Raw genomic sequence first — 57,125 nt, forward strand, 5'->3', positions numbered from 1 at the left:
ACTTCTTGTTGCATAGCTCTTTTTTAAAATGTCCTTGACATAGGGTCCACTTTAAAGCAGCCTTTAGAGTGTCAACAATGTTGACACTTTTTTTAATAAAATTATTTTGAATTAAAGAATTATTTTGTTAAAGTTGGATTTAACGAAAGTTCTATAAATATAATGTTCATTAATATCTATAGAAAATTATAATTTAGAAAAAGCAATAAAAATTAAAATAATTCCTGAAAGCCAAGAAAGATTTAATTCTTTTTTCTTTGAAAGTTTTTTTCCAATGATAAATCCTAGTTTAAAAGAAACTATACCTAGGATAAAAGCTAAGAAGATAAGAACATAATAATTTATATTTAAAAAACTTATACCAATTCCCACAGCTAAACTATCTAAAGAGAGAGCTAAGGATAAGTAAAAGCTTTCTTTTAATGAAATACATTTAGATTTATCAAAATCAGCAGATTTTTCATCTAAATAAACATTAAGAGCAAATTTCATATCAAAAGCTTTAAAAGTTAAAGGCTTATTTCTAGCATAAAATTTTTTGAGAAAATTTTTGATTATTACTTCAAATAGTTTATAGAACCCTAGTATAAAAAATATAGAAAAGCTTAATTTGTTGGGTAATCCTTTAGGAATGAAATCTAAAATACTAATTCCTAAAAATATTGATAATGAAAGAACTAAACAACATATAAAATTAATAATAATAATATAAAAATTAGGAATTTTTATATTATCTGAGCCATATGCAATACTTGAAGCAAAAGAATCTAAAACTAACGAAATAACTAAAATAATTAGATTCATATACTACCTCGATAATATTAATTAATAATAATATATGCAATATAAAATACATAAGTTCCAATATTCGACAAGATATAGATAATAGATACTAAATGTAAATTAAGAAGTATTAGATGGTGTGTAATTGATGAAATAGTAAAAAGGGAATATTTTATTTTAGAATTTTTAAATTATAATGTTAATATTTATACATTGTTGTATAATGGATATGGGAAAAGGAGAATTAAAGATGGATACTATGGTTAAGATTTTAAATGATTATAGAGAATGGGCATTCATTATAAGTATGTTTGTAAGCTTGATTGTTGCCATATTAGGACTTGTTCCATCAGTATTTGTAACAGGAGCTAACTTAATATTTTTTGGACCTTTTTTAGGATTTTTAATTTCTTTATTAGGAGAAACTTTTGGGAATTATATAAGTCTTAAATTATATAGAAAAGGGTTTAAAAAAACAATAGAAAACAATTTTTCTAAATACGAACTTATAAACAAGATAAGTAGTAGTAAGGGAAATAAATGCGCATTTTTAATTTTTCAAGCTCGAGTTATTCCATTTATTCCATCAGGAATAGTAACTCTTGCAGCATCAATAAGTGAAATTGATGATTTAAGATATTTATTAGCAACTTGCTTAGGAAAGATGCCGTCAATAGGAATAGAAATGCTTGTTAGTTATGGGGTTTTAACAACAGGTGCAAAAGGTATACAAGCTGTAATTGGTGGAGTTGCTATTTATTTAATTTATAAAACAGTGAAAAAGGAGAAAAGATAATGTACAAGTTAATAGCATTAGATATGGATGGGACACTTTTAAATAGTGAAAAGAAAATTTCAGAAAGAACAAAAGAAGCAATAAAAAAAGCGAGAGAAAAAGGAGTTTATGTGGTTTTAGCATCTGGAAGACCCATAGATGGACTTTTAAAATATTTAACTGAATTAGACTTAATTAGTGATGATGATTATGTTTTAAGCTATAATGGATGTTTAGTTCAAAAAAGTAAATCAAGAGATGTTATTTGTGATGTAACTATAAAGGGAGAAGATTTAAATTATTTATATAATTTAAGTCGTGAAGTAGGAGTAAACATACATGCATTCTCAAAAACTAGAGGATTAATAACACCTAAAAATAGTAAATATACTCAATATGAAGCAGATCAAAATTTTATTGGATTAACTGAAGTAAGCCATGAAAATTTAGATTTAGAAGAAGAAATTATTAAAATAATGATGATAGATGAACCAGAAATTCTTGAAGAGGGAATTGAAAAATTACCAGAAGAATTAAAAGAGAAGTATAGTATAGCAAGAAGTGCACCATTCTTTTTAGAATTTTTTAATAAGGAAGCAAATAAAGGTCTTGGAGTAAAACTTTTAGCAGAACACCTAGGTATTAAAAAAGATGAAATTATAACTATGGGAGATGCAATGAATGATTATCCAATGATAGAATATGCAGGACTTGGAATTGTTATGGATAATGGTTCAGATGAATTAAAGGAAATTGCTGATTATATAACAGATTCAAATGACAATGATGGAGTAGCTAAAGCTATAGAAAAATTTGTATTATAAGATAAAGAGAGAAATTTTGAAAATTTCTCTCTTTTATTTTTAAAGTTCTTTTACACAGATTGGCTCAGGAACAAAAATTTCACTTTGGAAATCTTTTATTAATCCTAAACTATCTATAGTAAAAATAGATATAGAATCTTTAAGACTATTTAAACAAATAAGTCTATTATCCTTTGAAATGGTAAAATCTCTAGGCGCATTTATAGTCTCATGATTAAAGTTTTGTAAATGCTGTAATTCACCAGTCTCTAAAATTTTAAATACAGAAATTGTATTTGTTTTTCTTTCAGCTGAATAAAGTAAATCATCTTTAATTAAAATAGCTGATCCTTCTAAATCTGTAGAATGTAGATCTAAAGGTTCATATTGAGCTAATATATTAAAATCATCAGTACTAAAAATAATTATTTGATTAGTTCCTTCTGTGATAATATAGCCAAGATTATTTTTAAATGCTATATGACGAGGTTTTGAGAAAAGTTCTAATTCAATTTTTCCAAGTAAAGTAAGCGTAGAAAAATCATAAATGTAGATAGTTGCATTTTTAGCATCTACTAGATATAAATGATCTTTATAGACGGAAGAAAAATGAAGATTACTTTCTTTTAAAGTTATTCTATTTACTTCTTTTAAATAATTATCAGGAGTTATCTTGTATAATATAAAAATTCCATCATGATAATTAGAAGATAAAGCAAATTGTTTATAAATACTTACGTGACAAGGTGAGCAAGTGAATTTATCAGATTTATCTAAAGGATAGAGGGTTTCATCTTTATAATTAAATAGGACAACACCACCAATTCCATCTGCTCCATGAGAGGAAATTAAAAGATTTTCATGCATATCTAAATAAGTAGGATTATTTAATTTGAAAACTTTTCTTAAGTCTCCTAATCCATTTTCATCAATAGTCAATTCATAGATTCCTTTACTATATCTTTTTGTATAAGTTCCAATTAGAAATTTTGAGTTCATATTTATCGCTCCTTAAAGGTATAATAATTTAATTATAGCATTAAAACTAAAAATATCATAAAAATTTCCTTTTAATGTAAAAATATGTTTTAATAATTAATAAAGGGGAGAGTGATATAATGCCAATAACAATACCGAAAGAACTACCAGCTTATGAAGTTTTAACAAAGGAGAATATATTTGTAATAAATGAAGAGAGAGCGGATAACCAAGATATAAGACCTTTAAAAATAGGAATATTAAATTTAATGCCTAAAAAGATTGAAGCAGAAAATCAATTGTTAAGATATTTATCTAATACATCACTTCAAGTCCATATAAAATTAATAAAAACAGAAACTTATAAATCTCAAAACACCCCAAAGGAACATTTAGATAAATTTTATGTACACTTTAAAGAAATAGAAAAAGAAAAATTAGATGGACTTATAATAACAGGTGCACCTGTAGAACAATTAGAATTTGAAGAAGTAGCATATTGGGGTGAACTAAAAGAAATAATGGAATGGAGTAAAAGAAATGTACAGTCAACAATTCATATTTGTTGGGGAGCGCAAGCCGGATTATATTATCATTACAATATAGAAAAAAAAGTTTTATGCAAAAAGAAATTTGGAGTTTTCAGTCATTATATAACTAAAACTAAATCAAGTTTATTAAGAGGATTAGATGATGAATTTTGGGCACCTCACTCAAGGTATACAGAGATAGATAAAAAAGGTGTATTAAAAAATGAGAAACTTACAATACTTTCAGAGTCAGAGGAAGCAGGGATATTTATTGTAAGTACGAAAGGGTTTAGGCAAATTTTTATAACAGGTCATTTAGAATATGATAGAGAGACTTTAAAAAATGAGTATTTAAGAGATGTTGAAAAAGGTGCAAGGATTGAAAAACCTAAAAACTATTTTGAAGAAAATAATATAGATAAAATTAAGCCTGTAATATGGAGAGGTGCGGCAAATATAATTTTTAGTAATTGGTTAAATTACTGTGTTTATCAAAATACACCGTATAATATAAGGCTAATAGGAGAATAAGGCTAATATTTAGCCTTATTTTATTTTTTTTATAATAAGAAAGTAATAAATAAAAATATTTATGAAAATAAATATTGAACAAACTATAAATAATATTATATACTTATTAAAAAAATAAAAACAAAGGTGGGGGACAAGATGGAAGAAAAAAGGGAGAAGTTTTCATCAGGACTTACGGTGTTCTTAGCAACATTAAGTTCAGCAGTTGGATTAGGTAACATATGGATGTTTCCTTTTGTAGTTGGAGAAAATGGAGGAGCAGCTTTTATTATTGTATATTTAGGCTGTATATTAATGATTGGGATTCCAACATTAATATGTGAGTTTGTTGTTGGAAGAAGCACAAGAAAAAATGTATATGGAGCAGTTTCAGAAATAACTGAGAAAAAAGGATTTAAAATAATTGGAATTATTGGACTTGTAGCTTCTTACATGATGTTATTTTTTTATACGGTAGTAGTAGGCTGGGTATATTGTTATGTATTTAAAGCAATTACTAGTGGGTTTAAAGGAATAACGGCAGATGGTGCTATAGAAATGTTTAATAAAGTTAGTATGGGGCCTATGGGACCTATAGTATGGCAAATTGTAGCATTAAGTGTTGTTGGAATTATATTAGGACTAGGAGTAAAAAGTGGAATTGAAAAAATAACGAAAATTATGATGCCAATATTAGTTGCTTTATTAGTGATATGTGCAATAAGAAGTTTAACGTTACCAGGTGCTATGGAGGGGGTAAAGTTTTTATTGAAGCCAGATTTTTCTAAGGTGAGTTTAAGCGTAGTACTTACAGCATTAGGTCTTGCATTTTTTAAATTATCAGTAGGAACAGGGACAATGTATACATATAGTAGTTATTTTACAGAAGATAATGAATTAATAAAAACAGCTGGAAAAGTTGCATTAGCTGATACCTGTGTATCTTTAATAGCTGGACTTGCTATATTTCCAGCAGTATTTTCATTTAACTTAGAGCCATCACAAGGACCAGGATTATTATTTAATACAGTTCCTTTAATTTTTTCTAAAATGCCAGGAGGAAGGATATTAGGAATAGTATTTTTCCTATTAACAGCAATGGCAGCAACTATGGCAACCATATCTATAGTTCAAGTTCTTATTGCAACATTTACTGAAGAGTTTAAAATGAAAAGAAGTAAAGCAATAATTATAAATACAATAATTGTAATTATGTTTGGGGCATTGGCAGCCTTATCAGCAAACCCAGAAGGTGTATTAGGAAATATTAAAATTTTTGGAGATAGTTTTTTTGATTTATTTAATAATATAGTTTCTAATATATTATTACCTGTAAATGGGATTTTAGTAACTATTATGGTAGGGTATTTTGTAAGCAAGAAAAAAATTATAGATCAACTTAATAATAATAATACTTTGAAAAATACAGGAATAGTAAATATAATTTTATTTATAATAAAATATATAACGCCAGTATTAATAGTAATAGTATTTTTAAAGACATTTATATAGAAGATAAAAATATGATATAATTTATTTAAGGGCTGTTTTATAACAGCCCTAATTTAAAATTTAGTAGAAAAATTAAAATTATAAATAAAACTTAGCTATTATTAAATAAAAAAGAAAACGGGGATGATTATGTGAAATATAATATATTGTTATGTGATGATGAAAAAGAGATACTAGATGTTTTAGAATTATACTTAAGCAAGGAAAATTTCAATATAATAAAAGCAACAGACGGAGTAGAAGCATTAAATATTAGTAAGAAAATAAAAATAGATTTAGCAGTATTAGACATAATGATGCCTAAAATAGATGGATATAGAGTATTAAAAGAATTAAGAAAAGAATCAACAATTCCAATTATACTTTTATCAGCTAGAAGTAGAGATAATGATAAAATAGAAGGATTAGATTATGGTGCAGATGATTATATTACTAAACCATTTAACCCTTTAGAAGTAGTAGCTAGAGTTAAGGCTCAAATAAGAAGAGTTTATAAGCTTATGGAAAATGAAGATAATGAAAAAGAATTAATAAAAATAGGAGATATCATATTAGATAGATTCAATGTAAAAGTGAAATTTAAAGGTGAAGAGCTAGAACTTACATCAATTGAATATAAGATACTAAAATACTTTATGGAAAATCCAGGACGAATATTAACTAAAAATCAAATATTTGAAGAAGTATGGAATGAAAGTTTTTTAAGTGGTGATAATACAATAATGGTTCATATAAGTAGATTAAGAGATAAGATTGAAGATGATGGGAAAACACCTAAATATTTAAAAACTATTCGAGGATTAGGTTATAGGTTTGAAAAAAATGTTCAATAAAAGAAAAAAAAGAGATAAGTTAGTAGTATCAGTATTTAAAAGATACATATCGTTTGTAATTATATTAGGAATAATCTGTGGTGTAACATATCTTTATATAGCACTTCAATTACCAAAGGTTATTGAAAAAAATAGTGTTCCATTATTTGATATAGTCTCAGGAGAATATATAGATTATACTACTATAAATACAAATGAACTTAAAGAATTAAATGGGGAAATGGAAATAATAAATAAAGAGGGTGTTGTAGTTAGAAGATATGGGAAAATTCCACATGAAAGTAAAGAGTATACTCAAGAACAACTTCTAGAACTTGCAACTAAAAAAGAGGATGGAAATTATGATATTCTCATGAATGCAGTAAAGGATAAAGATAATCAAGAGTACTATTGCTTATTAAGAATTCCAAAAGATAAACTAAAATTAAGTTTAAATTTATTTAAAGTACCATTTAGTATAGGGAAACCATTCTATAAAGAATATGCAAAGGTAATTATTATAGCAGCAGGATTCTCAATATTATGTATAATTTTATATAGTGTATATACGGCTAAAAAGTTAAAAAAACCTTTAACAGAAATTGATAACGCATTAATTAGTATAATTAATGGAAACTATAATGAAAAGATACACTTTAAAGGAGAAGAGGAGTTTGAAGGAATTAGAGATACTTTAAATTATTTAATAGATAAATTAAATACAAGTGAAGAAGAAAATAGAAGGCTTGAAAAAAGTAAAAATCAAATGTTATTAGACTTATCACATGATATAAAAACTCCAATGACAACTATAAAAAGTTATTCAGCTGCACTTTCAGAAGGAATGCTTGAAAGTGAAGAAGAGAGAGAACAATACTATAGGGCTATATATAAGAAAAGTGAAAGAGTAAGTGAACTTATTGAAGAACTTTTTGAATTTGTAAAATTAGATAATAAAAGTTTTAAGTTTAATTATTTAAATGTTGATATATGTGAAGTTTTAAGAACAGCTATTGTTGATTATTATGAGGAACTCGAGCACATAGGAATCGAATTACATGTTAGTATACCAGAAGAGAGTGTGGTAATGCCTATTGATATAAAATTATTTAAAAGAGCTATAAGCAATATAATAGAAAATTCAATGAAATATAATGAAATAGGGAAGAATATGTGGATTAGCTTAGAGTGTGAAGAAAGGTTTGTAACAATAATAATAAAAGATGATGGAGTAGGAATTCCTCAAAATATAAAAACAAATTTATTTGACGAATTTGTTAGAGGAGATGAAAGTAGGCAAACTAATGGAGGAACAGGACTGGGGCTTTCAATAACTAAAAAAATAATTGAAAATCATAGTGGAAGAATAAATTTGATTGAATCTAAAAAAGGTGCAACATTTAAAATAAAGCTTAGAAAGTAGAAACTTTCTAAGCTTTATTTATTAATGGCTTCATTGATAGCGATTTTTACAGAAGTTAAAACTGTAGAAATTCCGCTACCAGGATGAATTGAGTCTCCTACAAAATATAAGTTCTCTAAATTTTTTATTTTACATTGAGGTCTTAAAAAATCTAAATTAGAAATATTTGGAACTATTCCGAAACAAGAACCAGCATGATTATTGAAAAGATTTTTAAAATGAACTGGAGTCATAGAACGCTTATTTACGATGCAAGAAGAAATATTTCTAAGTTTAAGAAATTCTTCTAAAGTAAAAATTATATGCTCTTCTAGTTTGGAGATATTTTCAAAACTCCAAAAAGTATCAGGTAAATAAAGTAAATTAGGAACACGCATAATAATATTTAAATTTATATTTTCTGTATTAGTTGAAGACTTATAAACATAAAGTGAAGGATTTTTAGGAATTTTGCCTGAAAATGAAGAGTTTATTGAATCCTTAAAATTTTTGTTTATAAAAATATTATGAGTATTTAAATTAGATATATCTTTATTTAAAGTTAAATATAAAATAAATGTTGAACAACTCATTTCATCTTTCTCATAACAATCAAAAGGAAATGATTTTCGTGTAAGTCTAGGTGGAATAAGATTTTGTAATGTGTATGGAAAATCAATACTAGAAATTGTTAATGAGGCAGTTAATTCAGTATCATTATCTAGTAAAACACCAGTACAAGAATTCTCTTTAAAAGTAAAAGATTTAACTGGTGAGTTAAAAAGATATTTTCCTCCTCTTTTTATAAAAATAGTGTTTAAAGCTTTAATAAAACTATGTACACCGCCCTCGATATTGACTAATCCATTAACATTATTTATTAAAGGGAGTATTGAGAATATACTAGGAGCTTCAAAAGGAGAAGTTCCAACATACATACTTTGAAATGTTAAAGCTTTGATTAGTTTAATGTTTGATAAGTTATTTTTAAAGTAGGCGTATGGTGATAGTGAGGGACGCAATTTTATAAGACTTATCATTTTTTTTAGAGTAATCTTAGATTTTTTGTTTAAAAAATTATTTTGCATAAGAGCATACTTTTCCTTTGCATCACAAAGAAGAGATAAATACTCTTTTAATTCAGTATTAGAAAAATTTTGAGATAATAAATTTAAATTAGAAGATATTTCTAATGGTGCTGAATTAATAAAGAAAGCTTTATAGATAGTATGAAGATTATTTATAGTTAAGTAGTCCCTATAATCCTCACCAATATCTTCAAAAAGATTTATGAAATTTTGAAAAAGCATAGGAATAGTTGCAGTTAAATTAAAGGAAGTATGGTTAAGTGATAAGATACTTGTTTTTCCGCCAAGGAAAGAATTTTTTTCTATTATAGTAACTGTATATCCCTTGCTTTGAAGTCTTAATGCTGATGCTAAGCCTGAGACACCGGCACCTATGACTAGAGCTGCTTTCATAAAAACTATCCTCCTAAAGTAACATCTTGGCTATCATACCAATTTAATGCTTGTATTAAATGATTTTCTTTAAATTTAGGCCAATAATCATCAATTATATAGAAATCAGAATAAACAGATTGAACTGGTAAGAAACCACTTAGTCGTCTACGACCACCCCAACGAATAATTAAATCCATACGTGATATATCTTTTGATCTTAAATCAGCTGTATTTTTTAAATCCCATTCCCAACCATAGTTAATGAGAAAGTTTACTTTTAGTCCACCGTTATTACAAATTTTTCGCGTAGTGTATGGAATTAATTCTTTTGGAAAATTTTTAGATTCTGTATTTCCAACTACTAGAATTTCTGCATTTTCTTTAGAGATGAGTTTAACAGAACGAATACATGCTCTGATAAAAGCTGTTTTTTGTGAAGTAGGACGCTTTGTATTATCTAAAGTAAATCCATAAAAAGTTAATTCTTTTACTCCAAGTTTTTCACATTGTTTAAAAAGAGCTACGCCAGGAAGTATTCCATGACTATATCCAGCATCTTTAGTAAGACCTAATGATGTAGCAAATCGTCTATTCCCATCGGGAATTATTCCAATATGGTTTGGTAATCTCATAATCTTAGTCTCCTTTTTGTTTGATATAGTTGTATTATTAACAAAAAAAGATATTTTATGCCAAAAATAATAGATAAATATTGAAAAGTGTGAATAAAATATGTATATTAAGAAGGGAGATTTTATTTAGGGGGAGAATTTATGTATAGTGCAGATTTTTTTAAGGTAGTAGAGGGAGCTAAAAAGAAGAGGGATTTTTTTCATGACAATAAGAAGGCATATATTATGGCAGCAGCTCTTGCAGGGATGTATGTTGGACTAGCTATAATATTAGCATATACTGTAGGAGCAAAGTTTAATGAAGCGCATTCACCAGCTACAAAGCTTGTTATGGGAATCGTATTTTCAGTAGCGTTAGTATTAGTAATGTTTGCAGGTGCAGAACTTTTTACGGGAAATAATTTTGTTATGACAGCAGGATTTTTAGAAAAAGAAGTAACTAAGCTTGATGTTATAAAGATTTGGGGATTTAGTTACTTAGGAAACTTTATAGGATCCTTTGTAGTAGCAATATTATTTCAAATGTCTGGTCTTAATAAAGGAATTGTTGGAGAATATATGGTTGAGGGAGCATTATCAAAAATAAATGTTCCAATAGATCAAATTCTAGTAAGAGGAATACTTTGTAATATTTTAGTTTGTCTATCTGTATGGTGTTACATAAAGATGAAGGATGAAGGGGCTAAAATTATTATTATAGGATTATGTCTTTTAGTTTTTGTTACTAGTGGATTTGAGCATAGTATTGCTAATATGTCTTTATTTATGATGGGGTTATTTGGAGATTTCAAAGAACTTATGACAGTAAATTCAGCTTTAACTAATATTGTTTTTGCGACAATAGGAAATATTATAGGTGGAGCTGTTTTTGTAGCTATGCCGTATCATTTAATTTCAAAGACAAAAATAAAGAAATAGAAGAATATTATAGAGAGAAAGGCTGTCTTATAAGAGGACAGTCTTTTAAATTTGTAAAAAATTATATAATATAAATTGGGTGATAAAAGTTTATAAGAAGGAAAGTGTTTAAACTATTCTTTCATAGAAAATGATATAATAAAAATAGAATTGCTTTAAGGAGGAAGAAGTATTGGTTGATATAGAAGAACTAAAAAAGATAGCGATGTTAAGAACTTCAAAAAAAAGTACACTTATGAAATTAAGTCTTTATGGCGATAAAATTAAAGTAAAAAAGGGAGAGCATATTTTTAGGGACAAGGAAATAATAAACAATATATATATTTTAATAAGTGGAAAGGTTGCTCTTTATAAATTTTCGGAAAGTTCTTATAAAAAAATAATATTTATATTAGGTCCAGATGAGATATTAAATGAAGTTCTTATTGATGATTTACCAGCTTCAGTTAGCTGTGAAGTGTTTGAAGATTGTGAGCTTATAAGTATAAATAAATTTGATTTTTTAGATATTATGGAAGGGGATTTTGAGCTTACTAAAATAGTGTTAAATGGATTAAGTAGAAAATTAAGGCGTACATATAGACAAATAAAAAATTCAACACCGCTTAAGATAGAAAAAAGAATAGCTGCTAAATTGTGGAAACTGTCCAAGGATTATGGGGTTATGGAAGAAAGAGGTTGTAGAATAAATATCAAAATTAGTGTGACATATCTATCAGAAATGTTTGGAATGCCAAGAGAAACTGTTTCAAGAGGAGTAAATACATTGGTAAAACAAGGACTGATTATAAAGGATAATAAGGATATTATAGTTGTAGATAGAGATAAATTGTCAGAATATTTTAAGGGAGTGTGATAAAAATTACAGTATAAAGATTGTTAAAACTTTATAATAACTTTAGGAAATAATGAGCATAATTCTAATGAAGTGAATTTTATGTTTTGATTTTGGAAGGAGTTTTATTATGGGTATCAAATTAAGAAAAGAGGATGTAAATAGTTTAATAAAAAGTATTTCTCCTAGAGTAAAAGTTTTTGCTCCAAAGGTTTTTGAAGGAAAAGGAAGATTCTCAGAAACTGATATGATAAGATATGGTGAGATAGAGGATATATCAGAAATTATTTTTGATAAAAAATCAAATTTTTCATCAAAGGAAATAATAACACCAATTACGCAAACATTATTTTTCTTTACAGAAGATGAATTTAAAGAATCTAAAGGTGAAGAATATATACCAGTTATTATTTTAAGAAGTTGTGATATGCATGCTATAAAAAGATTTGATGATATATACTTAAATAATGGATTTGAAGATGTCTATTATAAAAGAATAAGAGAAAAAGCGAAGTTTATAGTAATAGGTTGTGAGAAGAGTTTTGAAAATTGTTTCTGTGTTTCAATGGAAACAAATAAAACAGATGCTTATGATGCATATTTAAAGGTTGATGAAGATTTCGTTTACATAGATATAAAAGATGAAGAAATAAAGAATGCAGTTGAATCTTTAGACAAAGTAGAATGTGAAGTAGAAAAAGAATTTGTTACTTCAAATGATATAAAAGTAGATATTCCAGATAATATAGATACAAGAATTTTTAAATCAACTATGTGGAATGAATACAATGAAAGATGTATCGCTTGTGGAAGATGTAATTTTGTATGTCCAACATGTACTTGTAACACAATGCAAGATATATTCTATAAGGATAATGAAAAAGCTGGAGAAAGAAGAAGAGTCTGGGCATCTTGTCAAGTAGCTGGATTTACTACAATGGCTGGTGGACATGAATTTAGAAAAGCTAATGGCGAAAAAATGAGATTTAAAGTAATGCATAAAGTTTATGATTACAAAAAGAGATGGGGCTATCACATGTGTACTGGATGTGGAAGATGTGATGATATATGCCCACAATACATTAGTATGCCAGGTGCTGTAAATAAATTAAGAAAAGCAATGGACGAGGTGACTGCAGATGAATAAGAATGAATATATACCATATGTATCAAGAATATTAGATGTAATTAAACATACTGAAATAGAATATACTTTTAGAATGGAATTTGAAGGCGAAGTTAAGCCAGGACAATTTTTTGAAATATCGTTACCTAAATATGGAGAAGCTCCAATTTCAGTAAGTGGAATTGGTGAAAACTTTGTAGACTTAACAATAAGAAAAGTTGGAAAAGTAACAAATGAAGTATTTAATAATTATGTTGGAGATAAACTTTTCATGAGAGGTCCTTATGGAAATGGATTTGATATAGATAATTATAAAGGAAAAGAAATTGTTGTTGTTGCTGGAGGAACAGGACTTTCACCAGTTAGAGGTGTTGTAGATCATTTTGCTAAAAATAAAGAAGAATCTACAGGATCTACATTAATAGTTGGTTTCAAATCACCTAAAGATGCTTTATTTAAAGAAGATTTAAAAGCTTGGGAAAAAGAATTAGATAACTTAATAGTTACAGTTGATTCAGCAGAAGAAGGATATACAGGACATACAGGTCTTGTAACTAAATTCATTCCAGAATTAGAAATAAAAGATATAGAAAATGTTCAAGTAATAGTTGTAGGACCTCCTATGATGATGAAATTTACAGTTCTAGAATTCTTGAAAAGAGGAATTAAGGAAGAAAATATTTGGATTTCTCAAGAAAGAAAAATGTGCTGTGGAGTAGGAAAATGTGGACACTGCAAAATAGATGATACATATATTTGTTTAGATGGTCCAGTATTTAACTATACAAAAGGAAAAGACTTAATAGATTAGTAAGTTTGGAGGGAATACTGTGGATATAAATTTAAAAAAATTAAAAAAGAATGCTTTTAGATACACAAAAGAAAGAGGAATAACAGCTTCAAGAGTTAGAGTTCCAGGTGGGCATATAGAAGCAAAACATTTAACTAGATTAGCAGAAATTGCAGAAACTTATGGAAATGGAGGCCTTCATATTACTACTAGACAAGGTTTTGAAATTCCAGGAATTAAAATGCAAGACGTTGATAAAGTAAATGATATGCTTCAAGATGTAATTGAAGGATTAGAAATAAATCAAGTTGTAGAAGGAACAGGTTATTCAGCAGCAGGAACAAGAAATGTTTCAGCTTGTATCGGAAATCAAGTTTGTCCTTTTGGGAACTATAATACAACTAAGTTTGCAAAAAGAATAGAAAAAGAAATTTTTCCAAATGATTTACATTTTAAAGTTGCATTAACTGGATGTCCAAACGATTGTATGAAAGTAAGAATGCATGACTTTGGAATTATAGGGATGACAGAACCACAATATGAATATGATAGATGTGTAAGTTGTGGTGCATGTGTAAGAGCTTGTAAAAAGAAATCAACAGGTGCATTAACTGTTGAAAACTATAAAGTAGTAAGAGATCCTCAAAAATGTATCGGATGTGGGCAATGTGTTATAGAATGTCCTACTGGTGCTTGGACTAGAAGTAAAGAAACTTATTATAGATTATCTATAATGGGAAGAAGCGGAAAGAAGAATCCAAGACTAGGAGAAGATTTCTTAATTTGGGCTGACGAAGAAAGTATTTCAAAAATTATATTAAATACTTATAAATATGTAAGAGAATATATATTAAAAGATGCACCAGAAGGTAAAGAGCATATTGGATATATAATTGATAGAACAGGATTTATGGAATGGAAAAAATGGGCTCTAGATGGAGTTACATTAAGTGATAAAGCAATAATAAAAAATAATGTTTATTGGAGTGGAATCAAATATCCAAATTCACAAAATTATTAATAAAAAAGCTGGATTTTCTAATAGAAAATCCAGCTTTTTTTGAAAAAAACATAAAGTTAAAAATAAATTAAAATATATAATAAAAACTTATATAATATATTGAAAGATAAAATAGGTTTAATTTCTAAAATTATGTTAAAATATTAATTGAAATTAAAGATTAGGAGTAGAAAGTTTATGATAGGATTAGTGGGTGTAAAAAAAGATACTCCGCTTGAAATAAGAGAAAAATTTTCAGTAAGTAATAAAATGAAGGAAAATGCCATAGAAAAATTAAAAGATTCGGTAGAAGAATTAATTATATTAAGTACATGTAATAGAACAGAAATTTATTTTAATCATTTTTTAGAAGATGAAGAAATATTAAAAAAAATTTTTGAAGCTTTTAATTTTGACAAGAAGTATATGGAATATGTGTTTATAGTAAATAATGATATAGCAATTAAGCATTTATTTTTAGTTGTATGTGGATTTCATTCAAAAATATTAGGAGAAGACCAGATACTTGGACAAATAAAAGATGCATTTAATTATAGTTTAGAGAAGAAACTTGTAAAAAATGAACTTTTAAGATTGTTTCAAAGTGCAATAACTTGTGGGAAAAGATTTAGATATGAAGCGGAACTTTATAAAATACCTGTATCCTCTGCATCTATTAGCGTGAATAAATGTATTGAGGACAAATTAAGAACAATTATGGTTTTAGGCTATGGAGACGTAGGAAAACTAGTAGTTAAAGGACTTTTATCACATAAATATATTTCTAAAGTATTTATAGTTGTTAGAGATAAAAATAAAGTGTTAGAAATTGATGAGAGAGTAGAAGTTTTAACATTTGAAGAGAAAAATAGATTTATAAATGAAGTTGAAGGAATAATTTCATGTACAGCAGCACCACATACTGTTGTAAAAAAAGATGATTTGAATGTAGAAGGAAATAAAATAGATATTTTTGATTTAGCACTACCAAGAGACGTAGATTTAGAATTATATAAAAATGAAAGATTTAAAATATTAAATATAGATAATATAAGTAAGATAGATGATATAAATAAAGAATTAAGAAAAGAAAAAATGGAAGAATTTAAATTTTTAATAGAGAGATTTATAACGGAATATAAAGACTGGTTAAAAATAAGAGAAATATCTCCATATATAAAGCAAATAAGAGAAAAAGAAAACTTAGAAAAGGAAAAGAGATATAATACATATAAAAGAAAAACTAGAAGAGAAGAAAAGATAGTAGATACAATGATAAAAAGTATGGGAAATTTATATGCAAGTAAAGCTATAGAAGTATTAAAAGAAGAGGCTTTGAAGGGCAGGGAAGAAGAGTGTCTAGAGATTTTAAAGAAAATATTCCTTTAGAGTATTTAAATATAGCTCTTTATAGTAAAAAAATTAAAGTTTTGATTATTGGTGGTGGAAATGCAGCTTTAATAAAAGTGAGAGGACTTTTAAAGTCAAAAGCAGAAGTCACAGTATTATCAAAAGAATTTATAGAAGAATTAGAAAAAATGAATTCTTTTAATAAGATAGAGCATGAGTATAATGTGAGATATCTGAATGGACATAATTTAATAATCATATGTGTTGAAAATAAAATACTTATAGAAAAGATAAAATTAGAATGTGAAAGTTTAGATAAGCTTTATTTAAATTGTAGTGAAGGTACTGATGGAGATTTTGTAATTCAAAGTACTGTATCTACAAAGAACATTAATTTGGGATTAAATATAAAAAATAAGAATCCTAAAGGTTCAGTATTCTTAAAAAATAAAATAGAAAATTATCTTTTAGAATTTGAGCCCTTTATAGAATATACAACAAATATAAGAAATACTATAAAAGATAGAAATGATAAAAAGGTAATTTTAAATTTTATCCATGAAGATGATTTTAAATATATTTTTGATAAAGGAAAAGCAAATTATGTTTTAGAAATGTTTTTCAATGACATAGTTTAAGATAGGTGGAAAAATGAATTATATTGTAGGAACTAGAAAATCAGAATTAGCACAAGTTCAAGCTGATTACGTTATAAAACTTTTAAAAGAAAAGCTTTCAGCAGAAGGTGAAAAACTGCTTATTGTAACAGAGGGTGATAGAAGGCTAGATGTTGCATTAAATAAAATTGGTGGGAAAGGTCTTTTTATAAAAGAAATTGAATATGCACTATTAGAAGGAAGATCGCACTTAGCAGTTCATAGTATGAAAGATGTACCATATAAATTAGAAGATGATTTTATTTTAGCTGCTATGCCGGAGAGAGAAGATATTCGTGATGTATTAGTTTCAAATGGAGTACTTTTAAAAGATATAAAAAAAGGTGGGAAAATTGGAACAAGTAGCATAAGAAGAGTTGAAATGCTTAAGAGATTAAGACCAGATTTAGATATTGTACCTATAAGAGGAAATGTTCAAACTAGATTAAAGAAAATGAAAGAACAAGGGTTAGATGGAATAATACTTGCAGCAGCAGGACTTAAAAGATTAGGAATGGAAAAAATTATAACAGAATATTTTGATCCAAAAGAATTCCTTCCGGCTGTTGGGCAAGGGGCATTAGGAATTGAATGCTTAAAGAACTTTGAAGGTTTAGATGAAATTAAGAAACTAGACAATAAAGAAGTTAGAGTAAGTGTAGAAGCTGAAAGAAGTTTCATGAGAAGATTAAATGGAGATTGTCATAGTTTAATTGGAATTTACTCTGAAATTATGGGAGATGAACTTTATTTAAAGGGAACATTTAAAGTTAATGGTAAACTAGTAATAAAAGATATCACTGGGAAAAAGAGTGATAATATAGCTTTAGGAGAAGCTTTAGCAGAAAAGATATTAAAAGGATAGGTGACTTACATGAATGGAAAAGCATATTTAATCGGAGCAGGACCTCTAGATGAAGAATTATTAACTTTAAAAGGAAAGAGAATATTAGAAAAATGTACAGCGGTTGTTTATGATAGATTAGTATCTACAAATATATTGAATTTTTTAAATGAAGATTGTGAATTATATTATTGCGGTAAAAAACCTAATGCTCATTCAATGAAACAAGAAGAAATAAATGAACTTTTAGTTGAGCTTGTGAAAAAGGGACATATAGTTGGAAGAATAAAAGGTGGAGATCCATATGTATTTGGAAGAGGTGGAGAAGAAGCACTAGCTCTTTTAGATGAAAATTTAGAGTTTGAGGTTATTCCAGGAGTAACATCACCAGTATCAGTATTAAACTATGCAGGAATTCCAATTACACATAGAGGATTATCACAAAGTTTTCATATTGTAACAGGAATGTCAGCTAAAAGCCTAAATGTAAATTTTGAAGCTTTAGCAAAAGAAAATGGAACTTTAGTGTTTATGATGGGACTTGAAAATATCGATATTATAACTGATGAACTTATGAAACATGGTAAAGATAAAAGTACTAAAAGTGCTGTAGTTATGAAGGGAACATCTGCTAAACAAAAAAAGGTTGTTGGAACACTAGAGAATATAGGAAGACTTGCTAGAGAAGCAAATTTAGAATCTCCATGTATAATTGTTGTTGGAGAAGTAGTTTCATTAAATGAAAGTTTAGATTGGTTTATCAAGAAACCTTTATTTGGGAAAAATATTTGTATTACAAGAAGCAAAGAACAATCTACTAATTTAAAAAATTCATTAAAAGATTTAGGTGCATTTGTTACAGAAATAAATTCTATCAAAATAGAAGAGAGAAAAGAGCAATTAGCTCAATATATAGATATTTTAGAAGGATATAATCACTTAATATTTACATCAGTTAATGGAGTTAATATATTCTTTGATTATTTAATGGATAAAGAGTATGATGTAAGAAATATTAGAGGAGACTTTTATGCTATTGGAAATGCTACAAAGAGAGCCTTATTAAAAAGAGGAATTGTAGCTAAAAAGACAGCGAAAACTTTTGTGGCAGAAGGATTATTTGAAGAGATAAAAGAACTTGTTTCAAAAGGAGACAGAGTATTAATTCCAACTTCAGAGAAAGCAAGAGATTATTTAAAAGAAAACCTAGAAAAATTAGGAGCAGAAGTTGATAGAGTTAATATCTATAATACTGTTAAAGGTAATCTTTATGATGCAAGATGTTTTGATGATGTAGATTATGTATTATATACAAGTCCAACTACAGTTGAAAATATGATTGATTTAATAGGAATAGAAAAGTTAAAAGAAAAGAAAACTATTGCTATTGGACCAAAGACAGCTAATGCATTAAAAGAAAATGAAATGGAATATAAGATGTGTAAAAAACATTCAGAAGAAGGATTTTTACAAGAAATAATTGGATTAGTATAGATTAAAGGGAGTGTTTAAATTGATAAAAAGAGGAAGAAGATTAAGAGTAAACGAAAGTATGAGAAGTTTAGTTAGGGAAACAACATTATCATCATCAGATTTTATATTCCCTATATTTGTAGTTGAAGGCGAAGGAATAAAAAATGAAATTTCATCTTTACCAGGTATATATCATTACTCAGTAGATAGATTAAATGAAGTTATCGAGGAAGTTGTAGAATGTAATATAAAAGGTGTGATATTATTCGGAATTCCAGAACATAAAGATTGTTGTGGAAGTGAATCATTTAGTGAAGATGGAATAGTACAAAAAGGAATTAGAAAAATAAAAGAAATAAATAAAGATATTTTAGTTGTTACAGATGTTTGTATGTGCGAATATACAGACCATGGTCATTGTGGAATTTTAGATGGAGAGTATGTTGATAATGATAAGACTTTAGAATATTTAAATAAAATAGCTTTATCTCATGCTAAAGCGGGAGCCGATATAATTGCACCATCAGATATGATGGATGGAAGAGTTGGAACTATAAGAGAAATATTAGATAACAACGGGTTTGTAAATATTCCAATAATGAGTTATTCAGCTAAATATTGTTCAGCGTACTATGGACCTTTCAGAGCGGCAGCAAATTCTGCACCAAGTTTTGGAGATAGAAAAACATATCAAATGGATCCAGGAAATAGATTAGAGGCAATTAGAGAAGTTAAAGAAGATATAGAAGAAGGTGCAGATATCGTTATGGTAAAACCAGCTCTTTCTTATTTAGATGTAGTTCGTGAAGTAAGAAATACTTGTGATTTACCATTAGCTGTATACAATGTAAGTGGTGAATATGCAATGATTAAAGCAGCGGCTAAAATGGGACTTATTGATGAAGAAAGAATAATATTAGAAACTTTAACATCAATGAAAAGAGCTGGAGCAGATATTATAATTACGTATCATGCATTAGAAGCTAGTAGAGCTTTAAATAAATAGGGGTGAACAAAATGAATAAAGAGATTTTTTTAAAGTCAAAAGAAGTTATGCCAGGTGGAGTAAACAGCCCAGTTAGAGCATTTAATGGAATGGGAATAAATCCTAAAGTAATTAAAAAAGGATATGGAGTTATTTTAGAGGATGAAGATTCAAAAGAATATATAGATTTTGTTCTTGCATGGGGACCAATGATATTAGGTCATAGTGATAAAGATGTTGTTAATGCAATAAGTAATGCAGCAAAAGATTCTATAGCATTTGGAGCACCAACTAAGGGTGAGCTTCAAATGGCAGAATTTTTATGTGATGAAATAGAAAGCTTAGAGATGATAAGAATGGTTAACTCAGGTACAGAAGCGACTATGAGTGCTATAAAGCTTGCAAGAGGATGGACTAAGAGAGATAAAATAGTTAAATTTGCAGGGTGTTATCATGGGCATTTTGATGGATTTTTAATAGAAGCTGGTTCAGGAGTTTTAACTGAAGGAATAAAAGGTTCTCTTGGAGTACCAGATAGTATAGTTAAAAATACAGTTATTGCAAAATATAATGATGAAGAAAGCATAAAAGAAATCTTCGAAAAATATGGAGATGAAATAGCTTGTGTTATTATTGAACCAATAGCTGGAAATATGGGAGTTATAAAAGCTAAAGATAGTTTTATGAAATTCTTAAGAGCTGAATGTGATAAGAATGGATCACTTCTTATATTTGATGAAGTAATGAGTGGATTTAGAGCAAGTTATTTAGGAGCATCTAAATATTTTGATGAAAAACCTGATTTAGTAACATATGCAAAAATAATAGGTGGAGGTCTTCCTTGTGGTGTTTATGGAGGAAGAAAAGATATAATGGAATCTTTAGCACCACTTGGTGGAGTATATCAAGCTGGAACTATGTCTGGAAATCCAGTAGTAGTTGCTGCAGGACTTGCAACATTAAATAAATTAAAAGATAATAAAGAAGTATTCTATAAGCATATTGATGAAATTGGAGCAATGTTAGAAAATGGAGTAAAAGAAATATCTGATAAGTATGGAATTAATGTTGCATTTAATAGAATTGGTGGAATGATGACTATTTTCTTTACTGATGAAGAAGTAATAGATACTTTTGAAAAAGTTAAAGAATGTAATAGTGAAAGATTTAAAAGATATTTCCTTTATATGATGGATAAAGGATTTAATATACCACCATCACAATTTGAAGCATTATTCTTATCAGTACACCATAATAAAGAGCATATAGAGAAGTTCTTAAAAGCGTATGAAGAGTTCTGTATAGAGGAAAGTAAATAATGAAACATTGCATTTTGATTGTTGCTTTTGGAACATCAACTTTAAATGGGTATGAAAATCAATTCCAACCATTTATACGTAAAATAGAAGAGAATATTAATATTCCTACATTTATAGGCTTTACATCAGAGCGAATAATAAAAAAGTTGCAAGATGAAAGAATATTATCTTTTGAGGAAAAAATAAAGGAAATAAAAGATTTAGGCTATGAAGAAATTATTTTATTGAAACTTGTACTTTCAGATGGAAAAGAAAATAGAAAGATTGAAAAAGTTCTTGAAGATAATAAAAATAATTTTAAAAAAATAATAAAGACAAAACCTATATTAGAATATAAGAAAACATTTATAGATACAATATTTGAAGGAAGAGACAACACTATATTTATATCTCATGGAAGAGAAGATGATATTGTAGATTCTATAAGTGAAGAGTTTAAAAAAGAGGTTAATTTAAACTATAAAAATTTAAGCTTTTTAAGTTTAAACTTTAAAGAAGAAGCTGATGATATCATAAAGAGTATCTTAAAGGAAAATACAGAAGAAGTGGTGTTTAAACCTTTATTATTAACTAAAGGATATCATTTTGAAAAAGATATCTATTCAGATAAACAAGGAAGTTTTAAAAGTAGATTTACTGAAAATAAAATAAGAGTAAAAGAAATTAACTTTGGATTATTAGAAGATAAAAAGTTTTTAGCTTTTTCGATAGAAAATTTAAAAAATATAATAAGAGACTGATTCAATTTTGAATCAGTCTCTTATCTTTATAAGTCGTCTACATCTTGTTCTTCACCATATTTAATTGGTCCTTCAGACGAAAAGCTAGTGTTAGAATAGTCTATAAAATCACCATCTTTATCCTGAGATTTTATAGTTTTTGTATATTCATGTGTGTTATTAAGAAGGTGTTCCTTATTTTTAGTTTTACAAGAACTCAAAGATTTTAAGGGAATTGGTGATATCATTTGTTCAGAATTTATCGATTCTAAATTTTTGTGACATTTACAATTACAATGTGATTTCTTTTCCATAACTGAGACCTCCTAAATTTAATATAATAAAATGTTTTACTATATTAAATTTGTCCATGAAAAGTTTACATTATTCTACAAAAATTAAAAAAGTTAAAGACAAGTTCAAAAATATATGGTAAAATTAGAATATATTTTAGGAGAGAATGAGAGGGGAAATGTGATTATGCCGGAAATGACACCAGAGTTAAGAGCGACATTTTTAGGTTTACTTATGATATCAGTAATATTTGCATTTGTAAATTATTTAGTAACTGGGTATGCAATTTATAGTGTTTCAAAAGTTGAGAAGGTAGACAAGCCTTGGCTTGGTTGGATACCCATAGGAAATTTCTATCAACTAATAAAATTAGGAAAAGGAAATTATGTATTTATTGTAGCATTAGTTGGAATTGTATTATTTAAAGGTATGAATGGTATGATACCAAGTTTAATTGCTATAGTAAGTTCTGTTATATATACAATATATTCAATGTATATGTATTATAAAATTTGTGATAGATATGATATTAGTTTTTTATTTATTGCAATTGGAAGCTTATCGATTGTTTGCATATTAATTAAATCTATTGGAGGATTTTTAATACCTGTATTATTAATAGGTCTTTATGGACAATGGAATTTAGCTAGAAAAATAAAAAAAGCTAAAAATCCAAATGAAAGAAGGATAAAAACTGAAGTCATTGGAATGAGAAAAAGGAAATAATTTATTAAGGCTTCATAAAGAGTAGTTAAAATTACAAAGTTTATGTAGCCTTTTTTATATAAAAGTATTAATATAATAATTAAAAGATATTTTTTAGGGAGGGCATTGCACATGGATGATAAAAAAGTAATTGATTTTAATGAATTAAAAAATAAAGTAAATGATGGTGATGTAGATAAATTTGAAAACTATATGTTTGATTTGTTTTATAAAACTCAATCAGGATCAATGAATATGGCTCAATATACAAGTGAAATCTCTAAGTATATGGCAGAAAATAATATTTCAGAAAAAAAATTATTTGAAATACAGAAAAAAATGATGGGAAGATATGGATTTGATTTAAGTGATTTAGAAAATCAAATGGGAAGTTTAGGAATGAACCTAAATTTAAATAGTGGAACTTATGAAGATACAAGAAAAAAGATGAGTTTTGAAGAAAAGTATAATAAAAAAATAGAAAAGAAAATGATGGAAGAGTATAAAATACAGAATACTGTAAATGATATAAGGATATTACTTCAAGAGGAAAATATAATAATTCTAAGTGAAAAAGAAGTTGATTTAAATGATACTGAATTAAATGAATTTTTATGTTCATATAAGAAAGTAATAGAAAATAAGACTTTAAATATAACAATTGCAGGAAAAAATAGCTCTTATCCATATTAAGCTAGATATTTAATCTAGCTTTTTCTTTTTATTTTAAATATGATATAATATGCTTTGATAAGCGAGGTGTTTTAAAATGAGTAGTATAGCTGGAGAAGGCTGTCCAAGGATTATTCCGGAAGAGGAAAAGAAAAGCCTTCAAGAGATTGAAAGAAGTATAGTAAAAAAATATAGAAAACATATATGGTCAAAATTTGTAAAAGCTGTAAAGCAATATGGATTAATAGAAGAAGGCGATAAAATAGCAGTTGCTATTTCAGGAGGAAAAGACTCATTGCTACTTGCAAAACTTATGCAAGAGTTACAAAGGCATGGTCAAGTGAAATTTGAATTAGAATTTATAGCTATGGATCCTGGATATCATCCACATGTAAGAAAGCTTTTAGAAGAAAATTGTGCACATTTAAACATACCTGTATACATATATGAATCAGGAATATTTGATGTAATAGATGAAAAATCAAGAGAGTATCCATGTTATCTTTGCGCTAGAATGAGAAGAGGATCTCTATATGCAAAAGCAAAGGAACGAGGATGTAATAAATTAGCATTAGGACATCATTATAATGATGTAATAGAAACAACACTTTTAAATGTTCTATATGCAGGGAACTTTAAAACTATGATGCCAAAACTTAGAGCAAATAACTTTGAGGATATGGAGCTTATAAGACCAATGTATTTTATAGAAGAAGAAAATATAAAGAGATTTATAAATTATAGTGGAATATGGCCATTAAATTGTGCATGTATGGTATCAGCAGAAAAAATAGGTAATAAAAGATATGAAATAAAAGACTTGATCAAAGAATTAAAAGAAAAGTTTGATGGGGTAGATAAATCTATTTTTAAAGCAGCTGAAAATATAAGTCTAGATGCAATATTAGGATTTGAGAAAGCAGGAAAAAAATATACTTTCCAAGAATTCTATGATGATGAAAAAGAAATTATAATTAAAGAATAGTAATATAAGTTTATATTTTGAGGGCTGTTTTGTAAAACAGCCCTTTTAAAAATAGAGATAGAAGTTGATTTTAAAATAAATAGAAACTAGGAAATATTTATTAAAGATATATATAGAATCTTAATAGGAAAATAAATTTGAATTATAAGGAGGAGATACATTGATAAATAAATCAATGCTAAAAGAGGATATAAAAAAACTAGTTATTAAATATATGCTTCCAAGTGTACTAGGAATGCTTGGACTATCTTGTTGTATATTTTTAGATACTATGTTTATAGGGAGAGGGATTGGAGATTTAGGGCTTGCAGCTTTGAATATAGCTATTCCTTTTTTTAATATATTTACTGCAATATCCTTACTAACAGGAGTTGGTGGAGCAACACTTTTAGCAATAAAAATGGGGAAACAAGAATATGAGGTTATTGATGAAATTTTTACGGTAGCTATTATAGCAACTGTAATAATAGGAATAATATTTGGTGGTAGTTGTTTAATATTCATTAATGAAATTATTAAGGCATTAGGTGCAACAGGCATAATTTTTATTTATGTAAAAGAATATCTTCAAATCATATTATTTGGGGCGGTATTATTTATTCTTTCTACTACTTTAAACGTATTTGTAAGAAATGATGGGAATCCTAAAATATCTATGTGGGCAATTATAGGAGCTAATATTGTAAATATTATTTTAGACTATATATTAATATTTCCACTAAATATGGGGATGAGAGGAGCTGCAATTGCAACTACAACGGCACAAGTTTGTGGAATTATAATTTTATGTTTTCATTTTATTTTAAAGAAAAATAAAATGAAATTTTCTTTAAAAAAATTAAAAGGAAGATATGTAAAGAGAATACTAAATAATGGATTTCCAAGCTTTGTATTAGAGGTTTCTGCGGCAATAGTAATAGTGGTCTTTAATATAAAATTAAAAGCAATAGGTGGAGACATATCTATATCTGCTTATAGTATAATAGTTAATTTCTCACTTATAATAATTGCTGTATTCAATGGGATTGCACAGGGAGTTCAGCCTATTGTAAGCATGAATTATGGTGCTAAAAAATATAGTAGAGTGCTGGAGGCATATAGAAGTGGAATCAAATGGACAATTTTTTTAGGTGCTATATTTTTTATATTAGGTGAAATATGTCCAAATCTAATAATAGATATTTTTTCAAAAGATCCAAGCAGATTAAAAGAAATTGGAGCAACAGGAATAAGAATTTATTTTATAGCTTTGATTCCGATGGGTATAAATATATTTAATGTGGGAATGCTACAATCTATGGAAAAAGCAAGAATATCCACAATAATATCTCTAATTAGAGGGCTAGTATTAGTAATTTTACTATTGGAAATTTTAGCAGCACTTTTTGGTTTAAATGGAATATGGATGACAACTCCAATTGTTGAAGGAATTACATTAATAATTTCATGTTTATGTATTTTTAAAGAAAAAAAGTATATAGAAATGGTATAATAATAATATAAATTATTATTATAGGAGGTACTTTTATGGATATACAAAATATGGATGTCAATATATTAGTTAGCATTATAAATTTAAAATTAAGGGATTACTATAAAGATTTAGACACTTTATGTGAAGATATGGATTTAAATGAGGAAGAATTAAAAGTGAAGTTAAAAGAAGGCGGATTTGATTATTTAAAAGAAGGAAATTGTTTTAGATAATTATCATAGAAAAAAAACTATTTTATGGTTTATAATGTAGTTAAAGGAAGGAGGGGAAGTTATGAAATTAAAAAAGATGGGTAAATTAGCAATTCTTGCAGCAGCAACAGCAGCTTTAGTTACGAGTTTAGTTAATGATAAAAAGAGAAAAGAAATTGAAGAAGCGGATAAAGTAGAAGAGTTAGAAAATGAAGAATAGTTTTAAGAGGGTTAATTGATTATGAAAAATAGTGTGGTGGATAATAAAATGAAGTATTCTTATAAAGAGCAAATGTATTGTGGAGCAAAGGATGAGTGTTTTGAAATAAAAGATTCCTTATTAGCAAATAATACAAAAGATGAATCTATAAGAAATATATTTAAAATGGAAAATATATCCACCATGAAAAAGGAAAAGAAAAGTAAAAATCGTATTATAGAAACTATAAATGAAAAAATAGAAAAAAATAATAATCGATATGCAATAGTTTTAATTGATTTAGATGATTTTAAATTTATAAATGAAACATTTGGATATGAATCAGGAGATTTTATCTTAGAAAAGGCACTAGAGCGATTAGAAGATGAAATAAGAGAAAATGATCTTATTTGGAGACATAACGGAGATGAATTTATAATGTTTTTAGAAAATATTATAAATAAAAGTGAATTAGAAGAGATTTTAAATAGGATTATGAAAAGTTTCTATAGTCCTATAAAGTATAAAGATAAGAATGTATTTATAAATATAAGTGCAGGAGTTGCAGTAGCACCTGAAAATGGAGTTGAATTCTATACTCTTCTAAAGAATGCAGATGGAGCTTTAACTATAGCTAAAAATAATGGGAAAGGAAATTATTCCTTTTATGATCAGAGTATATCTAAAGAGGTAAATAGATCTTATGATATACAAAGATGTTTAAGAACGGCTATAGAAAATGAAGAGCTTTATATTATGTTTCAACCTAAAGTATTTATTGAGAATAAAGTTGTAAAAGGATTTGAAGCACTTTTAAGATGGAATAGTAAAGAACTTGGAAGTGTGAGTCCAGCAGAGCTTATTCCTATTGCAGAAATGACAAGGCTCATAATTCCAATAGGTACATTTGTACTAAAAGAAGTATTTAGAAGAGTAAGATATCTTTTGAATTTAGGTCATAAAGACTTTAAAATTGCAGTTAATCTATCAGAACTTCAGTTAAGGCATGATACGATTTTAAGAGATTTATTAGAGTTTCGAGAAAGTTATGATGTAGATTTGAAATATATTGAAATAGAAATAACAGAAAGTATACTTATGAAATCCTTTGAAAAAAATATAAGAACGTTAAAAGAAATAAAAAAGTTAGGTGCAACTATAGCACTAGATGATTTTGGAACAGGATATTCATCATTGAACTATTTAACTAAACTGCCCATAGATGTTTTAAAGATAGATAGAAGTTTTGTTATTGATTTATTGGATAACAGAAAATCTAGATGTATTGTTGAAAATATAATCAATTTATCACATCAATTAGGAATAATTGTTGTAGCAGAAGGGGTAGAAGATAGAGAACAGGTTGAATATTTAAAAGATATGTTATGCGATATAGTTCAAGGTTATTATTTTAGTAAACCTAAATATTTTGAAGATATAGTAAATATGATAGGAAAAGAAATGTAAAGCTAGAGAAAGATTCTCTAGCTTTATTATTATTTTATGTAATGAAAAACTTCTGGAGTATCATTTGAAATAGTTTTAAAAACATAATTTTGATTTTTATAATATTTAATAATATCTCCTAAAGCCTTTGGAGAATTTTTATTTATAGTTCCACAATGCATTAAAAGAACAATATTAGAATCTTTAGAAATTGAGGCTTTAAAAAATACTTCTGGTGAAGAATTATAATATTCGCCATCTTTACTATCTTGAGTCCAATCATAAATTTTAAAATTATTTTCATGGAGTAAGTTTACTAAAGATTTCTTTAGTTTATATGTATTATTATTACATCCAAAAGGAAATCTTAAAATAGTGGATTTATAGCCAGTAACTTTTTCGATGGTTTCTTGAACTTGAAGCATTTCTTTTAAAAAATCAGAATCATTATTGTAAAGATTATTTCTTTCATGGGTCATACTATGTAACCCTATAGAGTGTCCTTCAGAATAAATTCTTTTTAAAGCATCTTCATTTCCTTTTATTTCATTTCCTAAAATAAAAAATGTTCCTAAGACATTTTCAGATTTTAATACATCTAAAACCTCATTACAAGGGCCTTTAGAAGGACCATCATCAAAAGTTAAATAAATAACTTTTTCTTCAGAAGCAAAAGAAGTGAGAGAGGGAGAAACAGAAAAGAATGAAAGAATAAAAATTAGTATAAAAAAAGAGATTTTAGGTAATTTTTTTAAATAAATCATAATAGATATCCTCCTTTGTACAAGTATTTATATTTTTTGCAAATTATAAATTAATATGTATGAGAATGGATAATTAAATTTATAAAGTAAGTTTTTATTTTAATTGTTCGCAAAATAGTGAATAATAACATACCTTAAAAAGAGAGGTTGACTTAGGAGGGATTTTTGTGAATAATGGAATATATGATAAACCAAAATATAAAGATTCTCTAGGAGAAATAAAAGTAAATGTATTTTTAGACAACATAGATGGAGAAGTTATGAAAGGGATAAAAATAAATCTTTATAGAATAAATGGAATATCACCGCAATTAGAGGATTCTAAAAAAACAGATATTAACGGACAAGTTATTTTTGATAATTTATCTCAAGGAAATTATAGAATAATAGAAATAATAAATAAGGAAATTTATAAGAAACCTATATATAAGGTTTGGAATGAAGTAAATATTTCTAGTTATAATAAAAAAGCTACAGTTAATATTATAAATGTTGAAAAATAAACTAAAAGAAGAAATTTTTATAATTGGATTTTCTATTTAGAAATATGGGAAATCCAATTTTATGTAACATAAGAAAGGAATGAATATTTATGAAAATGAGAATAAAATATTTTGAAGATGCAAAAAGATTAGAGAAAATAGCTAAAGGAAATTGGATAGATGTATATGCAAATAAAGATATCTTTGTGCAATTAAATGAGAGAGCTATGATTCCATTAGGATTTGCATTAGAATTACCAAAAGGTTTTGAAGGACATTTAGCACCTAGAAGTTCAACGTTTAAAACATGGGGAGTAATACAAACTAATGGACTGGGTGTTGTAGATGATACATATATAGGTGATAATGATCAATGGCATTTACCAGTATTTTGTCTTCAAAGTAAAGATGAAGAAAATGTTGAAGGAAAAGCTGTAAAGGGAACGTGGATAAAAAAAGGTGATAAAGTAGCACAATTTAGAATAATGGAAGTTATGCCAGAGATAGAACTTGAAGAAGTTGAAAGCTTTGGAAATGTAGACCGTGGTGGATTTGGATCTACTGGAAGAAAATAAGACTAAAGGGTATCTTTAATATTAGTTAAAGATACCCTTTAAAATTTAATTATATTTGTTTAAGATCTAATTTATTGAAATCACTAGGTTCAGTATAAAGTGTCCAGTTAGTATGATAAATAACCATTCCTAATTTACTATTAGGTGGTTTTTTAAGATTTTTAACAAAGGTGTAATCTACTGGAACTTTTGTTGAATTTTTAGCCTTACTATAATAAGCAGCAATAGTTGCAGCTTCTTCAATAGTTTTATCTAAAAGTTCATCTGTACAAACTATTACGTGAGAACCTGGAATATCTTTAGTGTGAAGCCAAAGATAACTTTTTTTAGCAAATTTCATACTTAAATAATCATTTTGAATATTATTTTTACCAACAAAAATATCAATACCATCAGAAGAAATAAAATGAAGTGGTTTAGACTTTTTATTATTATTCTTTTTAGCTTTTCTAAATTTTAAATAACCAGTTTCCATTAATTCTTCTTTTATCTCATCTATTTCACTATAATCATCAACGTTATGAATATTAGTTAAAACTGAATTTAAATAGCTTAATTCAATCTCATTTTTTTCAAGTTGGATATGGGCTTCTTCTTCAGCTTTTTTCATTTTATTATATTTTTTATAATAAAGTTGCACATTTTGAGATGGTGTTTTATTTACACTTAGAGGGATTTCTATATCTTCAAGATTTTCACTATAAAAATTTTGAAGAGTTATAGATTTCATACCTTCTTTTATAGAATAAATAAATGAAGTCAGCAAATCACCATAGATTTTAAAAGTTTCTTTTTTAGTACAATCATCAAGTGTTCCTTCTAAAATTCTTTTTTTCTTTTTACAACGCTCAATATTTGTGTTGATGAAACGTTGTAAGTCCATAGATTTACTAGATAATCTATCTTGTTTATCTTTTTTATAGAAAAATTCTTCTATTAAAACTGATGGTGAGTCATATTCAATAAAGTGAGAATATGAATGAGAGAAGTTTATACAATGAAAATCTTTTAAAATACCAAATTCATTAGTAAAAATATAGAAAGACTTTGAATTCTTTAATCCATCTAATAATTTAGATGTAGATTCGAATAAATTATCTTTATTTAGATCAAAGAATAATTCCTTTGATAATGGTCTACTTATTCCTGTAAAAGTATTAGAAAAAAAGTTTTCATTTAATTCTTCTAAGGTATTTACAAAAGGTTTAAATTCATCTAAAGTAAAATTATATGGATTTAACTTTGTAGATACGGGAGGATAAACATAAGTTACACCAGGATATAATACTCTAAAAGTATTTATATCAGGAGTTATATGCTTTATAGACTCCATTACCTTATTATCTCTATCACGAACTAAAGTGATATTTGAGTGTCGTCCCATTATTTCTACAATAAGAGAGTATTTACTATCAAAACCTAGCTCATCAGTTGCAGATATTTTAAGTTCTATTAATCTATCGCAATCTTTTTGAGTTATATCTAAGATTGTACCTCCTATGAGATATTTTCTTAAGACCATTGTGAAAAGTGGAGCTGTTAAAGGATTATTCTTTTGAATAGTTGTTAAATGTATTCTAGAAAATCTTGGAGATGCAGAAATTAATAATTTTAGATTTTTTCTGTTTTTTCTAACAGTAAGTATAATCTCATCCTTTTCTGGTTGATTTATTTTATCTATTTTTCCATCTATTAAATATTCTTTTAAATTACATATTAATCGATTTAAAAAAATTCCATCTAATGCCATAATACTTGCCTTCTTTCTTTTATAGGATGTTTTAAAGATAGTATAACATTAAGATGGAACTTTTATCAATAAAGGACTGTGAGGGATAAAAATGAATTTTACTAAAATGCATGGAATAGGAAATGATTTTATATTAATAGAGGATTTAAACGAACAAATAAAAAATGAATCAGAATTAGCAATTAAAGTATGTCATAGAAGATTTGGAATAGGAGCAGATGGACTAGTTTTAATTAGAAAATCAAAGGAATGCGACTTACAAATGGTAATAATAAATAGTGATGGTTCTAGACCAAATATGTGTGGAAATGCAATTCGTTGCTTTGGAAAATATGCATATGAAAAGGGACTAGTGAAATCAGAAAAATTTTCTGTTCAAACAGGAGATGGGAGAAAAGATATAGAATTATATATAGAAGATTCTGTAGTGAAAAATGTAAAAGTATTTATGGGACAAGAATCACTTGAAGGAAAAGATATTCCTTTAGCAGATAATCTAGAAAAAATAATAAATTATAAAATGGAAATTTTAAATAATGAATTTGAAATTAATACATTATTAGTAGGAGTACCACATACTATAGTTATAGATAATAAAGATAAGTTCGAAACAGAATTTGGAGCTAATATTGAAAAAAATAAGATATTTAAAGAAGGTACTAATGTTAACTTTGTTAAAATCAACGACAGAAATAATATTATAGTAAGAACTTGGGAAAGAGGAGCAGGAAAAACATTAGCATGTGGAACTGGAGCATGTGCAAGTGCAAGAATGCTTAATATATTAAACTTAGTAGACGAAAAAGTAAATGTTACATTGCCAGGAGGAAATCTAGTTATAGAATTAGAAGAAGAAGGAATATATATGACAGGACCAGCAGAATATATTTGTAAAGGCGAAGTATTATAAATAAAAAATGAGAAAAATAAAAAAAATGGGTTTAATATTGGGGATAATAGGAAGTTCAGTATTATTTGTTTCCTGCGGTGAAACGAATGGGAAAAATGGAGAAGAAATTTTAACATTAAACGAAGGGGCTATCATAAAGATAGAAAAAGGAGAATTCTATAATTTAAACTTTGAAGAAGAGAAGTTTGAGAAAACTCTAAAAGAAGAAACTATACTTGAATATAATAAAAGTAAAGATACTTATATATTCCTTAAAGATGGTAAACATTTTATAAGACGAAAAGATAAAATAATTGAAATAAAAGATAAGGAATATAGTGAATTGAAATTATCGCCTACAGGAAAATATGTAGCTTATATAATAGAGGATTCTGGAGAGCGAATTTTAAAAGTATTAGATTTAGATAAAAATACAGAAAGAAAAATAAAGTCTAAGGTAAGGATATCAGGGAATTTCTTTCAGTTCTTAGAAAATGATACATTGATTTATTATGGAATTTCTATAGAAGGAGAAAATGGATTATTTACTTATGATTTAGAAAAGGAAGCTGAAAATAAATTTTATGAAATAAAAAAAGGCTATATTGAATTTCTAAAAGTAGTTGATGATAAGATTATAATACTAAATACATTTGATGAAGAAGAAAAGAATTTAGAAATAATCACAAAAGAAGGTAAGCAATCTAAAATTATAGAAAACGAAATAGATAAAATATATGATATTAAAAAGGTTGAAAATGAATATTATTTTTTAGGAAGTATAAAAACAGATGGAGAATCTCTCTATAAAATTGTTGCTGATGAAATTGAAAGAATGATATTTGATTTTCCAAAAAATATTTCTTTAGAAAAAGGACTTAGCAAAACAGAAAATGAAGAGATATTATTTATGGGAAATGAAGGCTTTGAAAGCGAGATGAAAATATTCTCTTATAAAAATGAGGAAGTAAGTGTAGTTGAAGAAACAGATGGAGAATATGAGTTTATAAGGTTTAAATAAAGGCAGGTGTAAAGACCTGTCTTTTTTTTATATATGATGAATACAAAAGTAAAAAAATGGGAGAATGTTAATAGAGGTGATTCTATGATTAATGAAATTGAAAAAATAGACTTTAATTACATCGAAAAAATATCTATAAAAAAGTGTTTTGAATGGGATATAATTCCAATGAGAATTGAAAATAGATTAAAGATATTTTCAAATAAACATTTAGAAGAAAAAGAGCTCTCATTTCTATCATTAATACTTGATGAAAAGTTTAAAGTAGAGATAGTAGAAGATTTAAAAATACAAAAATTTAAAAATATTATTTTATTAGAATATGAAAAAAATGATATTGAAAATATTGTTATAGAAGAAGGAATTAAAGAGCGGGCAAGTGATATTCATTTTGAACCTAATGAACTAGGTGTAGATATAAGGATGAGAGTAGATGGATTACTTGGAATAAAGTATAGAGTTTCATTAAACAAATATGAAAAAATGTTATCACGAATAAAAAACAAAAGTAATTTAGATATAACAGAGAAGAGAAGACCTCAAGATGGAAAAATGAATTTTAAGTTTGAAAACAAAGAATATAATTTAAGAATTTCAGTAATAAAAACAATTTATGGAGAAAAGCTTGTTTTAAGAATATTGAAGAAAAGTATTATAAGACTCGACTTTAAAGAAATTGCAGCGGATGAAGAGAAGAAGAAGGTATTATTAAATATAGTGAAAAAACGTGATGGGTTAGTAATAGTAAATGGCCCAACAGGAGCTGGAAAATCAACGTCATTATACTCTATTCTAGAAGGAATTAAAAATCAAGGGATAAATATAACGACCATAGAGGACCCTGTGGAGGTTCCATTAGAAGGGATTACACAAATACAATTAAATAGGGATATCAATTTAGACTTTAGTAATGCTCTAAAATCAGTATTAAGACAAGACCCTGACGTAATAATGATTGGAGAAATCAGAGATTCAGAAACAGCAAAGATTGCAATTAGATCATCTATTACGGGACATAAAGTTTATTCAACAGTACATTCTATTTCGCCAAGAGAAGTATATTTTAGACTGCATGATTTAGGGATTGAGGAACGAACTTTAAAAGAAGCTTTAATTGGAATAATATCGCAAAGATTATTAAGGAAGTTATGTGAAAAATGTAAAGAAACAGAAGTGGCTGAAATAAAGAAAGAAAAAATAGAAGTATCAAAAGCGGTAGGCTGTGAGGAGTGCAATTATACAGGTTATAAAGGAAGGGTACTAGTAGCACAAATAACTAAGATAGATAAAGAAGTTTCATTACAAAAATTGCATGAAGATAAGGAGCTTCTTAATAATAAAGAGTTAGTAGAAATGGGGAAAAATTATTTAAAAAATGGAGTAATTAGTTATTTAGATTATATGGATTTTATAAGTGAGCAGGAGGAGTAAATGATAAAGAGTAAAACTGATTATAAAAGTATAAGCTTGATAATTGAAAATTTAGAGAAACTTTACTCCGATGGAATTGGCATAATTTTAGCCTTTGAATTGATATTAGAATTAAATTTTAAAAAAGAATATAAAAAAAGTTTATTAGATATAAAGAAAAACTTAGAAATGGGTAACTCTTTAGGAGAAAGCTTTGAAAAGCATAAAAAACTTTATCCAGAATTTTTTATAAACATACTAAAAGTTGGAGAAGAAACAGGAAAGTTAAGTTATGTATTAAAAGGATTAAGCAAATATTATAAAAATACTTATGAATATAGAAATAAGATTAGAAAAAGTCTTATATATCCAAGCATAACATTAATATTTTTAATCCTAATTTTAATTGGAAGCTTATATTTAATAATTCCAACCTTTAATGAAATAATAATGGAAAAAGAAGCATTACCTACCATAACAAAACAAATACTTTCATTATCGATATTTTTATCTACAAATAAATTTATAGGATTTATTTATATAAGTATTATTTTAATAGTGTTTCCTAGTGTAATAATTCTATTAAAAGGGGAAAGAATAAAAGATATTTTTTTGAAAAAGACAAAGATTTATAATATGAAAAATGAATATGAAATATTATTGATTTTAAACTTATTTATTCAAAGTGGAATAAACATTCCAAATGGAATAGAATTTTTTAATAAAAATAGAGAAGATGATTTGAAAAATAGTTTAGATACCATAAAAAAAGAAATATTATTAGGAAAATCTTTAGTAAGTTCTTTAATAAAGTCAAATCAAATTAGTCAATATTCAATAGCGATGGTAAAAATAGGTGAAGAATCTGGAAATATAGAAAGTAGACTTACTGTTATTTTAAATAATTTAGAAAATGAAAGAGAAGAAAAAATTAAAACGCTAATGACATTTATTCAACCTACATTAATGATTATATTAACTGGCGGAGTGATATCCTTTATGACATTATTTCTGTTTCCAATTATAGATACTATATACGGAGGTGGATTTTGAAAAAGAGGAAGGGGTTTACTTTAATTGAAACAGGCGCAGTAATAACTATAACTATTTTATTGTTTGGATTAGGAGGAGTATCTTATGGAGCATATTCTGATTATAAAGATGAAATTATAGAGCGGGAATTTTTGAATAATTTATATAATCTAATAAATACAGGAAGAGATTTATGTATTGAAACAGAGTTAGGTGGAGAAATAGAATTTAATTCAAAAGAACAAATAATACAGTTTGAGATAAATAGCAAAAAAGATTTAACGAAGATAATAAAAGTTCCAAAAGAAGTAAGATATAATACACCACTTCTAAAAATAAAATCAAATGGAGATCTTCCAGCTTGTTCAATTGAGTGGGAAGGGCGGAAAAGTAAAAATAAATATAAATTAACTATACAAGTGGGAATAAGTACAGTGAGGATATATGTAAATGAAAAAATCCAAGAAGGGTAATATCTTAATAGAATGTATAATTGGGATGTTTATTGTAACTTTAGCATTGTCATTAGTAGGAGGAGCATTATATAAATATTATATAATTTCAGAACTAGAAGCGAATAAAAGCATAGAGTTAAATTGCATAGAAATATTAAAAAAAGAAATAAAGTATAACTTAGAATTATGTACATTAGAGGATATTCTAAATAAAAATGAATACATTTACATCGGGTTTGAAAAAGATTTAGAAAGAAAACTATTAGAAGAAGATGTTGAAAATTTATTTTTTACTGAAGAGAAAGATGTAAGTATTAAAAAAATAAGAAATTTAGATACTGGTATAGAAATATCAGTAAAGGTAGATAAATATGGCTATGAGGAGAGTTTTGAGAAAGAAAAATGGATGGAAGAAGAAGGGGAACACATTAATTGAGGTTGCTTTAGGGATGACTCTGTATCTGTTACTATTTTTAATAATAACAAAGGGAACTACAGAAATAGTCTCAGAAGTAGGATATATAAGTAAAGAGCAATTAAGAAAAAACACTGTTGAAAGTGGTGTAAAAAACATAAAGCAATATTTAAATAAAGTAGATAATCTTTACTTTGAAATAAAAGAAAATAAACTTATAATATACAAAACTTCCAAGGATAAAACAGTATTAAAAGATGAGATATATTTAGATGAAAAAAATAAATTGTGTTTGAAATATTATAGAGTTGAAAATGGAAATTCATATACAACTACAGCAGTAATACTTCCAAATATAATGGATTTTGAAGTTATAAAAAAAGGAAAATTAGTTTATTTTAAATTAATATTTAAGGAAGGTGAAAAACTAATTTGTATATGAAAAAGAAAGGAAATATTTTAATAATATCAACTTTATTTTTAAGTCTATCTTTAATCTTTTTTCTAGGTATTTATAAAGTTTTAGAGATAAGGATTTCAGAGCAAAACAAAATTTTTAATAGAGGTGCTTTAGATTTAAATAGAAGAAAAGAATATGTAGTAAAAAGAATGCAAGAGTATGCAAATGAATTAGAAAAGATAGTTTTAAATGAAAAATACCTATACCCAGATGAATTAGTAGATAGTAAATTAGCTATAAAGAGTTTACAGATGGAATTTTTAGAGGAAGAGGTTCTGTTAAGTTATATTAATGCTGGAAGTAAGGAATATAATGAATTTAAAGTTTATTATAAAAAAGAAATTTTATGTTCTTGTAAAGAAGCAGAGTGTTTATATAAAAAAGAAAGGTTTGTATTTATTCCTCAAAGGAGCGTTAAAATATGATAATTAAAAAGAATAAAAATATATTTATAGATGGTGAAAATATTATTTATCAAAAAAATATTTTAACATATGAAGAGTTATGCAAAACGATAAGAAAAAGAGAAAAAATAAATATTTACATATTAAGCAAGAATATTTATTTTAAAATTTTAGACTATAAGGATAAAGAAAGAATATATAAGTTTATGGAAAATACTTTTATAGGAAGTGAAAATTATCTTATTCATTATGAAGAGAAATTAGAAAAAACATATGTCTATGCAGTTAAAAGTAGTGAAATAGTAAGAAATGTATTAAGTAGATACGATATGGCTAAGGTTAGTCCTATCGAATTTAAAATAAAAGAATTGTTGATAAAAGAAGGAAGAAAAAAAGAAGATAAATATAAAATAACATTTATGAAAAAAGAGTTTTGTATAAGTATTTGTAACGATATGTTAATTATAAATAATATTTTAGATGAAGAAGATTGTATACAGGGAAAAATGATTTTAAATGAAAATAAGGAGAAAATATTAATTTATGGATAATAAGTTGCAAATATATAAAGACTTTTTGCCAAGAGAAATATATGAAAAAAGAAAGAAAAAAATTAAAGAGAAAAACAAGAATGCAATAGTAGCACTCTTGTTGATTAATATAATATTCTCTTTTGAAACTGTAAATAAAATTATAGAAGCAAAAGAAAATAAAAATCATAAAGAAGTAGTAGTTGAATATAAAGCGGATAAAAAAGATTCTTTATATAAATTCATAGAATTATTTAGAGGCATGGTGGCTAAAGGTGAGATTGTAAATGGTGAGGGAAGATTAGAAATAGAAGAAGTAAATGTAGGATTAATAGAAGGTAAAATGCAAATTAAAAGTATAGAAATAGATGAAGATAAAGCATATTTAGAAGTTAAAGGAGATTGAATATGAAATGGAAAATAGTATTTGGATTATTATTTTTAAGTATTAGTTTACAATTTATTTTTATTAATATAAAATTTCCTAAAAAAGTATCTGAAATTGTTTCTTCGGAAAATATATATAAAACGGAAAATGAAAAATCAGTTTATACTAAATATTCAAAATTAAAAGATATTAGGGATTTAAAAATATTGAAAATAAATAAAAATGGAACAGATATAGTGGGAGAAGTTTATTTAAAAGGGAATTGTGAGAGTATAAAAGAAAAGTTAAATAGATTAGATAAATATAGAGTTTTAGAGTATAAATTAAAAATTGATAAAAATAATTTAGAGATATATTTATCTATTATATAAAGAATAAAATATAAAATCTAGGAGATAATATTAATGGATTCATAGAAATTAGATAATATATATAATAAAAATTATGCTTAAATGAACTTAACAATTGCAATTAGAGGAGTATTTTGATAAAATATCATTGTTATGTCAGAAGAAACCAAAATATGATTATAATTGTTATATAATATGTTATTGGATTTGAAATTATACTTTTGGAGGGATATTTTATGATATCAGCAGGAGATTTAAGAAAAGGTACAACATTTGAACATGAAGGACAAGTTTTTACAGTTTTAGACTTTTTACATGTTAAACCAGGAAAAGGGGCAGCATTTGTTAGAACTAAATTAAGAAACGTTATATCAGGTTCTGTTACAGATACAACTTTCAACCCAACAGCTAAGTTCCAAGAAGCTGTAATTGAAAGAAAAGAAATGCAATACTTATATAATGATGGAGAATTATACTACTTCATGGATGGGGAAACTTACGAGCAAATTCCTTTAAACTATGAAAAAGTAGAAGAAGCAATTAAATATTTAAAAGAAAATATGTTTGCTATAATCAAGTTTTATAAAGGTGATGCATTCTCAGTTGAAGCACCAAACTTCGTAGAGTTAGCTATAACTCACACTGAACCAGGAGTAAAAGGAAATACTGCTACAAACGCATTAAAACCAGCTACTCTTGAAACAGGAGCTATTGTAAATGTACCAATGTTCGTAAACGAAGGGGATACAATTAGAGTAGATACTAGAACTGGCGATTATATGGAAAGAGTTTAATATGTTGTATTTGTTGCTAAGTTCTAGTTGAACTTAGCAATTTTCATATTAAGGAAGGGATCATAATGAAAGAAATTAGAAAAAATCTAGAGATTTTAAAAACGGAAACAGCTAAATTAGATAATAATGACATTACGTTAAAGATAATAGAAACAATAGATATGTTGACTGACAAAGTAGAAGAAGTTTTAGTTAATCAAGAAGCTATTGAGGAAAATATAAAGTTTATAGATACAGATATTTCAGGAATCCAAGAAGAGATATTTGAAGAAGTTTCTTTTGAGGATTTAGAGGAAATCGAAGATGAGTATGAAGAAATAAAATGTAGGCATTGTGGAAAACCTATATTTATTGAAAAAAGTGCTACAGAAACAAATGAAAAAATAAAATGCCCATATTGTGGGGAAAACATATTGAAATAAATATATATAAAGACCTAAGTTTAGATGACTAAACTTAGGTCTTTTTAAATTTACATAAGAATTTTAAAAAAATAAGTAATATTTACATAAGAATTAAAATATTAATTATATAGGAATTAAGATTTGCTAGATTTTAGTGAAAAGGAGGAAGAAATGTATAGAAGAGATGATTTTCTTTTAATGTTTCCTGAAAATATAAAATATAAGGTAAAAGAATATCTAAATGATGGTATTCAAGAAGTAAGAATAAAAGTAAATAAGCCTGTAATTATATATTTAAGAAGAGGAGAAGTAATTTTGAATTATACTGCGAATATTGATGATTTAAAATATATATTAAAAAGAATATCATCATATTCACTATATGCATATGAAGAAGAAATAAAAAGAGGGTTTATAACCATAAAGGGTGGACATAGAGTTGGGCTTGCTGGTGAATGTGTTATGAGTGAAAAAACAGTAAGAACAATAAAAAATATTAGTTCAATAAATTTAAGGATTACTAGAGAGATTTTTGGGTGCAGTAAAAAGCTTATACCATATTTAATCCAAGATAACAGAGTTTTAAATACAATTATAGTTTCTCCACCTAAATGTGGGAAAACAACTATTTTAAGAGATTTAACTAGAGTTTTATCAAATGGAGATAGCATAAATAAATTAACAGGGAAAAAAGTTGTAGTTATTGATGAAAGAAGTGAAATAGGAGCTTGTTATGAAGGCATTCCGCAAATGGATGTAGGAATAAGAACAGATATTTTAGATAATTGTTATAAAAGAGAAGGGATATTAATGGCGGTGAGAGCATTAGCACCAGAAGTTATAATATGTGATGAAATTGGACGAGAAGAAGAAATTGAAGAAATAAAAAATGCATTTAATTCAGGTGTTAATTTGATTTTTTCAGTACATGGAAAAGATTTTGAAGATTTATATAAAAGAGATGGGATTGATAAACTTTTAAGTAAGGGATTGATAGATAGAGTTGTTGTTTTAGCTTCAGATGGAGAAAGATTTGGAGTGGAGAAAGTTTATAGTAGAAAATCAGAGGGGGAATTTAGATGCTTAAATATCTATTGATAATTTCGATTTTCTTGTTTTGCTCATATACTGGAATTTTGCTTGGTAAAAGATATATAAATAGATATAAAAATTTATGTGAAGTGAACAAGTACAGTAATCTTTTGAAAAATGAAATTTTATATAAAAATACTCCGCTTCCAGAAGCACTTATAAATATTGAGAATAATGAAAATAAAGTATTTGGAGAAATTTTTAAACAAGTAGCAGAAGATTTAATATGTGGTAAAAAATATACAGCATATGATTCTTTTAAAGAAATATATATAAAACAAAAGAGTGAATTTTATTTTACAAAGGAAGATGAAAAAACTATTGCAGATTTTTTGATGGTTCTAGGCGAATCAGGTGTGTATGGACAGCAAAATGCATTTGATTTATTTAAGATGAATATTGAAAGAAATTTAAAAGAAGCAGAAGAAGTATCTAAAAAAAATTCTAAGCTATATAGCTCATTAGGAGTTTTAACAGGTGCTATGATATCAATTTTTTTAATATAGGAGGACGATGATGTTAGATGTAGGATTACTTTTTAAATTAGGTGGAATAGGGATTTTAATGGTCATATTAGATAAAGTGTTAAAAAGTAGTGGGAAAGATGATATAGCAGTAATTACAAATATGGCTGGAATAGTGATTATTTTAGTGATGGTAGTTTCAATGATAGGAGATCTATTCCAAACTGTAAGAACAATGTTTATGTTGTAGGAGGAAGAAAATGCTAATAATAAAAATAATAGCATTTGCATTTGTTGCTCTATTTGTATTTTTATTATTTAAGGGAAGAAGAGATGATATAGCTGTATTAGTTTTATTAATTGCAGGAATAGCAATATTAATAGTTATTATTTCTCAACTTGGAGAGATAATAATATTTTTTAAAGATATAGCAAATAGAGCAGGCATGGATGTAGTGTATGTAGGGATAATACTAAAAATAATAGCAATTGCATATTTATCTTCATTTGCAAGTGAGATATGTAAAGATGCAGGAGCAGGTTCCATAGCTTCTAAAATTGAGTTAGCAGGAAAAATTCTAATATTGCTTTTAGCAATTCCAATATTAATGTCAGTATTAGAATCTATTTTGAGGATAATTCAATGAGAAAATTAAAAAAGATATTTAGCCTACTTACACTTATATTAGTAATGCAAATAGTTTTACCTAATGGAATTTATGTATATGCAAATACAAATGAAAATACAGGGTTAGAATCAACAAATGAAATAAAGGAAGAATCAGATAAAAAATTAAATACATTATATGATTATATAAATAAGATGAAAACTGATGATGAATTGTTAAATGAGCTAGATCCTAAAGGATATGTAGAGTCATATATAGAAAATGGGACTGGAACTATAGGATTAAAAGATTTAGGACTTATGGTTGTAGGTATATTATTTAAAGAAGTTAAATCAGTTTTAAAGTTGGTTTTATCAGTGGTTTGTATAGCTATGCTGTGTGCATTGCTAAAGAATTTAGAAGATGCATTTAGTAATGAAAATATATCAAATATAGCATTTTATGCATGTTATTCTGTTTTAATAATTATACTTTCAAGAAGTTTTTTAATATCTATAGATATTGCTATAAATGTAATAAAAGGTATTTCAGAATTTATGAATGCACTGCTCCCAATTTTAGTTGGAATGATAGCTTTGACAGGTGGATTTGTACAAGCAGCTACAATGGATCCTATAGTTCTTGCATCAGTAATAATAATTCCTAAAATCTATGAGTTTATTATAATACCAATTATATTAATAAGTTTTGTTTTGAAATTTGCAAATAATCTATCTACAGAACATAAAATAGATAATCTTTGTAAACTAGTAGGTCAAAGTGTTTTATGGCTCCAAGGAATTGTAATAACGGTTTTTATTGCAATGCTTACAATAAGAGGAATAACAGCAGATACTATGGATGCTGTGGCTTTAAAAACAACAAAGTTTGCAGTAGATAATTTTATTCCTATAGTAGGAAAAGCTTTTTCAGATGCTATTACATCTGTTGCAGGATATTCTCTAATAATAAAAAATGCAATTACAGGGGTTGGACTTATAGTAATAATATTAATAGTGCTATATCCTATTGTGAAGTTAATGCTAATGTCATTTATATATAAAATATCAGCATCTTTAGTTGAACCAGTAAGTGATAAAAGAATAACTAGCGCATTAAGTATGATAGGAGAATCAATAACTTTACTTACTTCATGTGTTATAAGTGTTAGCTTTATGTTTTTTATTCTGCTCGGAATATTAGCATCAGCAGGTAAATTTATAGTGGGGGGATAAGAATTATGGAGATGATAAAAGAATTTGTAGTTACATTAGTTAGTACATTAGTTCTTATAACTGCTGTTGAGATGATCTTACCTGATAATAAAATGAAAAAATATAGTAAATTTATACTGGGGTTAATGCTCATAGGAGTTATTTTAAATCCAGTGATAAAATTTTTCTCAAGTGGAGAAGAAACCATAGAAAAGAAAATTGAGGAGTATAGCTCAATAGAGTATTCAAAAGATGAGAAAGAAAAAATAAATGCAAAAGAAATACAACTTCAAAATTTTAAAGAAAATATTTCGAAGAATATAAATAACATATTAAAAGATAAGTACAAAGGAAAAGATTTTTCAAATGAGGTTGAATGTACTATTGATTTAGACAATATGAATGTAGCTATTGACAAAGTCATAGTATATGTAGATGAAAAGGAAAAGGTTAAAACAGTAGAAAAAATAAAGAAAATAACGATAGGAGAAAATGGGAAAGAGACAGAAGTAAAAACTAATAAAGAATATGAAGAGATACGAGAATTTTTATCAGATGAGTTAAACCTAGATAAGGTGAAAATAAAAGTATTAAAAAAGGAGGGGTAAAATGGATTTTAAGAAAATAAAAGAAGAATTTAATAAACTCATGAAAGATAAAAAATTTAGTGGATTAATAGCAATAGTATTAGTGTTACTTATTATGTTTTTAGTGTTTTCATTTTTTAGTAAGGGTAAAAATGAGATAAAAGAAAATGAAGGAACTATGAATGTAAATGCAGAGGTGCCTGATGCAAAAAATAATCAATTAAATAATAGTTATGAAAAAGTAGAGAAAGAGGAATTAATATCAATACTTCAAAAAGTTGATGGGGTTGGTAGAGTAGATGTGAAAATGACATTTGAAAGTGGTGAAGAGAAGGTTGTTGCATATGACAATAACACACAAACTACTGTTACAGAAGAAGAGGATAGTCAAGGTGGAAAGAGAACTAATGAACAAAAGAATGATGGAAGTCAAGTTGTAATGTCTAATAATAAAGATGGTAATGAGCCTTTTGTAACAAAAGTATATAAACCTAAAGTTGTAGGTGTAATGGTTACAGCAGAAGGAGCTAGCAATAGCAAAATTAAATATAATATTGAAAAAGCAGTATCAGATTTATATAATTTATCTTTTGATAAAGTAAATGTATATCCAATGGTAAATTAGCATATAAATTAATAAGTAACTTAAAGGGGGAGAATTTATGTCAACAAAACAATTTGGAATAATCTTTACACTAGCTGGGCTAGTAATATGTGTAGGACTTTTATCAATAAAGCTTAATTCAGAGGGGTTAAAATCACCAGAGGATTTGGCTGCGATAGCATTAAATGGAGAAAGTGGAGAAAAAGAAACTAAACCAGAAGGAGAAAATGAAACAAGTGCAGAGGGAGAAGACTTTTTCTATAATGCAAAAAGTGAAAGAGAAAAGAAAGATGCTGAAGTAAAAGCAAATTTAAAAGCTGTAGTTGAAGATAAAAATACATCGGCAGATGTTAAGAGTAATGCGCAAAATGAACTTTTAAGAAAAACTAAAGATACAGACAATGAAAATAGAATTGAAATTAATATAAAAAATAAAGGTTTTAAAGAAGCAGTTTGCTATATAGAAGGCGAAAAGGCAAGAATTTATGTTAAGGGAGAAAGCATAAATCAAGACCAAAGTAGAGAAATTAAAGAAGTTGTCCAAAATCTTACTGGAATAACTAACATATCAATAGAAGTGAAAAAATAATTCGTTGTAATGTAAATTTATATTTGTTATAATAAGCGTAAGACAAAAAGTTTTGATAATTCAAAACCTTAGGAGGTTTGGTTTCATGGAAAATTTAAATGACAATAATGTTGGAGTTGTAAAAATATCTGATGAAGTTGTTAGTGTTATAGCAGGTATTGCAGCTGAGGAAATTGATGGAATTTTAGAATTCCAAAATGGTGTTACAAGCAATATTTCTCAAATGCTTAAAGGAAAAAAGAAATCTTCAGGGAAAGCTGTAAAAGTTAGTTTAGAAGAAGACAGAGCTAAGATTGAAATGGCTGTTACTGTAAAATATGGAGTGAAAATCTTAGATGTAATAGGTCAAGTTCAAGAGAATGTTAAAAGAACTGTTGAAGCCATGACAGGACTTGAAGTTAGCACAGTTGATGTATATGTTCAAAACATTTATGTTGAGAAAGAGCATGACAAAGAAGTTAAGGAAAAGTAGTATCACCCTCTGTATAAGCAGAGGGTGTTTCCTTGTTTAATATATAATAAAAAAAAGAAAAATAGTTAAAACTAAAGAAGGATTTAGTTTTTAGGAGGAAAATAATGAGTAGAAAATTATCAAGAGAAAAAGCAATGGAATTAGTATTTAGTATGATGATAACAAAAGAAGGACACGGGGAAGCAATTGAGACTTTTGTTGATAATTATGAAGATGACATAGAAATTTTAGAAATGGATTATATAAAAGAAGTATTAAGAGGAATAGAAGAAAATAAAGAATACATAGATTCATTAATAGAAAAGAACTTACAAAACTGGAAAATGAATAGAATTTCTAAAGTTAACTTAGCTATTTTAAGATTAGCTGTTTATGAAATGAAATTTAGAGACGATGTTCCAGATAGAGTTGCTATCAATGAAGGAATAAACTTAACTAAAAAATATTCAGATTTAAAATCAAAAGCTTTTGTAAATGGAGTACTAGATAATATATTAAAAGAAAAATAGGGAGTGGATTAAGTGAGTAATATAATAGATGGGAGAAAAGTTTCTACGCAAATAAAAGAAGAAATAAAAAAAATTGTCAATGAAAGAAAAGAGCAGAAAAAAGCTTTGCCTAAAATAGCATCTATTTTAGTTGGAAATGATGGTGGATCTATATATTATCAAAATAGTCAAGAGAAAGTAGCGACTTCATTAGGAGTTCAGTTTTCAAAGGTTATTTTAGATGAGACAATAGATGAAAAAGAATTAATAGAGAAGATAGAGGAACTTAATGAGGATAAATCAGTAAGTGGAATTATGTTGTTATTACCGCTACCAAAACATCTAAATGAAAAAAATATAGTAAATAAAATATCAGTAGAAAAAGATATTGATTGTTTAACATATGAATCAGTTGGAAAGTTATATTTAGGTGAAGAGACTTTTGTGCCATGTACTCCACAATCTATTATTACATTGCTAGAAAGTTATAAGGTTGATTTAGAAGGAAAAGAGGTAGTTGTAATAGGAAGAAGTAATATAGTTGGAAAACCTATTGCACAATTGCTTCTAAATAAGCATGCAACAGTTACAATATGCCATTCAAAAACAAAGAAATTAAAAGAACTATGCAAAAGAGCAGATATACTAATAGTAGCAATAGGTAAGCCTAAATTTATTACAAAAGAATATATAAAAGAAAATGCAATACTAATAGATGTAGGTACATCTTCTTTTGAAGGTAAAATAACTGGAGATATTGACTTTGAAAATGTAAAAGATATAGCAAAGTTAATAACACCAGTACCAGGTGGAGTAGGAGCCCTAACTACTGCACTTTTAATAAAAAATAGTTGTAAGGTTTTAAAAGATGAAAATTAAAATTTTATCAGTATTTGAGGTTAATAATTATATAAAGAAAATTACTGAAAATGATTTTATATTAAATAATCTCTCTGTAAAAGGAGAGATTTCTAATTTAAAATATCATACAAGTGGGCATATATATTTTTCATTAAAGGATGATTTTTCAAAAATAAATTGTGTCATGTTTAAAAGTGATGCAGAATTATTAACTTTTAGGCTTAAAGAAGGATTAGATGTAATAATAAATGGGAGAATTTCTATTTATCCTCAAAATGGAAGTTTGCAATTATACTGTAGAGAAATAGAAGAAGTTGGGATAGGAGACTTACATATAAAGTTTGAGAGATTAAAGGAAAAACTTTTAAAAGAAGGACTTTTTGATTCGGAAAATAAAAAAGATTTACCTAAAAATCCAACTAGAATAGGAGTAGTAACTGCAGAAACAGGAGCAGCTATAAGAGATATAATAAATGTAACTAAAAGACGAAATAATTTATGTGACATTGTATTATACCCTGCAAAAGTACAAGGTGAAGGTGGTTACAAAACTATAATTGCTGGAATTGAATATTTTAATAAATCTAAATCTGTTGACTTAATTATAATAGGTCGTGGAGGGGGTTCGTTAGAAGAACTTTGGAACTTTAATGAAGAAGCCTTAGCATATGCAATTTTCAAATCAAAAATTCCGATTGTTTCAGCAGTAGGACATGAGGTGGACTTTACAATTTCAGACTTTGTTGCAGATACCAGAGCAGCAACACCTTCACAGGGAGCAGAAATTTCAGTCCCAGATATAAATAGATTAAAGATAGAGATAAAAAATACAAACACTTTACTAAATAAAAAAATAGAGAGTATAATAGAAAATGAAAAAAGAGATTTAAAAGGGAAATTTAAAATTATAAGTCTTAATTCTCCTAAAGTTAGAATATCCAATGGATATTTAGATATAGATTCTAAATATAAGGAATTAAACAAGCAAATAATGGATAGATTAAAAGAAGAAAAAAGAAAAATAAGTGAGTTTAATAATTTATTAAATGCTAATAATCCAGTAAATATATTAGATAAAGGATATTCTATAATAAAATCTAAAGGCAAAGTTATAAAACAAAAAGAAGAATTAGAAAAGGCAAGTAATATAGAAATTACATTAAGTAATGGAGTAATAAAGGGAATATTTAAACAAAGTGGAGGAGAAAACAATGGCCAAAAAAACTAGTTATGAAGAAATGTTATCAGAATTAGAAGAAATTTTAGATAAATTAGAAAGCAATTCATGTACATTAGATGAATCGATGAAAGAATATGAAAATGGAGTTAAACTTATAAATAAATTATATAAAACTCTAAATGGATATGAAGGGAAAATATCTATAATAAAAGAAAATGAAGAAGTGGAGTTTAAATAAACATGGATATTAATGATTATAAGTTAGAAATAGATAATTATTTAAATAATTACTTTGAAGGAAGAGCAGGATATAACGATATAATATACCATTCTCAAAGTTATAGTTTAAACATAGGTGGGAAGAGAGTAAGACCAATCTTAACTTTATTAGTATACTCTCTTTATAAAGATAGTTATAAAGGGGCATTAAAAGTAGCTTGTGCTATAGAAATGATTCATACATACTCATTAATACATGATGATTTACCATGTATGGATGATGATGATTTAAGAAGAGGTAAAAAAACTAATCATAAAGTTTTTGGTGAAAATATAGCTGTGCTAGCAGGAGATGCTTTATTAAATGAGGCGATGATAGTAATTATGACTGAATCTTTAAAATACGGAAAAAATTATTTAGAAGCAGGAATAAAGATAGCAGAAGCAGCAGGCTCAGAAGGAATGATCGGAGGGCAAGTTGTAGATATTTTAAGTGAAGAAAAAGAAGATATAGAAATAAATGAATTAAAATATATGCATAAAAAGAAAACTGGTGAACTTATAAAGGTTTCAATACTTGCAGGAGCTATTATGGGAGATGGGACTGCTGAGGAAATTGAAAAATTAAATAAATTTGGGGATGACTTAGGATTAGCGTTCCAAATAAAAGACGATATACTAGATATAATTGGGAATGAAAAGAAATTAGGGAAAAAAATACATGTAGATGAGAAAAATAATAAAACAAACTACATAAGTAAATATGGTTTAGAAAAAAGTAAAGAAATGTGTGAGTCTCTAACAAACAATTGTATAGAAATATTAAAGAGTTTAAATAAAGATACTAAATTATTAGAAGATCTTACTTTAAACTTATTAAAAAGAGATTATTAGGTGGTTTAGAAAAAGATGAATATTTTAAATAAAATAAACTCTCCCAAAGATGTTAGAGATTTAGACAATAAAGAATTATATTTAGTAGGTAATGAGATAAGAGAATTTTTAATTTCTTCTGTATCTAAAACAGGAGGACATTTAGCTTCTAATTTAGGTGTTGTTGAATTAACACTTAGTATATTTAGAGAGTTTGATTTAGATAAAGATAAAGTTATATGGGATGTAGGACATCAAAGTTATGTCCATAAAATTTTAACAGGAAGAAAAGATGACTTTGATGTTTTAAGAACACATAAAGGTATGAGTGGATTCCCAAAAAGAAAAGAAAGTAAATATGATGCGTTTGATACTGGACACAGTAGCACATCAATTTCTGCAGCACTTGGAATGGCAAGAGCAAGAGATCTAAAGGGTGAGGACTCTAATATAGTTGCTGTAATAGGAGATGGTGCCTTAACTGGTGGAATGGCTTTAGAAGCATTAAATGACGTAGGATATAATAAAACAAATTTAATAATAATATTAAATGATAACCAAATGTCAATTTCGACTAATGTAGGTGGTTTATCATCATATTTAAATAGAATGCGAATGCAACCTAAATACAATATGATAAAAAAAGAAGTGAAAACCAAATTAAGTGAAAGTGAAATTGGAGAAAACTTAGCTTTAAAACTAACAAGAGTTAAAGATAGTATAAAGCAATTAGTAGTTCCATCAATGTTATTTGAAGATATGGGCGTAAAATATTTAGGCCCAATTGATGGACACGATATTGTAAAGTTAAGAGAAGTAATAAGCAATGCAAAAATGATGACAGGCCCTGTTATTATTCATACCATAACTAAAAAAGGAAAAGGTTATGAGTTAGCAGAAGAAAGTCCATGTAAGTATCATGGTATTTCACCATTTAATAAAATAAGTGGAGAAGTAATAAGTAAAAGTAGTAGTGCAAATTATTCTAAAAAATTTGGTGAGGCTATGAAATTATTAGCTAATGAGGATAAGGATATTGTAGCAATAACAGCAGCAATGCCAGATGGAACCGGGTTAACAGAGTTTGCAAAGGAATTTAAAAATAGGTTTTTTGATGTAGGAATAGCAGAGCAACATGCAGTTACAATGGCAGCAGGAATGGCATGTGCGGGCTTAAAACCCGTTTTTGCGGTATATTCGACTTTTTTACAAAGAGGATTAGATCAAGTTTTACATGATGTTTGTATTCAAAATTTACCTGTAGTTTTTGCTATAGATAGAGCTGGAATTGTTGGAGAAGATGGAGAAACACATCAAGGAATATTTGATGTTTCATATCTTTCTATAATACCAAACATGACAATAATTGCTCCGAAATGCTTAGATGAAGTTTACCCAATGCTTAAGTGGGCAATAAATAAAGGAACTCCAGTAGCTATAAGATATCCAAGAGGTGGAGATATTTTAGAAAATATGAAACCCTTAAAAGAGATAAAATATGGAGAATGGGAACAGTTAGATTGTGAAAAGAGCGTTATATCTATAATTGCAACAGGAAAAATGGTATCATATGCTATGATGGCCAAAGAAAAACTAATAGAAAAAAATATAAAGGTAAATATAATAAATGCAGCATTTATTAAGCCTATTGATGAAAAACTATTAAAAGAAGTTGCAGAAAATAGCCACATAATACTAACTGTAGAAGACAATGTAATAGCAGGTGGATTAGGTTCTAATGTAAATATGAAATTAAATGAATATAATTTTAAAGGTAAATTTGAAGCTTTAGGATATAAAGATAAGTTTATTGAACAGGGTAAGGTTGATATACTTTACAATGAAGAAGGATTAGATTCAGATGGAATAAAAAATAAAGTATTAGAACTTATACAAGAAGGAGATACGTATGTCAGATAAAAAAGAAAGATTAGATATATTATTAGTTGAAAAAGGAATAATTGAATCTAGAGAGAAAGCTAAGACAAGTATAATGGCAGGATTAGTTTTCGTTGATGGACAAAGAATAGATAAAGCTGGTATGAAAGTTTCGGTAGAGGCTAGTATCGAGTTTAAAGGACATAAGATACCGTACGTAAGTAGAGGTGGATTAAAACTTGAGAAAGCCTTAAAGGAGTTTCCATTAGAATTACAAGATAAAGTATGTATGGATATAGGTGCATCAACAGGCGGATTTACAGATTGTATGCTTCAAAATGGAGCATCAAAAGTTTTTGCTGTTGATGTAGGGTATGGACAATTTGCTTGGAAATTAAGAACTGATCCTAGAGTTGTATGCATGGAAAGAACTAATATAAGATATGTTACACCTGAGGAAATAGGAGAAAAATTAGATTTTGCATCAATAGATGTATCTTTTATCTCATTAAAAACTATAATGCCTGCAACAATAAACTTATTAAAAGATAATGGAGAAGTTGTTGCGCTAATTAAACCACAGTTTGAAGCAGGTCGTGGAAAAGTTGGGAAAAAAGGTGTTGTTAGAGAAGAAAGTATACATTTAGAAGTTGTTGAAGGAATAATAAATTTCCTAAAAGAGCACGATTTAAATATCTTAGGCCTTAGTTATTCTCCAATTAAGGGACCAGAAGGAAACATTGAATATTTAGTTTATTTTTCAAAAGATAAAGAAAAAGAAAGTAATTTTGTAGATGAAGATATAGTACGAATTGTGAAGGGGTCTCACACAGAAATTTAAAGGAGAAAGAAATGGAACGAATAGGTATAGCTATAAACCCAGATAAAGATATTAATGGAAATATCCTTAATGAAGTAAAAGAAAAATTTACAAAAGCATTTAAAGAGAGTAAAATAATAGTAATTAATAGCTATGAAATAAAAAATATTGAAAGCTTAAAGTTAGATATATTAGTTGTTTTAGGGGGCGATGGAACTCTTTTAGGAGTTGCAAGAGAAGTTTCATACTATTATAGTATACCTATAGTTGGAATAAATATAGGAAATCTTGGTTTTCTAAGCTCAACAGAATTAGAAAACTTAGATTCTAATATAGAAAAACTAAAACAAAAAAACTATATAATAGAAAATAGGATGATGATAGAAGGAACTGTTAAAGGTTTTGAGGGAGAAGACATAAGAGCTTTAAATGATATAGTATTAGCTAAAGGGACTTTAGCTAGAATGGCTAAATTTAACATATATGTAGATGATAAATTTTATGCTTCATTTAAAGGTGATGGCTTAATAGTGAGTACACCAACTGGTTCAACTGCATATTCTTTTTCAGCAGGAGGTCCTTTTATTTATCCAGATTTAAATGTAATAATACTTACACCTATATGTCCTCATACAAAAAGTATGCAGACAATGGTCTTAAATGGGGATATGATAATAACGATAGAAATATGTTCATATGAAGATGTTTATTTAACTACAGATGGACAAAAGGTTTATAAAATGGAAAATAAGTCAATAATTAAAATAAACAGAGCAGAAAAATTTGCAAAGTTTATACAATTCGATGATTATGATTATTTTAATGTTTTAAGAAACAAAATATTAAATTATTAGAAAAAATAGGGTGGTGGTAAATTTGAAATCAAGAAGACATGATAAAATTTTAGAAATAATTAGTGAAAAAGACATAGAAACTCAAGAGGATTTAGCAGAAGAGCTACGAAATGCTGGGTTTGATGTAACACAGGCAACCGTATCAAGAGATATAAAAAATTTAAGATTAATAAAAATGCAATCGTCAATAGGAAAATATAAATATGCAGTACCAAAGACTGATACAAACAGATTAGCAGATAAATTAGCAAATATTTTAGAGAATGCAGTAATTCATGTAGAGAATATAGATAAAATGGTAGTTGTAAAAACGTTTACTGGAGGAGCATCTGCAGCAGCTGAGGCAATTGATAACCTTAGTTTTGAAAACATAGCAGGAACAGTAGCGGGAGATAATACTATTTTTATATTAGTTAGAACGATAGAAAGTGCTGAAACTATTGTAGCTAGCATTAAAGAGAGAATAAATATGTAGTGAGGTTTAAAAATGCTTATTCAATTAACAATAAAAAACTTTGCGCTTATAGAGAATATTTCTTTCGATTTACAGTCAGGATTTAATATACTTTCGGGAGAAACAGGAGCAGGAAAATCAATATTAATAGATGCAATAGACTACGTTTTAGGTGGAAAGTTTTCAAAGGATCTAATAAGAACTGGAGAAAATAAAACATCTGTTGAGGCGATTTTTCAAATTGATACAAATGATAATGTGAAAAAAATCTTAAATGATTTAGAAATTGAATATGATGATATTTTAATCATAAGAAGAGAAACATTAATATCAGGGAAAAGTATATTAAAAGTAAATAATAAAAGTATAATAATAACTCAATTAAAAAAAATTAGAGAGAAAATATTAGATATACATGGGCAACATCAAAATCAAAATTTACTTCAAAAAGAAGCTCATGGAATTTATTTAGATACATTTATAGGCGGATTAATAGAAGAAGACTTATCTAAGTTTTCTAAGTTAAAAGAGAAACTATATTCTATAAGAGCTAAGATATTAGACCTTAGAGGAAACCTTCAGGGTGAAAAACTTATAGATTATATTAAGTTTCAAGTGGAAGATATAGAAAAAGGACAACTAAAATTAGGTGAAGAAGAGGAATTAAAAGAAAGATTTGATTCTTTAGCTAATGCTGAAAAAATAAATAATAGTTTAAATTTAAGCTATAATATATTAAATGGTGGAGAAAATACTTCAATAATAGAAGGACTATCAAAAGTAATATCAGAACTTAGTGGAATAGAAAATTATCTTTCATGGATAAAAGAAAAAAAGATATTAATTGAAGAAGCTTATTATAATTTAGAAGAAATATCAAGAGAACTTAGAGATAGTGCAGATGATATTCAATATGATGAAGAGGAACTAGCTAAAATCAATGAAAGACTATATACTATAAATAGTTATAAAAAGAAGTATGGTGGAAGCATTGAAGCTGTTTTAGAGAAATATGAAGAACTAAAACAAAGAGAGTTAGAACTTGAAAATGCAGAAGAAATCATAAAAGAGCTTGAGAAAGAAGAAGAAAAAACTCTTGCAGATATGAAAGTTATTGGTAAAAGGTTACATAAAGTTAGATGTGAGAAAAAGGTAATATTAGAAAAGAAAATACTAGAAGAATTATCATATGTAGGTTTAGAGAAATCGACTATGGAAATACAAATAGAGTTTTTAGGTAGACACAATGATAGAGGTTTTGATGATGTAACTTTTGCGATATCAACAAATCCAGGAGAACCTGTTAAATCTTTAGAAAAAGTACTTTCAGGAGGAGAACTTTCTAGAATTATGTTGGCATTAAAATGTGTATTTGCTGATAAAGATAGTATTCCAACTTTAATATTTGATGAGATAGATACAGGAATAAGTGGCCAAGTGGGACAAAGAGTTGGTGAAAAGATGTACCAAGTATCAAACAATCACCAAGTACTATGTATTACTCATTTACCTCAAATAGCTATTTTATCCGATACACATTACTTTGTATCCAAAGAAGTTCTTGATGGTAAAACTTTTACAAAAATTAAAATATTAAATGAAGAGGAAAAAATAAATCAAGTTGCAACTATGCTAGGCGGAGATAATGTTACAGAAAAAACAATTGAAACGGTCAAAGAAATGCTTAAAAATGCAAACTCGAAAAAAGAAGAAATAAAAAATATAAATACATAAGATAAAAGAAAATGGGCAAAATAAAACTGTGTTATTCACAGTTTTATTTTTTTATACAAAAATAGGATTAAATAGCAGGAAAAAGGCTTAAATAGCAGAAAAACTACAGAATAAAAGAACTATCTAGGGACAAACTAAGAGTAAAGATATAAAGGAGGGTTAAGTATGAAAAATAAAATAGTAAAAAGCGTAGGTTTAATTTTAACTATAATTTCTCTCATGGTGATAGCTAGTATTTTTACTCTAAAAGATATTCCAAATGAAATTTATACAAATAAAGAAGATGTTGGAAGTATATCAGTTTTTAAGCAAAACAATCCTTTAAATACAGTAAATTATGATGGTAAAAAAATAGATATAAGGTTTATGGGAATACTACCCTTAAAACAAGTTAAAATACATAAAGTAAATGATTTAGAGCTTTATCCAGGAGGAGAAAGTGTTGGAATTAGGTTAACGTCAAATGGAGTGTTAGTAGTGGGATTTTCAGATGTACTTCAAAATGGAGAAAAGAAGGGAAGCCCTGCAAAAGATAATGGAATAAATATCGGTGATTTTATTTTAGAGATAAATGGAAATAAAGTAATTAAATCAAGAGATGTAGGAACAGCCATAGAAAGTTCTAAAAATAAAAATATAAAAATAAAAGTAGAGAGAAAAGGCGAAATTATAGAAAAAGAAATAGAAGGAATAAAAGAAGGAAGTAATTATAAAATAGGTCTATGGGTTAGAGATTCGGCAGCAGGGGTAGGAACCATGACATTTTATGATAAGAAAACAAATAAATTTGGTGCATTAGGACATCCAATTACAGATGGAGATACAAATGAAATCTTTAGAAGTAAAAAAGGTGATTTATATGAAGCATCAATAATTAGTTTTAGAAAAGGAGAAAAAGGAAATCCAGGAGAATTAAAAGGAATCTTTATGGATGAAGGTGGTCCTATTGGAAATATAGAAAAAAATACAGAGTGTGGAATATTTGGTAGTGGAGAAATAGTTAAAAAAGAAGAGAAATCAAAACCAATGAAAGTAGGATTTAGAGACGAAGTAAAGCTTGGAAATGCTAAGATTTTAACTACATTGTCAGGAAATGAAGTAAAGGAATATGATATTGAAATATTAAAGAAATTAGATCAAGATGAACCAACTTCAAAAAGTATGGTAATAAAAATTACAGATGAAGAACTTTTAAAGCAAACTGGAGGAATAATACAAGGAATGAGCGGAAGCCCTATAATACAAGATGGTAAAATAATAGGAGCAGTAACTCATGTACTAATAAATAAACCTGATACAGGGTATGGAATCTATATAGATTGGATGCTAAAAGATGCAGGCGTTATAGGATAGAGATAAAAAAAGATAATGGCAAATATTTTAGGTTGCTATTATCTTTTTTTGTAAAGAATTCTATATTTAAAAGCAGACAAATAGAGAAAAATGAAAAAAAAAATAAAATAATATTAAAAACTATAGACTAAAATTAAAAAATAAGGTATAATTTACAAAAAGTGGAAGTTATTTAATTGTTATATTTTATATAAAAACCTTGGAATTATAAATAATTTTTGCTTGAGAAATTTTAAAAATTATAAAAGAAGGATATTTATAACATATGTCGAAATAAAGTAAAAGTAGAAGTTTATTTTAGATTAAGGTATAAGTCCTATAAATAAAGGGGGATAAAAATGGAGGATTCAAGAATTTCTGTAGTAATTGCAGATGATAACAAAGAGTTTTGTAGTATATTAAAAGACTACTTGCTAAACCAAAAGGATATAGTAGTAACAGGAATAGCAAAAGATG

Annotated in this window: 68 protein-coding genes (1 of these 68 running past the window's edge); 61 read left to right on the plus strand and 7 right to left on the minus strand. The window is 26.9% G+C overall.

What is annotated here, in order from left to right; translation table 11 throughout:
- Positions 1–186: 186 nt before the first annotated feature.
- The gene (ytaF, locus tag Q0W06_RS07380) at positions 187–804 is read right to left on the minus strand and encodes a sporulation membrane protein YtaF (protein WP_297633385.1); all 618 of its coding nucleotides are present in this window, start codon (positions 802–804) and stop codon (positions 187–189) included.
- Positions 805–1,033: 229 nt separating this feature from the next.
- Here ytaF and Q0W06_RS07385 point away from each other — a divergent pair, with 229 nt between their 5' ends.
- Entirely contained in the window at positions 1,034–1,579 is a 546-nt protein-coding gene (locus tag Q0W06_RS07385; protein WP_297633387.1) for a VTT domain-containing protein, read from the plus strand.
- The gene (gene yidA, locus Q0W06_RS07390; protein ID WP_297633389.1) at positions 1,579–2,382 is read left to right on the plus strand and encodes a sugar-phosphatase; all 804 of its coding nucleotides are present in this window, start codon (positions 1,579–1,581) and stop codon (positions 2,380–2,382) included. The genes Q0W06_RS07385 and yidA overlap by 1 nt, the downstream gene beginning before the upstream one ends.
- A gap of 39 nt (positions 2,383–2,421) precedes the next feature.
- Here the strand turns inward: yidA and Q0W06_RS07395 are convergent, their stop codons facing one another.
- Positions 2,422–3,360 carry a beta-propeller fold lactonase family protein gene (locus Q0W06_RS07395; RefSeq protein WP_297633391.1) on the minus strand — a complete coding sequence of 313 codons (939 nt, stop codon included), beginning with the start codon at positions 3,358–3,360 and terminating at the stop codon, positions 2,422–2,424.
- A 119-nt stretch (positions 3,361–3,479) separates the two neighbouring features.
- Here Q0W06_RS07395 and metA point away from each other — a divergent pair, with 119 nt between their 5' ends.
- The 4 genes from metA (at position 3,480) to Q0W06_RS07415 (ending at position 8,126) form a co-directional block, all read left to right on the plus strand.
- Positions 3,480–4,400 carry a homoserine O-succinyltransferase gene (gene metA, locus Q0W06_RS07400; protein ID WP_297633393.1) on the plus strand — a complete coding sequence of 307 codons (921 nt, stop codon included), beginning with the start codon at positions 3,480–3,482 and terminating at the stop codon, positions 4,398–4,400.
- Positions 4,401–4,538: 138 nt separating this feature from the next.
- Positions 4,539–5,891, plus strand: a complete 1,353-nt coding sequence (locus Q0W06_RS07405; protein WP_297633395.1) for a sodium-dependent transporter — start codon at positions 4,539–4,541, stop codon at positions 5,889–5,891.
- Positions 5,892–6,022: 131 nt separating this feature from the next.
- Positions 6,023–6,724 (plus strand): response regulator transcription factor, encoded by a 702-nt coding sequence (locus Q0W06_RS07410; RefSeq protein ID WP_297633397.1) that lies wholly within the window; start codon positions 6,023–6,025, stop codon positions 6,722–6,724.
- Entirely contained in the window at positions 6,714–8,126 is a 1,413-nt protein-coding gene (locus Q0W06_RS07415; RefSeq protein ID WP_297633399.1) for a HAMP domain-containing sensor histidine kinase, read from the plus strand. Before Q0W06_RS07410 ends, Q0W06_RS07415 begins: the two co-directional genes overlap by 11 nt.
- Before the next feature lie 14 nt (positions 8,127–8,140).
- On the opposite strand, the gene crtI is transcribed toward Q0W06_RS07415, so the two are convergent.
- Together crtI and Q0W06_RS07425 are read right to left on the minus strand one after the other, a co-directional pair.
- On the minus strand, positions 8,141–9,586 hold the full coding sequence (gene crtI, locus Q0W06_RS07420; RefSeq protein WP_297633401.1) for a phytoene desaturase family protein: 1,446 nt from the start codon (positions 9,584–9,586) through the stop codon (positions 8,141–8,143).
- 5 nt (positions 9,587–9,591) lie between these two features.
- Entirely contained in the window at positions 9,592–10,200 is a 609-nt protein-coding gene (locus tag Q0W06_RS07425) for an undecaprenyl diphosphate synthase family protein (protein ID WP_297633403.1), read from the minus strand.
- Positions 10,201–10,341: 141 nt separating this feature from the next.
- Between Q0W06_RS07425 and Q0W06_RS07430 the strand changes: the two genes are divergently transcribed.
- From Q0W06_RS07430 to Q0W06_RS07485, 12 genes are all read left to right on the plus strand, one after another.
- Positions 10,342–11,118 carry a formate/nitrite transporter family protein gene (locus Q0W06_RS07430; RefSeq protein WP_297633405.1) on the plus strand — a complete coding sequence of 259 codons (777 nt, stop codon included), beginning with the start codon at positions 10,342–10,344 and terminating at the stop codon, positions 11,116–11,118.
- 172 nt (positions 11,119–11,290) lie between these two features.
- Positions 11,291–11,974, plus strand: coding sequence for a Crp/Fnr family transcriptional regulator (locus Q0W06_RS07435; RefSeq protein ID WP_297633406.1), 684 nt, complete (start codon positions 11,291–11,293; stop codon positions 11,972–11,974).
- Between the two features lie 109 nt (positions 11,975–12,083).
- Positions 12,084–13,100: an anaerobic sulfite reductase subunit AsrA gene (asrA, locus tag Q0W06_RS07440; RefSeq protein ID WP_297633408.1), complete on the plus strand. Its 1,017-nt coding sequence runs from the start codon at positions 12,084–12,086 to the stop codon at positions 13,098–13,100.
- Entirely contained in the window at positions 13,093–13,890 is a 798-nt protein-coding gene (gene asrB / locus Q0W06_RS07445) for an anaerobic sulfite reductase subunit AsrB (RefSeq protein ID WP_297633410.1), read from the plus strand. The genes asrA and asrB overlap by 8 nt, the downstream gene beginning before the upstream one ends.
- Positions 13,891–13,909: 19 nt before the next feature.
- Entirely contained in the window at positions 13,910–14,890 is a 981-nt protein-coding gene (gene asrC, locus Q0W06_RS07450; protein ID WP_297633412.1) for a sulfite reductase subunit C, read from the plus strand.
- A gap of 177 nt (positions 14,891–15,067) precedes the next feature.
- Complete coding sequence (hemA, locus tag Q0W06_RS07455; RefSeq protein ID WP_297633414.1) at positions 15,068–16,258, plus strand: glutamyl-tRNA reductase; 1,191 nt, start codon at positions 15,068–15,070, stop codon at positions 16,256–16,258.
- Entirely contained in the window at positions 16,225–16,857 is a 633-nt protein-coding gene (locus Q0W06_RS07460; protein ID WP_297633416.1) for an NAD(P)-dependent oxidoreductase, read from the plus strand. Before hemA ends, Q0W06_RS07460 begins: the two co-directional genes overlap by 34 nt.
- Before the next feature lie 13 nt (positions 16,858–16,870).
- Positions 16,871–17,740 carry a hydroxymethylbilane synthase gene (hemC, locus tag Q0W06_RS07465; RefSeq protein WP_297633418.1) on the plus strand — a complete coding sequence of 290 codons (870 nt, stop codon included), beginning with the start codon at positions 16,871–16,873 and terminating at the stop codon, positions 17,738–17,740.
- A 9-nt stretch (positions 17,741–17,749) separates the two neighbouring features.
- Positions 17,750–19,213, plus strand: a complete 1,464-nt coding sequence (cobA, locus tag Q0W06_RS07470) for a uroporphyrinogen-III C-methyltransferase (protein WP_297633420.1) — start codon at positions 17,750–17,752, stop codon at positions 19,211–19,213.
- A gap of 19 nt (positions 19,214–19,232) precedes the next feature.
- Positions 19,233–20,198, plus strand: coding sequence for a porphobilinogen synthase (hemB, locus tag Q0W06_RS07475; protein ID WP_297633422.1), 966 nt, complete (start codon positions 19,233–19,235; stop codon positions 20,196–20,198).
- Positions 20,199–20,209: 11 nt separating this feature from the next.
- Positions 20,210–21,496: a glutamate-1-semialdehyde 2,1-aminomutase gene (hemL, locus tag Q0W06_RS07480; RefSeq protein WP_297633424.1), complete on the plus strand. Its 1,287-nt coding sequence runs from the start codon at positions 20,210–20,212 to the stop codon at positions 21,494–21,496.
- On the plus strand, positions 21,496–22,236 hold the full coding sequence (locus Q0W06_RS07485) for a sirohydrochlorin cobaltochelatase (RefSeq protein WP_297633426.1): 741 nt from the start codon (positions 21,496–21,498) through the stop codon (positions 22,234–22,236). Before hemL ends, Q0W06_RS07485 begins: the two co-directional genes overlap by 1 nt.
- 26 nt (positions 22,237–22,262) lie before the next feature.
- Here Q0W06_RS07485 and Q0W06_RS07490 read toward each other — a convergent pair whose 3' ends face one another.
- Positions 22,263–22,529, minus strand: a complete 267-nt coding sequence (locus Q0W06_RS07490; RefSeq protein ID WP_297633428.1) for a hypothetical protein — start codon at positions 22,527–22,529, stop codon at positions 22,263–22,265.
- A gap of 166 nt (positions 22,530–22,695) precedes the next feature.
- Between Q0W06_RS07490 and Q0W06_RS07495 the strand changes: the two genes are divergently transcribed.
- The 7 genes from Q0W06_RS07495 to Q0W06_RS07525 all read left to right on the plus strand — a co-directional run bounded on the left by Q0W06_RS07495 (position 22,696) and on the right by Q0W06_RS07525 (position 28,223).
- On the plus strand, positions 22,696–23,235 hold the full coding sequence (locus Q0W06_RS07495; RefSeq protein WP_297633430.1) for a hypothetical protein: 540 nt from the start codon (positions 22,696–22,698) through the stop codon (positions 23,233–23,235).
- A 111-nt stretch (positions 23,236–23,346) separates the two neighbouring features.
- On the plus strand, positions 23,347–23,907 hold the full coding sequence (locus Q0W06_RS07500; RefSeq protein WP_297633431.1) for a DUF3867 family protein: 561 nt from the start codon (positions 23,347–23,349) through the stop codon (positions 23,905–23,907).
- 76 nt (positions 23,908–23,983) lie between these two features.
- Positions 23,984–24,871 carry an ATP-binding protein gene (locus Q0W06_RS07505; RefSeq protein ID WP_297633433.1) on the plus strand — a complete coding sequence of 296 codons (888 nt, stop codon included), beginning with the start codon at positions 23,984–23,986 and terminating at the stop codon, positions 24,869–24,871.
- A 160-nt stretch (positions 24,872–25,031) separates the two neighbouring features.
- Complete coding sequence (locus Q0W06_RS07510; RefSeq protein WP_297633435.1) at positions 25,032–26,363, plus strand: MATE family efflux transporter; 1,332 nt, start codon at positions 25,032–25,034, stop codon at positions 26,361–26,363.
- A gap of 35 nt (positions 26,364–26,398) precedes the next feature.
- A complete protein-coding gene (locus Q0W06_RS07515; RefSeq protein ID WP_297633437.1) occupies positions 26,399–26,578 on the plus strand; it encodes a DUF4250 domain-containing protein in 180 nt (59 codons plus the stop codon).
- A 61-nt stretch (positions 26,579–26,639) separates the two neighbouring features.
- The gene (locus Q0W06_RS07520) at positions 26,640–26,777 is read left to right on the plus strand and encodes a hypothetical protein (protein ID WP_297633439.1); all 138 of its coding nucleotides are present in this window, start codon (positions 26,640–26,642) and stop codon (positions 26,775–26,777) included.
- A 21-nt stretch (positions 26,778–26,798) separates the two neighbouring features.
- The gene (locus Q0W06_RS07525; protein ID WP_297633441.1) at positions 26,799–28,223 is read left to right on the plus strand and encodes a bifunctional diguanylate cyclase/phosphodiesterase; all 1,425 of its coding nucleotides are present in this window, start codon (positions 26,799–26,801) and stop codon (positions 28,221–28,223) included.
- 29 nt (positions 28,224–28,252) lie between these two features.
- Here the strand turns inward: Q0W06_RS07525 and Q0W06_RS07530 are convergent, their stop codons facing one another.
- Positions 28,253–28,966: a polysaccharide deacetylase family protein gene (locus Q0W06_RS07530; protein WP_297633443.1), complete on the minus strand. Its 714-nt coding sequence runs from the start codon at positions 28,964–28,966 to the stop codon at positions 28,253–28,255.
- A gap of 167 nt (positions 28,967–29,133) precedes the next feature.
- Between Q0W06_RS07530 and Q0W06_RS07535 the strand changes: the two genes are divergently transcribed.
- Both Q0W06_RS07535 and Q0W06_RS07540 read left to right on the plus strand, forming a co-directional pair.
- Positions 29,134–29,469 carry a prealbumin-like fold domain-containing protein gene (locus tag Q0W06_RS07535; RefSeq protein WP_297633445.1) on the plus strand — a complete coding sequence of 112 codons (336 nt, stop codon included), beginning with the start codon at positions 29,134–29,136 and terminating at the stop codon, positions 29,467–29,469.
- A gap of 89 nt (positions 29,470–29,558) precedes the next feature.
- Entirely contained in the window at positions 29,559–30,023 is a 465-nt protein-coding gene (locus tag Q0W06_RS07540; protein WP_297633447.1) for a deoxyuridine 5'-triphosphate nucleotidohydrolase, read from the plus strand.
- Between the two features lie 49 nt (positions 30,024–30,072).
- Here the strand turns inward: Q0W06_RS07540 and Q0W06_RS07545 are convergent, their stop codons facing one another.
- Positions 30,073–31,773: an NFACT RNA binding domain-containing protein gene (locus tag Q0W06_RS07545; RefSeq protein WP_297633449.1), complete on the minus strand. Its 1,701-nt coding sequence runs from the start codon at positions 31,771–31,773 to the stop codon at positions 30,073–30,075.
- Positions 31,774–31,864: 91 nt separating this feature from the next.
- Between Q0W06_RS07545 and dapF the strand changes: the two genes are divergently transcribed.
- The 34 genes from dapF to spo0A all read left to right on the plus strand — a co-directional run.
- On the plus strand, positions 31,865–32,683 hold the full coding sequence (gene dapF / locus Q0W06_RS07550) for a diaminopimelate epimerase (protein ID WP_297633451.1): 819 nt from the start codon (positions 31,865–31,867) through the stop codon (positions 32,681–32,683).
- 25 nt (positions 32,684–32,708) lie between these two features.
- The gene (locus tag Q0W06_RS07555) at positions 32,709–33,683 is read left to right on the plus strand and encodes a hypothetical protein (RefSeq protein ID WP_297633453.1); all 975 of its coding nucleotides are present in this window, start codon (positions 32,709–32,711) and stop codon (positions 33,681–33,683) included.
- Positions 33,684–33,767: 84 nt separating this feature from the next.
- Entirely contained in the window at positions 33,768–35,114 is a 1,347-nt protein-coding gene (locus Q0W06_RS07560) for a GspE/PulE family protein (RefSeq protein ID WP_297633454.1), read from the plus strand.
- Positions 35,115–36,146, plus strand: a complete 1,032-nt coding sequence (locus Q0W06_RS07565; protein WP_297633456.1) for a type II secretion system F family protein — start codon at positions 35,115–35,117, stop codon at positions 36,144–36,146.
- Positions 36,143–36,598: a type II secretion system protein gene (locus Q0W06_RS07570; protein ID WP_297633458.1), complete on the plus strand. Its 456-nt coding sequence runs from the start codon at positions 36,143–36,145 to the stop codon at positions 36,596–36,598. Before Q0W06_RS07565 ends, Q0W06_RS07570 begins: the two co-directional genes overlap by 4 nt.
- Positions 36,576–37,016 (plus strand): hypothetical protein, encoded by a 441-nt coding sequence (locus Q0W06_RS07575; RefSeq protein ID WP_297633460.1) that lies wholly within the window; start codon positions 36,576–36,578, stop codon positions 37,014–37,016. Before Q0W06_RS07570 ends, Q0W06_RS07575 begins: the two co-directional genes overlap by 23 nt.
- Complete coding sequence (locus Q0W06_RS07580; RefSeq protein WP_297633462.1) at positions 36,970–37,437, plus strand: hypothetical protein; 468 nt, start codon at positions 36,970–36,972, stop codon at positions 37,435–37,437. Before Q0W06_RS07575 ends, Q0W06_RS07580 begins: the two co-directional genes overlap by 47 nt.
- Positions 37,428–37,880, plus strand: coding sequence for a hypothetical protein (locus Q0W06_RS07585; protein ID WP_297633464.1), 453 nt, complete (start codon positions 37,428–37,430; stop codon positions 37,878–37,880). The genes Q0W06_RS07580 and Q0W06_RS07585 overlap by 10 nt, the downstream gene beginning before the upstream one ends.
- Positions 37,877–38,410, plus strand: coding sequence for a hypothetical protein (locus Q0W06_RS07590; protein WP_297633465.1), 534 nt, complete (start codon positions 37,877–37,879; stop codon positions 38,408–38,410). The genes Q0W06_RS07585 and Q0W06_RS07590 overlap by 4 nt, the downstream gene beginning before the upstream one ends.
- Positions 38,403–38,795, plus strand: coding sequence for a hypothetical protein (locus Q0W06_RS07595; protein WP_297633467.1), 393 nt, complete (start codon positions 38,403–38,405; stop codon positions 38,793–38,795). The genes Q0W06_RS07590 and Q0W06_RS07595 overlap by 8 nt, the downstream gene beginning before the upstream one ends.
- Before the next feature lie 2 nt (positions 38,796–38,797).
- A complete protein-coding gene (locus Q0W06_RS07600) occupies positions 38,798–39,148 on the plus strand; it encodes a hypothetical protein (RefSeq protein ID WP_297633469.1) in 351 nt (116 codons plus the stop codon).
- A 215-nt stretch (positions 39,149–39,363) separates the two neighbouring features.
- Positions 39,364–39,921: an elongation factor P gene (gene efp / locus Q0W06_RS07605; protein WP_297633471.1), complete on the plus strand. Its 558-nt coding sequence runs from the start codon at positions 39,364–39,366 to the stop codon at positions 39,919–39,921.
- A 65-nt stretch (positions 39,922–39,986) separates the two neighbouring features.
- Positions 39,987–40,343, plus strand: coding sequence for a CD1247 N-terminal domain-containing protein (locus Q0W06_RS07610; protein ID WP_297633473.1), 357 nt, complete (start codon positions 39,987–39,989; stop codon positions 40,341–40,343).
- 153 nt (positions 40,344–40,496) lie between these two features.
- Positions 40,497–41,423, plus strand: a complete 927-nt coding sequence (spoIIIAA, locus tag Q0W06_RS07615; protein ID WP_297633475.1) for a stage III sporulation protein AA — start codon at positions 40,497–40,499, stop codon at positions 41,421–41,423.
- Positions 41,405–41,923: a stage III sporulation protein AB gene (locus Q0W06_RS07620; RefSeq protein WP_297633477.1), complete on the plus strand. Its 519-nt coding sequence runs from the start codon at positions 41,405–41,407 to the stop codon at positions 41,921–41,923. The genes spoIIIAA and Q0W06_RS07620 overlap by 19 nt, the downstream gene beginning before the upstream one ends.
- A 10-nt stretch (positions 41,924–41,933) precedes the next feature.
- Positions 41,934–42,131: a stage III sporulation protein AC gene (spoIIIAC, locus tag Q0W06_RS07625; RefSeq protein ID WP_297633479.1), complete on the plus strand. Its 198-nt coding sequence runs from the start codon at positions 41,934–41,936 to the stop codon at positions 42,129–42,131.
- Positions 42,132–42,141: 10 nt separating this feature from the next.
- Entirely contained in the window at positions 42,142–42,528 is a 387-nt protein-coding gene (spoIIIAD, locus tag Q0W06_RS07630) for a stage III sporulation protein AD (protein WP_297633480.1), read from the plus strand.
- Positions 42,525–43,724 (plus strand): stage III sporulation protein AE, encoded by a 1,200-nt coding sequence (spoIIIAE, locus tag Q0W06_RS07635; protein ID WP_297633482.1) that lies wholly within the window; start codon positions 42,525–42,527, stop codon positions 43,722–43,724. The genes spoIIIAD and spoIIIAE overlap by 4 nt, the downstream gene beginning before the upstream one ends.
- A 5-nt stretch (positions 43,725–43,729) precedes the next feature.
- A complete protein-coding gene (gene spoIIIAF, locus Q0W06_RS07640) occupies positions 43,730–44,311 on the plus strand; it encodes a stage III sporulation protein AF (protein WP_297633483.1) in 582 nt (193 codons plus the stop codon).
- Between the two features lies 1 nt (position 44,312).
- On the plus strand, positions 44,313–44,915 hold the full coding sequence (gene spoIIIAG, locus Q0W06_RS07645) for a stage III sporulation protein AG (RefSeq protein WP_297633485.1): 603 nt from the start codon (positions 44,313–44,315) through the stop codon (positions 44,913–44,915).
- A 37-nt stretch (positions 44,916–44,952) separates the two neighbouring features.
- Complete coding sequence (locus Q0W06_RS07650; protein ID WP_297633487.1) at positions 44,953–45,483, plus strand: SpoIIIAH-like family protein; 531 nt, start codon at positions 44,953–44,955, stop codon at positions 45,481–45,483.
- Between the two features lie 85 nt (positions 45,484–45,568).
- Positions 45,569–45,955, plus strand: a complete 387-nt coding sequence (locus tag Q0W06_RS07655; protein WP_297633489.1) for an Asp23/Gls24 family envelope stress response protein — start codon at positions 45,569–45,571, stop codon at positions 45,953–45,955.
- Between the two features lie 104 nt (positions 45,956–46,059).
- Complete coding sequence (gene nusB / locus Q0W06_RS07660) at positions 46,060–46,464, plus strand: transcription antitermination factor NusB (RefSeq protein ID WP_297633491.1); 405 nt, start codon at positions 46,060–46,062, stop codon at positions 46,462–46,464.
- Between the two features lie 12 nt (positions 46,465–46,476).
- A complete protein-coding gene (locus Q0W06_RS07665; RefSeq protein WP_297633492.1) occupies positions 46,477–47,322 on the plus strand; it encodes a tetrahydrofolate dehydrogenase/cyclohydrolase catalytic domain-containing protein in 846 nt (281 codons plus the stop codon).
- Complete coding sequence (xseA, locus tag Q0W06_RS07670; protein WP_297633494.1) at positions 47,312–48,532, plus strand: exodeoxyribonuclease VII large subunit; 1,221 nt, start codon at positions 47,312–47,314, stop codon at positions 48,530–48,532. Before Q0W06_RS07665 ends, xseA begins: the two co-directional genes overlap by 11 nt.
- Positions 48,516–48,722, plus strand: coding sequence for an exodeoxyribonuclease VII small subunit (locus tag Q0W06_RS07675; protein ID WP_297633496.1), 207 nt, complete (start codon positions 48,516–48,518; stop codon positions 48,720–48,722). The genes xseA and Q0W06_RS07675 overlap by 17 nt, the downstream gene beginning before the upstream one ends.
- Before the next feature lie 2 nt (positions 48,723–48,724).
- Positions 48,725–49,597, plus strand: a complete 873-nt coding sequence (locus Q0W06_RS07680) for a polyprenyl synthetase family protein (protein WP_297633498.1) — start codon at positions 48,725–48,727, stop codon at positions 49,595–49,597.
- A gap of 15 nt (positions 49,598–49,612) precedes the next feature.
- A complete protein-coding gene (gene dxs / locus Q0W06_RS07685) occupies positions 49,613–51,496 on the plus strand; it encodes a 1-deoxy-D-xylulose-5-phosphate synthase (RefSeq protein ID WP_297633500.1) in 1,884 nt (627 codons plus the stop codon).
- Positions 51,486–52,295, plus strand: coding sequence for a TlyA family RNA methyltransferase (locus tag Q0W06_RS07690; RefSeq protein ID WP_297633501.1), 810 nt, complete (start codon positions 51,486–51,488; stop codon positions 52,293–52,295). The genes dxs and Q0W06_RS07690 overlap by 11 nt, the downstream gene beginning before the upstream one ends.
- Before the next feature lie 11 nt (positions 52,296–52,306).
- On the plus strand, positions 52,307–53,128 hold the full coding sequence (locus Q0W06_RS07695) for an NAD(+)/NADH kinase (protein WP_297633503.1): 822 nt from the start codon (positions 52,307–52,309) through the stop codon (positions 53,126–53,128).
- 22 nt (positions 53,129–53,150) lie between these two features.
- Positions 53,151–53,603, plus strand: a complete 453-nt coding sequence (locus Q0W06_RS07700) for an arginine repressor (protein WP_297633505.1) — start codon at positions 53,151–53,153, stop codon at positions 53,601–53,603.
- A gap of 12 nt (positions 53,604–53,615) precedes the next feature.
- Positions 53,616–55,316 carry a DNA repair protein RecN gene (gene recN / locus Q0W06_RS07705; protein WP_297633507.1) on the plus strand — a complete coding sequence of 567 codons (1,701 nt, stop codon included), beginning with the start codon at positions 53,616–53,618 and terminating at the stop codon, positions 55,314–55,316.
- 165 nt (positions 55,317–55,481) lie between these two features.
- On the plus strand, positions 55,482–56,669 hold the full coding sequence (gene spoIVB, locus Q0W06_RS07710) for a SpoIVB peptidase (RefSeq protein ID WP_297633509.1): 1,188 nt from the start codon (positions 55,482–55,484) through the stop codon (positions 56,667–56,669).
- 338 nt (positions 56,670–57,007) lie between these two features.
- A protein-coding gene (gene spo0A / locus Q0W06_RS07715; protein ID WP_297633511.1) for a sporulation transcription factor Spo0A crosses the window boundary here: on the plus strand, positions 57,008–57,125 show its beginning. Its footprint extends 707 nt past the window's final position; only the first 118 of its 825 coding nucleotides appear in the window; the start codon lies at positions 57,008–57,010; its stop codon lies beyond the right edge, outside the window.

This window comes from uncultured Clostridium sp., assembly GCF_947072515.1.
Lineage (GTDB): Bacteria > Bacillota > Clostridia > Clostridiales > Clostridiaceae > Clostridium.

Excerpts from the sequence above, each read along its gene's own strand:
- spoIIIAD (WP_297633480.1), top strand. The coding sequence starts at position 42,142 with ATGCTAATAATAAAAATAATAGCATTTGCATTTGTTGCTCTATTTGTA.
- Q0W06_RS07560 (WP_297633454.1), top strand. The coding sequence starts at position 33,768 with ATGATTAATGAAATTGAAAAAATAGACTTTAATTACATCGAAAAAATA.
- asrA (WP_297633408.1), top strand. The coding sequence starts at position 12,084 with ATGGGTATCAAATTAAGAAAAGAGGATGTAAATAGTTTAATAAAAAGT.
- Q0W06_RS07690 (WP_297633501.1), top strand. The coding sequence starts at position 51,486 with ATGTCAGATAAAAAAGAAAGATTAGATATATTATTAGTTGAAAAAGGA.
- Q0W06_RS07680 (WP_297633498.1), top strand. The coding sequence starts at position 48,725 with ATGGATATTAATGATTATAAGTTAGAAATAGATAATTATTTAAATAAT.
- Q0W06_RS07675 (WP_297633496.1), top strand. The coding sequence starts at position 48,516 with ATGGCCAAAAAAACTAGTTATGAAGAAATGTTATCAGAATTAGAAGAA.
- Q0W06_RS07415 (WP_297633399.1), top strand. The coding sequence starts at position 6,714 with ATGTTCAATAAAAGAAAAAAAAGAGATAAGTTAGTAGTATCAGTATTT.
- Q0W06_RS07505 (WP_297633433.1), top strand. The coding sequence starts at position 23,984 with ATGAGTAGTATAGCTGGAGAAGGCTGTCCAAGGATTATTCCGGAAGAG.
- Q0W06_RS07525 (WP_297633441.1), top strand. The coding sequence starts at position 26,799 with ATGAAAAATAGTGTGGTGGATAATAAAATGAAGTATTCTTATAAAGAG.
- spoIIIAC (WP_297633479.1), top strand. The coding sequence starts at position 41,934 with ATGTTAGATGTAGGATTACTTTTTAAATTAGGTGGAATAGGGATTTTA.
- spoIIIAG (WP_297633485.1), top strand. The coding sequence starts at position 44,313 with ATGGATTTTAAGAAAATAAAAGAAGAATTTAATAAACTCATGAAAGAT.
- Q0W06_RS07425 (WP_297633403.1), bottom strand. The coding sequence starts at position 10,200 with ATGAGATTACCAAACCATATTGGAATAATTCCCGATGGGAATAGACGA.
- Q0W06_RS07565 (WP_297633456.1), top strand. The coding sequence starts at position 35,115 with ATGATAAAGAGTAAAACTGATTATAAAAGTATAAGCTTGATAATTGAA.
- Q0W06_RS07575 (WP_297633460.1), top strand. The coding sequence starts at position 36,576 with ATGAAAAAATCCAAGAAGGGTAATATCTTAATAGAATGTATAATTGGG.
- dapF (WP_297633451.1), top strand. The coding sequence starts at position 31,865 with ATGAATTTTACTAAAATGCATGGAATAGGAAATGATTTTATATTAATA.
- crtI (WP_297633401.1), bottom strand. The coding sequence starts at position 9,586 with ATGAAAGCAGCTCTAGTCATAGGTGCCGGTGTCTCAGGCTTAGCATCA.
- spoIIIAE (WP_297633482.1), top strand. The coding sequence starts at position 42,525 with ATGAGAAAATTAAAAAAGATATTTAGCCTACTTACACTTATATTAGTA.
- efp (WP_297633471.1), top strand. The coding sequence starts at position 39,364 with ATGATATCAGCAGGAGATTTAAGAAAAGGTACAACATTTGAACATGAA.
- spoIIIAA (WP_297633475.1), top strand. The coding sequence starts at position 40,497 with ATGTATAGAAGAGATGATTTTCTTTTAATGTTTCCTGAAAATATAAAA.
- spoIVB (WP_297633509.1), top strand. The coding sequence starts at position 55,482 with ATGAAAAATAAAATAGTAAAAAGCGTAGGTTTAATTTTAACTATAATT.
- Q0W06_RS07520 (WP_297633439.1), top strand. The coding sequence starts at position 26,640 with ATGAAATTAAAAAAGATGGGTAAATTAGCAATTCTTGCAGCAGCAACA.
- Q0W06_RS07385 (WP_297633387.1), top strand. The coding sequence starts at position 1,034 with ATGGATACTATGGTTAAGATTTTAAATGATTATAGAGAATGGGCATTC.
- recN (WP_297633507.1), top strand. The coding sequence starts at position 53,616 with ATGCTTATTCAATTAACAATAAAAAACTTTGCGCTTATAGAGAATATT.
- Q0W06_RS07485 (WP_297633426.1), top strand. The coding sequence starts at position 21,496 with ATGAAACATTGCATTTTGATTGTTGCTTTTGGAACATCAACTTTAAAT.
- Q0W06_RS07610 (WP_297633473.1), top strand. The coding sequence starts at position 39,987 with ATGAAAGAAATTAGAAAAAATCTAGAGATTTTAAAAACGGAAACAGCT.
- spoIIIAF (WP_297633483.1), top strand. The coding sequence starts at position 43,730 with ATGGAGATGATAAAAGAATTTGTAGTTACATTAGTTAGTACATTAGTT.
- Q0W06_RS07500 (WP_297633431.1), top strand. The coding sequence starts at position 23,347 with ATGGATGATAAAAAAGTAATTGATTTTAATGAATTAAAAAATAAAGTA.
- Q0W06_RS07595 (WP_297633467.1), top strand. The coding sequence starts at position 38,403 with ATGGATAATAAGTTGCAAATATATAAAGACTTTTTGCCAAGAGAAATA.
- Q0W06_RS07650 (WP_297633487.1), top strand. The coding sequence starts at position 44,953 with ATGTCAACAAAACAATTTGGAATAATCTTTACACTAGCTGGGCTAGTA.
- Q0W06_RS07515 (WP_297633437.1), top strand. The coding sequence starts at position 26,399 with ATGGATATACAAAATATGGATGTCAATATATTAGTTAGCATTATAAAT.
- metA (WP_297633393.1), top strand. The coding sequence starts at position 3,480 with ATGCCAATAACAATACCGAAAGAACTACCAGCTTATGAAGTTTTAACA.
- Q0W06_RS07695 (WP_297633503.1), top strand. The coding sequence starts at position 52,307 with ATGGAACGAATAGGTATAGCTATAAACCCAGATAAAGATATTAATGGA.
- hemL (WP_297633424.1), top strand. The coding sequence starts at position 20,210 with ATGAATAAAGAGATTTTTTTAAAGTCAAAAGAAGTTATGCCAGGTGGA.
- Q0W06_RS07555 (WP_297633453.1), top strand. The coding sequence starts at position 32,709 with ATGGGTTTAATATTGGGGATAATAGGAAGTTCAGTATTATTTGTTTCC.
- dxs (WP_297633500.1), top strand. The coding sequence starts at position 49,613 with ATGAATATTTTAAATAAAATAAACTCTCCCAAAGATGTTAGAGATTTA.
- cobA (WP_297633420.1), top strand. The coding sequence starts at position 17,750 with ATGAATGGAAAAGCATATTTAATCGGAGCAGGACCTCTAGATGAAGAA.
- Q0W06_RS07620 (WP_297633477.1), top strand. The coding sequence starts at position 41,405 with ATGCTTAAATATCTATTGATAATTTCGATTTTCTTGTTTTGCTCATAT.
- Q0W06_RS07395 (WP_297633391.1), bottom strand. The coding sequence starts at position 3,360 with ATGAACTCAAAATTTCTAATTGGAACTTATACAAAAAGATATAGTAAA.
- Q0W06_RS07530 (WP_297633443.1), bottom strand. The coding sequence starts at position 28,966 with ATGATTTATTTAAAAAAATTACCTAAAATCTCTTTTTTTATACTAATT.
- Q0W06_RS07430 (WP_297633405.1), top strand. The coding sequence starts at position 10,342 with ATGTATAGTGCAGATTTTTTTAAGGTAGTAGAGGGAGCTAAAAAGAAG.
- hemA (WP_297633414.1), top strand. The coding sequence starts at position 15,068 with ATGATAGGATTAGTGGGTGTAAAAAAAGATACTCCGCTTGAAATAAGA.
- Q0W06_RS07600 (WP_297633469.1), top strand. The coding sequence starts at position 38,798 with ATGAAATGGAAAATAGTATTTGGATTATTATTTTTAAGTATTAGTTTA.
- nusB (WP_297633491.1), top strand. The coding sequence starts at position 46,060 with ATGAGTAGAAAATTATCAAGAGAAAAAGCAATGGAATTAGTATTTAGT.
- Q0W06_RS07405 (WP_297633395.1), top strand. The coding sequence starts at position 4,539 with ATGGAAGAAAAAAGGGAGAAGTTTTCATCAGGACTTACGGTGTTCTTA.
- asrB (WP_297633410.1), top strand. The coding sequence starts at position 13,093 with ATGAATAAGAATGAATATATACCATATGTATCAAGAATATTAGATGTA.
- xseA (WP_297633494.1), top strand. The coding sequence starts at position 47,312 with ATGAAAATTAAAATTTTATCAGTATTTGAGGTTAATAATTATATAAAG.
- Q0W06_RS07590 (WP_297633465.1), top strand. The coding sequence starts at position 37,877 with ATGATAATTAAAAAGAATAAAAATATATTTATAGATGGTGAAAATATT.
- hemC (WP_297633418.1), top strand. The coding sequence starts at position 16,871 with ATGAATTATATTGTAGGAACTAGAAAATCAGAATTAGCACAAGTTCAA.
- Q0W06_RS07490 (WP_297633428.1), bottom strand. The coding sequence starts at position 22,529 with ATGGAAAAGAAATCACATTGTAATTGTAAATGTCACAAAAATTTAGAA.
- Q0W06_RS07655 (WP_297633489.1), top strand. The coding sequence starts at position 45,569 with ATGGAAAATTTAAATGACAATAATGTTGGAGTTGTAAAAATATCTGAT.
- Q0W06_RS07495 (WP_297633430.1), top strand. The coding sequence starts at position 22,696 with ATGCCGGAAATGACACCAGAGTTAAGAGCGACATTTTTAGGTTTACTT.
- ytaF (WP_297633385.1), bottom strand. The coding sequence starts at position 804 with ATGAATCTAATTATTTTAGTTATTTCGTTAGTTTTAGATTCTTTTGCT.
- Q0W06_RS07545 (WP_297633449.1), bottom strand. The coding sequence starts at position 31,773 with ATGGCATTAGATGGAATTTTTTTAAATCGATTAATATGTAATTTAAAA.
- Q0W06_RS07540 (WP_297633447.1), top strand. The coding sequence starts at position 29,559 with ATGAAAATGAGAATAAAATATTTTGAAGATGCAAAAAGATTAGAGAAA.
- yidA (WP_297633389.1), top strand. The coding sequence starts at position 1,579 with ATGTACAAGTTAATAGCATTAGATATGGATGGGACACTTTTAAATAGT.